Genomic DNA, 57,671 nt, shown 5'->3' with positions numbered 1-57,671 from the left:
CATGATAACGAGAAGGAACCAAAGAGCCATAATGTTCAATTTTATCTTCATATCCTCGATCAATCGCAATCATCATACGAAATATTTCTGGACATGCAAAATAGTCAAAATTATCTATTACTTTTACATCCGTATGAAATTCATCTCTATTTACAACTGTGAAGAATGTATCGTTATGTGTATAGAATACAAAATCATCCTGATAAGCTACTAAAAAAGGTATATCTTTATCTAAACATTCCTGCATCAAATGATGACAATCTTTAAGTTCCATTCCCTTATTAGCAATGATTTCTCCATTAAGTACACATGTATATCCACCATTGCATACAACATTTTCAATTCCTGCATCCTTTGCGAATACTTTTGCGGCAACATAAGGTCTACCAGTTGCGATTGCTACTTCATGACCATTCTTCTTTAATTCCTGTATTGCGTCTTTTGTAGATTGAGGTATTCCTCCCATAAAACTCTTTCCATCTGTTAAAGTTCCATCAATATCAAAAAAGAAATACTTCTTTTCCATGCTATACACCCTCACTACAAATGCACTTTTTAAAATCCTCACAGAATACATCAACGGCTTCTTTACTCGTTGCCCATGAAGTCACAAAACGAACCGCTCTAGATGTATCATCAATCGTGCACCAATTTTGAAATAGATAATCTTTTTCAAGTGCTTCAATCAATGTATTAGGAAGTATCGGAAATAATTGATTCGTAGTAGATTCCATAAAAAACTTTATACCACAAGACTTCATTGTATCTTTTATCTGTTGTGCCATTTCATTCGCATGTTTTGCTAAATCGTAGTATAAATTATTTTGAAACAAAGCGTGAAATTGTATTCCTAACAATCTTCCCTTTGCTAACATTCCACCATGTTGTTTTATCATATAACGGAAATTCTCTTTTAGCTTATCATTCACAATAACAACCGCTTCTCCAAACATAGCACCATTCTTTGTACCACCAATGTAGAATACATCACAATAGGTACATAAATCGCTCATACATACATCGTTATCTTCACTACAAAGTGCAACACCTAGACGTGCTCCATCCATGAACACATAAAGACCTAATTCTTTGCACACTTCATGAATGTTCTTTAATTCTTCTTTTGTATAAATGGTACCTACTTCTGTAGCATTAGATATATACACCATAGAAGGCTTTACCATGTGTTCATCTTCATGAAGACAGACAGCCTTACGAATACCTTCTATTGTTAACTTTCCATGCAAACTATCTGCAATAACTACCTTATGTCCAGTAGCTTCAATTGCTCCTGTTTCGTGAACATTGATATGCCCACTATCCGCAGAAATAACGCATTCAAAAGGACGCAACGCAGATGCAATAATCGTTGTATTCGCTTGTGTTCCTCCTACTAAAAAATGTATATCGCAGTTTTCGCATTCTAATTCTTTCTGAATGCTTTTTTTTGCCATCTCACAATATTCATCCAATCCATACCCCACAGATTGTATTAAATTACTCTCTTGTAACGCACTCATAATACTTGGATGTGCACCTTCGCTATAATCATTACTAAAACTATACTTCATAATCGATTCCTCCATATGGCTTTAATTATAGCGCAAATATAAATAAAATGCTATGAAGGAATAGAGCAGAAATAAGTCTAAAAAAACTAACATCAACACAGATGTTAGTTTTGCATTTTAATAACAGCATTTTCATTCAAAAGTGAATCTCCCTTATGTTGCATCAAAGTAGATAACGACACAAATTGATATCCTTGTTCATGTAATTGAGGTAAGGCTTTTTTTATTGCATCAGCAGAGGAATCATAGATATCATGCAATAGTATTACTGCGCCATCTTTTACATCCTTCATAATGTTTTGGCTTATTACATTGGCATCACGACTTCTCCAATCGTTTGTATCTACATTCCATAATGCAAAATCTAACGTAGATACATCACGTACATTTTGATTTAAAGATCCATATGGAGGACGAAAGTATGAAGGTTCTTCACCACAGACTTTATAAATTGCATCTTGGGTGTTGTATATTTCATCAATAACTTCATCCTTGTTCATAAAATCTTTTTTATTTGCAGCTATTCGCATAGAATGGTCCCATGAATGATTCCCTAATTCAAAGCCTCTTTCATATATTTGTTTCACCATGTCTGGATATGTAGCTGCATTTTTACCAAGCATAAAGAAGGTTGCACTTCCTCCATACTTTTCAAATTCCTTCATAATTGCATCTGTATTTGTCGCATGAGGTCCATCATCAAATGTAAAAGCAATCATAGGCTTACTTGGATCTACTTTTTGTTGCTTTGTAACGATTGTTTCTTGTTGGTACAAAGAATCAATTTTACTATTTTTAAGTTTGATATACTTTGCATAATCGTTGTACTTAATAGGCAATTTTTTTCCATCTATGTGGAACACGATTTCTTCCTTCCCGATTAGAAATTGATTGAGGTTACTCATCTTTATACTATCTACTGCTATTTCACCATGATTTTTCTTCATCATCGTTATATATTCACGCCTTAATACATCATTTACAGTCAGGACTTTCTTTGCTTTCTTATCGTAGTTTATATACTCCCAACTTTCCTGTAAAACTTTTTCCTCTTCATTTTTAACTGTTTTGTGAAAGGATAATGTAATATATTGTTCAAACACTTCATCACTACTGTAATCTACATTAGTATAATACATTCCTTTCGAATCCTTATAAGTCAAATTCTTATCCTTATATGATGCAATAATTTTATTTAAAGCTTCATCCTCAAACTTTGGATAATAAAATGAATGGTGATATTGATCATCTTCCGTTTTCGTATAATGTTCCATAGTTCCTGCACGTTTATTGCTTTCTTCATACACATCATATTTAGCATATGGATCATTATTGAGAAGCATAGCTATCCCGACTCCTAATACACTGATTAGCAGGATAGAAACCACAATGACCAGCGCTAATCTTTTGTAACGAATTTTATTCTTTCTTTTTCCTTTTACCATAGTTCCTCCATCTCTATAAATAGTATACCTTAATTATTACAAGTTTTGTAATAATTAACAAGAAAAGTTACCTTAAGATATCTTAATAATAGAAGTTTTCATTCTATAGTCCCCTGTATTTATAATCTTTCATTCTTTCCAAAAAAAAGTAGGAATCTTTCGATTCCTACTTCGATTTTATTTTAACCCCATAGTTTCTGGTCTAAATAGACGTTCGTCCATCAATTTTAAATCCTTAGAAATTGCTGGTTTAAATTCCATATGAGCTAATACATCTTTTTCAAGGTCAATACCAGGTGCAACTTCTACCAAGGTTAATTTCCCTTCAATCAATTCAAATACAGCACGTTCTGTAACATATAGCACTTTCTGTCCTGTATCAGTCGCAAATTCTGCTGAGAATGTAATTTGTTCAACTTCATTTTTGAATTTTTTAATTTTACCTTCTTGTAAAATTTGCAGTTTTCCATCTTCAAATGCAATTTTCAATCCGCTCGCAGTAAATGTACCACAATATACAACAACAGGTGCAGTTTGTGTTATATTAATGAATCCTCCACATCCAGCGATTTTAGGTCCAAAGCGACTTACATTGATATTTCCATCTTTGTCACACTCTGCTAATCCTAAAAATGCCTGACCAAGTCCTCCTCCATCATAGAAGTCAAACTGATATGGTTGATCGATAATTACATCAGGATTTGTACATGTACCAAATGCAGTTCCAGCCATAGGAACTCCACCGATTCCACCTGCCTCAACCGTTAGTTTAAGACCAGGCAATCCTTCTTCATTAGCGACATTAGCTATTCCCTCTGGCATACCAATACCAAGATTGATAATAGCTTCTGGATTTAATTCCATTGCTGCACGGCGACAAATTACCTTACGCTCACTCAATTTCATTGGTTCAATAGAGTTCACAGGTACTTTCACTTCTCCACTTAGTGCAGGATTGTATTGTTCAGCATATGTTTGCATATGATTCTCTGGACGAGAAACAACAATACCATCTACATAGATTCCTGGAATTTTTACCATTCTAGGATCTAAGGTACCGTTTTTCACAACTTTTTCAACCTGTAGTAATACGATACCACCAGAGTTTTTTGCTGCTTGTGCAATGGATAAAGAATCCAATGTAGCTGCTTCTTTCTCCATTGTTGCATTTCCATTTTCATCACAATATGTTGCGCGGATAAGTGCAACATTCACTGGGAACGGTTTATAACGTAACCATTCTTCATTATCAATGGTTACCAATTCAATTAAATCATCTTTTGAACGTTCGTTCATCTTTGCCCCTTCTAAACGAGGGTCAACAAATGTTTTTAAGCCAATTTTGGTAAACGTTCCTGCGCGATGTCCCGCAATATCACGGAACATTAATGAAATTGTCCCAAGTGGAAGATTATAACCTTCTACCTTATTTTCAAATACTAGTCTTTGAAGTTTTGGAATCAAACCCCAATGACCTCCTATAATTCTTTTCAATAGACCTTCATGACCAAGCTTATTCAACCCTAGATTATCAGTTCCATCACCAATTCCCGCAGAAAACATAATAGTCATATTATTAGGATGACCACTCTTAAGGAATGATTCTTCAATTCCTACTGAAAATTCTTGAGGATGTCCACATCCAATAAAACCACCAACACCAACAGTAGCGTTATCTGGTATCATAGAAACTGCTTGTTCAAGACTCATTACTTTACCCATAACGATTTACCTCCTTTATACTATATTCGTATATTTCCTTTATAGTATCCTATTTGTTTGAGAATGTCTTTTCTTTTGCTTTTTCAAGGAAGCAAGTCATACCATAAGTTTGGTCTTCAGTAGCGAAACAATTAGAGAATTCTCTTACTTCTACTGCAATACCACCATCGATATCTGTTTGTAAACCTTCATTGATTGCTTTTTTAGAATAAGCAACAGCAATTGGAGCATTTTTAGCAATACCATTTGCCATTTTCATAACTGTAGGCATCAATTCTTCACTAGCTACAACACTATTTACCAAACCGATAGCATAAGCACGATCCGCTTTAATGTTACGAGCACCAAAAATCATTTCTTTTGCAATTCCTGCACCAACTAAACGAGCAAGACGTTGTGTTCCACCAAATCCTGGAGTGATACCCAAACCAACTTCAGGTTGACCGAATACAGCATTTTCACTTGCAACACGAATATCACAGCTCATTGCTAGTTCACATCCACCACCAAGTGCAAATCCATTGATTGCAGCGATAACTGGACAACGGAATGTTTCAATTTTACGCAATACTGCATTTCCAAATTCTCCGTATTCAGCAGCAGCCTTTACATCTTTGTCTTTCATTTCAGCAATATCAGCACCAGCTACGAATGATTTTTCTCCTGCACCTGTAATTACAACTGCATATACATCATTGTTTGCATTTACTTCATCTAATGCCTGATTTAATTCAGTTAATACCAAAGTACTTAATGCGTTTAAAGCTTGTGGACGGTTGATTGTGATAGTAGCAACATGTCCTTCAGTAGTTAATAAAATAGTTTCCATGTTAGTTTTCCTCTCCTTTTAAAAGCGTGAACCCACAATTTCCATGGATGGCAATTATAGATTCACGTATGTTTTGTTTAATTATTTAGAGTAGTCGTAGAATCCTACGCCAGTTTTCTGACCTAATTTCTTACCACGTACCATTTTTCTAATTAAAGTACAGCAGCGATATTTTGTGTCACCTGTTTCATTGTAAAGTACATCCATGATTGCTTCAACGATATCTAAACCAACTAAATCACCTAATGCTAAAGGTCCCATTGGATGGTTAGCACCTAGTTTCATAGCAGTATCGATGTCTTCAACAGAAGCGATTCCTTCTTGAAGAATACAAGCAGCTTCGTTGATCATAGGAATAAGGATACGGTTTACAACGAATCCTGGACCTTCAGCAACTTCTACTGGAGTTTTTCCTAAAGAGTTAGAGATTTCAATGATTGCATTTTTAGTTTCAACTGGAGTGTTGATACCAGAGATTACTTCTACTAGTTTCATACGATCTGCTGGGTTGAAGAAATGCATACCAATTACATTGTGTTTGATTCCAGTTGCAATTTCTGTAATAGAAAGAGAAGACGTGTTAGAACCAAAGATACAAGAATCTTTACAGATTTCATCCAATGCAGTGAATAATTCTTTTTTCACTTCCATTTTTTCAAGAACTGCTTCTACTACTAAATCGCAGTCAGCTAAGTCTTTGTATTCTCCAGCTTTCAAGTTTGCTTTTACAGCGTTTGCTGCATCAGCAGTCATTTTTTCTCTTGCAACTAATTTATCTAATTTACCTGCAATTTTGTCAATACCACCTTGTGCCCATTCAAGTTTGATGTCACATACTGTTACATCGTAACCGTTTGAAGCAAATGCGTTTGCAATACCTTGGCCCATTGTTCCTGCGCCGATTACACCAACTTTTTTCATGTTTAAGTTCTCCTTTATGTTATTAGAAACAAGAAGGAAAGATTCCCTTCTTGTTATAAAACCTAATTATGCTTTTTTAACAGCGATGATTTCTGCTTTTAATGCTGGAAGTACTTCTTTTACATCACCAACAAATCCCATGTTTGCAATGTTGAAGATTTCAGCTTGTGGATCACGGTTAATCGCAATGATCATATCCGCTTTTTCCATACCAGCTACGTGCTGACATGCTCCAGAAATACCACATGCGATGTAAAGGCTAGGACGTACAGTCTTACCTGTTTGACCAACCTGGATTGCTTTATCAGCAAACCCATCATCAACAACAGCACGACTTACACACATTGCCCCACCTAATTCGTTAGCAACAGCTTCTACCATATCTAAGCAGTCTTCAGCACCACGGCCAGCTCCTACTAAGATATCGCATTTTGTAATATCAATTCCTTCAACTACTTTTTCGATTACTTTCTTTAAAACAACTTTTGCATCTTTATCAGCAAATTCAGGTGTGAATTCTACTACTTCACCAGTACGTGCTTCATCTACTGGATCCATTGAGAATACATTTGGACGAATGGTTGCCATTTGTGGACGAGTATCTGGACAAATAATAGTACCAAATAAGTTACCACCGAAAGTAGGACGAGTTACTAATAATAAAGCTTCGTCTGTTTTATCAGGATCCATTGCAATCTGTGTAGCATCTGCAGTAAGACCTGCATTTAAACGAGCAGCAACACGTGGAGCTAAGTCACGACCCAATACAGTTGCTCCTGTTAAGAAACTGTCAGGCTTGAAAGTGTTAATTACTTGTGTCAATGCATCAGCATAGAACTGAGTAGAATAACCTTCTAATAATGCATCATCTACAACGATTACTTTATCAGCACCATGTTTGATGATATCGTTTGCTTTGTCTTTGATGTTGTGTCCTAAAATAACACCAGCAACCTGGAAGTTCATGTGAGGAATAGAAGCAACCAGTTTTCTAGCTTCGCTGATCAATTCATAACCAACGTTTGCAACTTCACCGTTTTTTTGTTCAACAAAAACGTAAATATCTTTGTATCCTTCAAATTTCGCCATGTTCGCTTACCTCCTATTTCGTAATTAATTGCTTTTCTTTTAAAGTTTTCGCAATTAATTTAGCTGCTTCATCAGCAGGTAATGTAAATGTTTCAGTTTCAGCTGTAACATCTTTTGTAAATGTACTGTGTACTTTTGTAGGAGATCCAGCTAAACCAACAAGGCTTGCGTCAATTCCTAAGTCTGCAAATGTCATGATTTTAACTTCTTTAGAGAAAGAGTCAACGATATCGTTACAGTTCATATAACGAGGGTTGTTCATTCCACTTAAAGTAGTTAATACACAAGGCAATTTTGCTTCTAAGATTTCTTCACAGTCTTCTAATGATTTTTTAACTGTAACAATCTTATCATTGATATCAATGATTTCATCTACATAAGTAACCTGAGGGATTCCTAAACGTTCTGCAGTCTGTGGACCTACCTGAGCAGTGTCTCCATCAATTGCCTGACGTCCAGCAATAATCAAGTCATAACCTGTTTTGTTTAATACAGCTGCAAGAGTCGAAGAAGTTGCACAAGTATCAGCACCAGCGAATGCGCGGTCTGTTACTAAGATACATTCATCTACTCCACGAGCATATAATTCTTTTAATATATCTGCTGCCATTGGAGGCCCCATAGATACGATAGTAATTGTAGCACCAGTTTTTTCTTTTAACTGTAATGCTGCTTCAACACCAGCTAAGTCATCTGGGTTGATGATACTTGGTACACCAGCACGAATAAGAGTACCTGTTACTTTGTCTACACGGATTTCAGTTGAATCCGGAACCTGTTTTACAAGAACGATAATTTTCATGATTTAACGTTTCCTTTCTCTATTATTTGTTCAACATTGCACCACTAATAACCATACGTTGTACTTCAGAAGTACCTTCGTAGATCTCAGTGATCTTAGCGTCACGCATCATACGTTCAACTGGGTAGTCACGTGTATATCCGTATCCACCTAATAACTGAACAGCTTTTGTTGTAACTTCCATTGCAACTTCAGCAGCAAATAATTTTGCTTCTGCAGCAGCGTATGTATAAGGCTGACCGTTTTCTTTTGCCATAGCGGCATTGTATACCAATAAACGAGCTGCATCTGTCTTTGTCTGCATATCTGCTAATTGGAATGCAGTATTCTGGAATTTTGCAATTGCACGTCCGAATTGTTTACGAGATTTTACATAAGCAACAGTTTCATCGATTGCTCCCTGAGCAATACCTAAAGCCTGTGCAGCGATACCAATACGTCCTCCATCAAGAGTTTGCATGGCAATCTTAAATCCTTTACCTTCTTGACCTAATAAGTGATCTTTGCTAACACGTACGTTGTTAAAGATTAACTCACAAGTTGCAGAAGCACGAATTCCTAATTTTTTCTCATGTTTACCAATTGTAAATCCTGGCATACCTTTTTCAAGGATAAATGCAGAAATACCTCTAGTACCCTGAGATTTATCAGTCATTGCAAAGATAACATAGATATCTGCTTCACCAGCATTTGTAATAAAGATTTTAGATCCATTGATAATGTAATCATCACCATCTTTAACAGCTGTAGTTTGTTGACCAGCAGCATCTGTACCTGCATTAGGTTCAGTTAAACCGAAAGCCCCTAATTTTTTACCTGTACATAAGTCTGGCATATATTTTGCTTTCTGTTCTGGAGTACCGAATGCATCGATTGGGAAAGTTCCCAATGAAGTATGTGCAGATAAAATAACACCTGTTGTACCACAAACTTTACTTAATTCTTCAACTGCAAGAATGTAGCTCAGGTAATCAGCACCTGCTCCACCAAATTCTCTTGAGAATGGAATTCCCAACATTTTGCAATCCACCATTTTAACAACGGTTTCTCTTGGGAAACGTTCTTCTTCGTCGATTTCTCCCGCGATCGGCTTTACTTCTTTTTCAGCGAACTCGGAAAATAGCTTTTTCATCATTTTTTGTTGTTCTGTTAACATGAAGTCCATAAATGTTCTCCTCTCCTATTTTTTTGAACATCGTTCCATAAAATGTATACTCTTATGGAATCTTAAGAAAACGGATAGTAATCATATTGCCTTGTATCCTTTACCATTTTATAACTGAATAACATCATAGTCAACCTTAATTGTTAATATTTTAACAAGTTCTTTTTGTTCTCTTAAATGTTAGCGTTTACATTATAAAATCATAGTTCTTGCATTGCTCCTCATGATATTTTCTTTCTCCTATCATTTCCTAGATTGTTCTTTGAAATATCATATGTTATTTCTCATTCCATCACATTTTATTCACCTTCGAAAACTACAATAGAAGTAGAAAGTATTCTTCCTAATTTCACTGTTGTTTCATAAAAGGAGTCCACTATCATGAAAAGTAAATTCACTAAAAAAGCTATCTTTATTTCATCTCTCCCCTGCCTTATTCTCTGCACAATTTTCATCGTGTCCAATATACTTCCACAACAAGAAGTATATTCCCACACAAACAAGAACTCCTCCACAAATACGGATATACAAGAAACTTTAACAGAAACTACTCTTTTAGAGCGTATAACTATCTATCTGGATGAAAACGAAATTCTCGAACATCAAATTTCCATTGCTATATATGATCCTTCTACGCAACAATCCTATCAACTGTATGCAAATGAGGATATGTTTTCAGCGAGTCTATATAAAGTTCCCCTTGCCATGTTATATTATGAATACATCGAGGAAGGTACCATATCTTTAGAAGACACCCTTTTGTATAGCGAAGATTGTTATGAAGAAGGAGGACCTATAGCTAGTACGTATGGTATTGGTTCTTATATAGGTATAGAAGAATTGCTTTACGATATGATTGTGTATTCTGATAATACTGCCGCCCACATATTGTTTGAGCATTTAGGAGGTTGGACAACCTATCGAACGCTAATCGAGAAATATAGTACCCAAACTTTTAATGCATCTTTTTATGAAGAAAATGTATTCCCTGCTTCTTATGCAACGGATGTTTTACAATATCTCTATCAACACGCCTCCACTTATACAGCCTTAATTCAACATATGAAACTCGTATATCCACAGGATTATTTAGGCAAAAAATTAGATGTACAAATCGCTCAAAAATATGGATCCTATGAAACATATGAGAATGCTATGGGAATTGTTTATGGAGAACATCCCTATCTAATTACGATTATGACAAGCCTAGGAAATGAGGCGACTCAAGTGATAGGAGAAATTAACGAAATCGCTTACAATTTCTTCCATGAAATGTAACCGAATTTTAACTTGTGAAAGTTTTCGTAAGTTATTGACAAACAAGTTTAAAACCTTTACTATTATTTATGTATTGAAACGCAAATAAAGATGCGTATTTAAAAGAAAGACAGGTAGAGAAAAATGAGAAAGACTTATGTAGTAAGTGCTAAACGTAGCGCAATCGGAAGTTTCTTGGGTTCTTTAACTACTGTTAAAGCTGCAGACCTAGGGGCTACTGTTGTAAAAGCTTTATTAGAAGATGCAAAAGTTGCACCTGAAAATGTAGACGAAGTTCTTTGTGGTAATGTATTAGGGGCAGGACTTGGACAAAACGTTGGACGTCAGGTTTCTATTCTTGCCGGAATTCCTGAAACAGTATGTGCTCACACATTAAACATGGTTTGTGGATCAGGTTTAAGAACTGTTATGGAAGGTGTAATGTCTATCCAAACTGGTTTCAACGAAATCGTTGTTGCTGGTGGTGTTGAATCTATGTCAGGAGCACCTTACTTAATTCCTGCAAACACTCGTACAGGAAACAAAATGGGTGATTTCAAATGTGTTGACCACATGATCTATGATGCATTAACAGATGCATTCAATAATATTCATATGGGTATCACTGCAGAAAATATCGCTAACAAATACGGTATTACTCGTGAAATGCAGGATGCATTAGCATACGCTTCTCAATCCAAAGCAATCGCTGCAGTAGATGGTGGACGTTTCAAAGATGAAATCGTACCAGTTGAAGTAAAATTAAGAAAAGAAACTGTAACATTTGATACAGATGAACATCCTAACCGTAAATCAACTCCAGAAAAATTAGCAGGTCTTCGTCCAGCTTTCGTTAAAGACGGTTCTGTTACTGCTGGTAATGCTTCTGGAATCAATGATGGTGCTAGCTTCGTATTATTAGCAAGCGAAGATGCAGTTAAAAAATATAATTTAACTCCATTATGCGAAATCGTTGGTATCGGTCAAGGTGGTGTTGATCCATTAACAATGGGGTTAGGTCCTACTCCAGCAATCCGTCATGCATTAAAAGATGCTGAAATGAACCTATCTGATGTTGAATTAGTAGAATTAAATGAAGCATTCGCAGCGCAAGCATTAGGTGTTGTTCATGAATTAGTTGAAGAACACGGAGTTAACCGCGATGAATTCATGTCTAAAGTAAATGTAAACGGTGGTGCCATTGCATTAGGTCACCCAGTTGGTGCTTCTGGAAACAGAATCTTCGTTTCCTTAATTCACGAAATGTTAAAACGTGACGCAAAAACAGGTCTTGCTTCTCTATGTATCGGTGGAGGACAAGGAACTGCAGTTATCGTTAAACGCTAACTATAGTATTGAAAAGAATGGCAATCGCCATTCTTTTTTAGTTAATTTTGAGTTCAATTTTATGAAGATACAGAGCTATCCAAGTAAATGGATATATAAGTAAATATGGAAGAATCAATAATAATAAATACCATACGGTTGGTAATCGATAGGATACTCCAAAAATCAACATACCAGGAAGCCAAGTACAACTAATAAGTATCCTGTATATCCATTCATTCCTTCTATACCTCATGATTTCCTCAGTATAATATATATCTGTACCCTTATACTTGAAAGTAGATTTATTTCTCCACCCCTTTAATATCAAATGTGTTTTTTCTATATTCCCCATTTGATGATCCCTCCTTATTTATAGCTTTCGTCTATGTACATCTTATATATTCATTATAACAAAAAATAATTAGTATACAATACATTTTATAACATGCTAATTGTACATAAATAAAACAAATCACAGATGATATAGTGATTTGTTTTATTTTAAATTCTATATAAATATATGTGCTATTAAATTCACGCTCATACAAAGAAGTATTCCCAATACGGTTGGTAATACAAATGCTAATATGGTCCATTTCCAACCATCTGTTTCTTTTCGTATGGTCAATAAGGTTGTGGCACAAGGAAAATGAACAAGTGAAAACAACAAGGTACATATAGCAGTTACCCAGGTCCAACCATTGGAAACAAATAAATCTTTCAATACTCCTAAATCACTAATATCCATCATGGAACCATTTGCCATATATGCCATGATGATAATAGGTACAACAATTTCATTCGCTGGAAACCCTAAGATAAACGCCATTAAGATAACACCATCTAACCCCATTAAAGAAGCAAATGGATCTAGAAAATCTGCGATATACTTCAACAATGTAATCCCATCATATTGCACATTAGCCAACAACCAAATAAACGCCCCTGCTGGGATTGCGACACTTATTGCCCTTCCCAACACAAACAAAGTACGATCAAAAATGGAACGCACAATCACTTTAGTGAATTGTGGTTTGCGATACGGAGGAAGTTCTAACGTAAAACTAGATGGAACTCCTTTTAATATGGTTTTGGATAATAGTTTAGAAATCACAAGTGTTAAGAACACCCCAAATAAAATCACACCTGTTAACAAAAGGGTTGATACTACTCCATCCCATGGTGCCACCACAATTCCTGTAAAAAACATCGTAATGATTGCTATTAGTGTGGGAAATCTTCCATTACATGGTACAAATACATTTGTTAGAATCGCGATTAAACGCTCTCTTGGGCTATCAATGATACGTGCACCACTTACTCCAACCGCATTACAACCGAATCCCATACACATGGTAAGTGCTTGTTTCCCACAAGTACTTGCCCGTTGAAAGAAGCCATCCAAGTTAAACGCAATACGAGGAAGATAACCGAAGTCTTCCAATAATGTAAACAAAGGAAAGAAAATGGCCATGGGTGGCAACATGACAGATATCACCCATCCACATGTCTTCACCACTCCATCGACTACAAACCCTTGAATAGGAATGGATACATTCATCTGGGTAAACACCATATGCAACCAATCTTCAAAGTGTCCAAACATTGTACTCAACATAGCGCTTGGAATATTTGCACCTGATATGGTAATCCAGAATATTACACACAACAATACAATCATCCATAAAAAACCAGAACGCTTACTTGTCAAAATACGATCAATTTTCAAATCACGTTCTTGATAGCGATCATTGTTGAATATAATACATTCATTACTAATATCTTTTGCTTTATTATGAATTGCACGTACAACAATTTCTTCATAATTAGAAACAATCCCCTCATTATCCAGTTGTTTCAATGAAACATCACATAGTTCTTTTACTTCTTCTGGATTTTTTATCTTCTCATAGAATGTTTTTGAATCCACATTAGGATCTAACAATTTAAGTGCTACGAAGCGTGGAGATAATTGTTCACATTCTATGATATCTTCCAATTTCTGTAGTGCGTGTTCCAATATTTCTGGATAGGTTACAATTGCTTCTTGATAGCCGACGACACTCTTCCCCACTTGTTCAATTGCATTTTTTAATTCATTGAAATCTTTTTCATTTCGAGCACTCATCTTCACTACTTCTACATGCAAAATCTCTTGAAGTCTTTTATCATCAATTGTAATATTCTTTTTTTCAGCTTCATCCATCAAATTTAAAATTACAATGACTTGGTGGCTAATTTCTAACGTCTGCAACACTAAATTTAGATTGCGTTCCAAACAAGTACTATCACAAACCACCATACAAACATCACACTTTTCAAAACAAATAAAGTTTCGTGTCACTTCCTCTTCACTAGAATGCGCTAGTAATGAATACGTCCCTGGTAAATCTACCATTTTATGACGCATGGATTTATGAGTAAAGTATCCATTTGCTAATTCTACTGTTTTCCCTGGCCAATTCCCTGTATGCTGATTCATCCCCGTCATGGCGTTAAAGACAGTGCTCTTCCCTACGTTAGGATTACCTAAAAGCGCAATTGTATAACCCGTGGATTCCTGTTTGTAACATGCATTAATTTTATCATTCTCCGCAATCAGTTTCTCAAACAGCATTCTCTTCCCCCTGTTCTATTACGTATATCCCTCTGCTTTCTTCATCACGTAATGCAATCTTACACCCCTTCATAAGATACGCTCTCATTTTCTTACTAGGACTATTTAAGACAGGCATGACTTTCACTCTATCCACAAATCCCAAATCCATCAATCTACGCTTCATAAAAGGTTCTTGTTCGATATGGTGAATCAGGACTTCTTCTTCTAATTCTACATCCAGTAGTGTTTTCATTTCTTCCCTCCTATGCCTAGTGTATCCATATGCCTACAAGTTGGTAAGCACAAATACCCATGAGAGCATAGAAAAAGCAGACAAATGCCTTGCATTCATCTGCGAGAAAAGATTATTTAACTTTTGTTATCATATCTTGATGCATCTGTTTTAAATCTTCGCGAATATGAATTTGTTGTGGACATAAGGTTTCACATTTCCCACATTGTTGGCAGTTTGCTGCTCGTTCTTGCTCTTGCATCGTATCAAAATATGCTTTATGGGTAGCTGGTTGATTTCTATATTTGGAATATTCATTCCAAAGTTTAAAGTTTTTAGGAATTTGTACACCAAATGGACAAGGCATACAATATTCACATCCCGTACAACCATTCATTGTTCTTTCCTTGATTGTTTTCGCAACTTCTTTCACTAACATCTCTTCTTCCGCATGCAACGGTTGAAATTGATCAAATGTTCGTAAATTATCTTCCACTTGCGCAAAGGTAGACATTCCACTTAAGATAACTTTTACATTTGGCTTACTTCCTACCCAACGAAGCGCCCAAGATGAAATACTTTTATCTGGTGCATAGTCCGTAAATTTACAAGCTACATCTTCAGGTAAAAAGGACAAGGAACCACCTTTGATTGGTTCCATAATGATGACTGGTACACCCATCTTTTCAGTTAACTCATATCCTTTATCTCCTGCTTGAATATCTGTATCTATATAATTGTATTGGATTTGACAGAAATCCCATGTACGATACGTTAAAATTTCTTCGAATACTTCATATTCATCATGAAAGGAAAAACCTAGATTTCGTATCTTCCCTTGCGCTTTTAATTCCTCACAATATGTAACAACACCCAATGCTTTTGCTTTTTCCCATTTTTCTTTATCCATTGCATGCAATAAATAAAAATCTACATAGTCTACATCCAATCGTTTCAATTGGTTTTCAAACATCGCTTTGGCTTCTTCTAATGTTTCAACATTCCACAATGGCATCTTAGTGGTCAAATAATAACTAGAACGCTCATACTTCTTCAAAACTCTTCCTACAAATGGTTCACTATCTCCTCCATGATATGGAAAAGCAGTATCGATATAGTTTACTCCATTTACAATCGCATGATCCAACATTCTTTCTGCTTCTACTTCATCGATCTTCCCATCTTGATCAAGTGGAAATCGCATACATCCAAACCCTAATAAAGATGGTTTGTACTTCTCATTTAACACCCTATATTCCATAATGTTATCTCTCCTTTTTTCTCTGGTTATTCTACATTTCCTGTATTTCTCTGTATGTATTATACAACGTAATCAAAAATAATGAAATCCAACAAAATAAAAAATAGCCAATACATCAGCTATTTAATATCATTTAAATCAAATGGTGTCATTTGATACACATAATTTAACCAATTACGATACAACAAATTCGCATGAGAACGCCATTTAAAGACAGGTTCTTTTTCGGGGTCATCCTCTGGAAAATAATTAAATGGAATTTGAATTGGCTTTCCTTGATTTAAATCACGGAAATATTCTTGTGATAATGTTTCTTTTCCATATTCTAAATGTCCCAAGATATATACTTCACGAAAATCTTTCGTCGCAACGATATTGGATCCTGTGACATCTGATTTTGATAAAACTTCTAGTGTATTAATCTTTGAAAGAGCATCTTCATCAATCGCTGTATGACGAGAATGTGGAGTATTATGTAGTTCATCAAATCCATTGGTTAAGAAATTGTATTCATCACATAAAATCTGTGGAAAGATACCAAACACTTTATCTTCTAACACATGTTTTTGAATTCCATAGTGATAATACAATCCAGCTTGTGCTCCCCAACAAATATGGATGGTTGAAAACACATGATGTTTACTCCATTCCATGATTTCACATAACTCTTCCCAATAATCAACATCTTCATATTCCAAGTGTTCTACAGGTGCACCCGTAATAATTAAACCATCGTAATTGTTATGTTTTAACACTTCAAAATCATCATAGAATTTTAGAAGATGGTCTGCACTTGTATTTTTTGAAACATGATTCCCTACCTTCATAAAATCAATATCTACCTGTAAAGGTGATTTTGAAATCAAACGAAGAATCTGTGTTTCTGTTTCAATCTTCTTAGGCATAAGATTCAAAATCGCAATCTTTAACGGACGAATATCCTGATGGTTTGCGACTTCTTCTTCTAATGCGAATATTTTTTCACTTTCCAGTATCTCTTTTGCTGGTAAGCCATTTGGTATATTGATTGGCACTACTCTTCACCTCTTTAACTAAATCTGTGCAAATGCTTGTTTTAAATCATCGATGATATCTTCTACGTTTTCAAGTCCAACAGAGAAACGAACCATTCCTCCATCAATACCCGCTGCCACAAGTTGTTCATCGCTTAATTGACGATGTGTTTCACTTGCTGGATGAAGAACACACGTACGAATATCTGCCACATGAACTTCATTAGACGCAAGTTTTAAATAATCCATGAATTTTGCTGCAACTGGTCTTCCACCTTTAATGATAAAAGAGATAACACCACTACAACCTTTTAAGTATTTTTGAGCGAGTGCATAATTTGCATCCGATTCTAATCCAGGATAAATGACTCTTTCCACTTTATCGCTCGCTTCTAAATATTTCGCCACAACCATTGCATTTTCACAATACTGTTTCATACGTACATGTAATGTTTCTAGTCCTAAGTTTAATAAGAACGCTGAGTGAGCTGCTGGATACACCCCAAAATCTCTCATCAATTGCATTCTCGCTTTGATGATATATGCCATATTTCCATATGATTGTGTATAAGAAATTCCATGATATGATTCATCTGGTTCACAAAGAGATGGGAAGTTTCCATTTGTCCAATCAAATTTCCCACTATCTACAATAACACCACCAACTTGAACAGCATGACCATCCATGTATTTACTTGTAGAATGAATCACAATATCCGCTCCAAATTCAAATGGATTACATAAGATTGGAGTCGCAAATGTATTATCCATAATCAATGGAACCTTCATATCATGCGCAATCTTCGCAAATCGTTCAATATCAAACACAGTCAGTGCTGGATTTGCGATGGTTTCTCCGAACACCAATTTTGTAGAAGGTTTGAAAGCCGCTTTAATTTCTTCATCGCTAGAAGCAGCGTCTACGTAAATACATTCAATTCCTAATTTCTTTAACGTAAATGAAAATAAATTGATTGTTCCCCCATAAATTTGAGGAGTACTAACAATACTATCTCCTGCTTCACAAATATTCAAAATAGACAACAAAGTCGCAGCTTGTCCAGATGTTGTACACATCGCACCAACGCCACCTTCTAAAGCCGCAATTTTTTCTTCTACTGCCATAACTGTAGGATTTCCAAACCTTGAATAACACAATCCTTTTGTTGGATCATCAAAGATTGCTGCTACTTCAGCAGCACTATCATATACATACGTTGTACTTTGTACAATCGGCAATACTCTAGGTTCTCCATTTTTTGGTTCATAACCCGCATGCAGACACTTTGTTTCAATTTTCATATCTATTCCTCCAAATTTCTTATGGTTATTTTACACTTTTTTCCTCATGAACGCAATTGCACACATGCATTTCTTCTAAAACTTTCATAATTTGTTCACTTCGTTCTTGAGAAAGGATTGGACTTTGTAAATATCCTTGTTGTATACAATCCACAGCATGTTCAATTTCTCCCGTAAAATCACTTTCCATAGAAACTTCAATACGTGTATCTTTCCCGTCTTTTCTGAGGATTGCACTTGTTGATTTCCAAAAATTATCTGTTATGATAACACCCTCATCTCCATATAGATATCCTTGATTGATCATATCTACTCCCCAACTACTTCTAACGTATGCCATCACACCATTCTCATACCCCAACATTGCTTGCGTAAGTATATCGATACCTGCATAAGCACTATTTTGTTTCATCACTTCTACATGCGCTAAAGAAGCATTCGCAAAAAGATTGGCATAACAAATCGGATACACACCTACATCGTAAAAACTTCCACCATCTTCTTTTCGAAACAACCAGCTATCTTTTGGGTATTCTTTTACATCCATTTTGGTACAATACCCTGCTTCAATATAGCGTAATTTTCCAATCACACCTTCTTCTACCATCTTTTTTAATTTCTGATTCAATGGTGTAAACAACGTTTTTTCGGCTTCCATCAAGAAACATCCTTGTTGTTTGGCATATGAAAAACACTCTTGTAATTGTTCTTGATTACTTACAAAAGGTTTTTCACATAATACATGTTTACGATATTTTAAACACAACATAATATGTTCTTTATGTAATACATTTGGAGTACATATATATACGAGTTCTACATTATCATCAGATAAAAGTTCTTCGTAACTCCCATAAGCAACATTTGCCCCAAAGTTCTCTTTAAATTCATTTGCATTCTCTAAATTTCTACTTGCGACAGCATACAGTTCAGCATTATGCGCATACTGTACTCCTTTTGCTACACGTTTGGCTATTTTTCCTAGCCCTATAATTCCTATTTTCATATGATCACCTAGTATAAGTTTATGTCTTTTTAAAAAGAATTACAATATTTATTTCCAATACGCATAATTTCATTGAATAATACATATTTATCCTATATCATTACATTATAGAAAGAAGGTAACCTTATGAAATATGAAATCGTTGGGGGACAACTCCCTGTTGTTGTCTGTAAATTAGACAAGAACGAAAAGATGTTTACAGAATCTGGTGGTATGTGTTGGATGGATGATGGTTTTGATATGGATAGTAATACTCGTGGAGGTCTGATGAAAGGTATCGGACGTGCATTTAGTGGAGAATCTATTTTCATGACTACGTATACAAGTCCTCGTGATCAAGCAGAAATTGCTTTTGGTTCTAGTTTTCCGGGAAAGATTGTAGCCCTAAATCTTGCAGAAGGAGAATCAAAAATAGTTCAGAAATCCGCATTCCTTGCTGCAGAAGATACCATTCAATTGACTACATTCTTTAGAAAACGTTTAGGTGCAGGAATCTTCGGTGGAGAAGGATTTATCTTGCAAAAAATCCAAGGACCTGGAACTGTCTTCTTAGAAATCGATGGAGATGTTGTGGAAAAAGAATTAGCACCTGGAGAATTGATTAAAGTGGATCAAGGATATGTTGCCATCTTCGAAGAGTCTGTACAATTTGAAATCACAACCGTAAAAGGATTAAAGAACAAATTCCTAAGTGGAGAAGGTTTCTTCTTAGCTACCTTACAAGGACCAGGAAAAGTTTGGTTACAAACGATGCCTTTCACTGTACTTGCGGATAGAATCATTAATGTAATCCCGCATAAATAATACTCTCAAAAAAGTTTCGTTCACAAAGCGAAACTTTTTTATACTTTTTTTACGAAAAGTATTGAAATTATAATCAATTTATTGTATATTATTAAGGCAATAGAAATGCGGGTGTAGTTCAATGGTAGAACTTCAGCCTTCCAAGCTGACTACGTGAGTTCGATTCTCATCACCCGCTCCATGTAAACAATAAAGCCGACACAATGTGTTCGGTTTTTTTTACTTTTCCATTGAAAAAGCTAGATACTATATATCATACCTAGCTTCCTACTTTATATACTTATTCAATTCTATGAAATTTTCTTCGACATTCTTTCTGCATTATTTGCATACAATACAGCAGTATCTTTCGAGATGATTCCTTTCTGATACAAATCAAACAAGCTTTCATCCATCGATTGCATCCCTTGTTCTTTACCAGCAACAATAGAGTTATCAATTTGATGAATCTTACCCTCTCGAATTTGAGTACGAATTGCTGGAGTCGCAATCATAATTTCAAATACTGGAACAATTCCCCCATCGATCGTTGGAACCAACTGTTCACTCACAACCGCATGAAGTGTCATAGAAAGTTGAACACGTATTTGTTGTTGTTGGGAAGGTGGAAATACATCAATCATACGATCCACAGTATTCGCTGCACCTACGGTATGAAGTGTTGAAAGAATAAGATGACCTGTTTCAGCCGCTGTAACAGATACATTGATCGTTTCAAGGTCTCGCATCTCTCCTACCAGTATTACCTCTGGTGCTTCACGCAAAGCACTGCGTAAGGCGTTTAAATAGTCTTGCGTATCATGATACACTTCTCGTTGTGATACAATGCTTTGTTTATGACTATGTAAGAACTCAATAGGGTCTTCGATCGTTATGATATGAACATTTCTATTCTGATTGATTTTATCAATGATACAAGCAAGCGTCGTAGACTTCCCACTACCTGCTGGACCACTTACTAGAATTAAACCTTTCTTAACAGAAGATAAATTTGTAATAATTTCTGGAACACCAAGTTTTACAGGATCTGGTAAATCAAATGTCACAACACGTAATACAGCTGCTTGAGAATTACGTTGCATATATACATTACAACGAAATCTTCCAACATCAGGAATAGAAAATGAAAAATCATCATCCTTTTTCTGAATAAAATCTTCATATCGATTTTGTACAACATAACCATAAATTTCTTTGATTAAAGATGCTGTTGTTTCTGGTTTTAATTTATCTTCACCCACAGAAATGATGGTACCATTTACTTTAAATGCATATGGATGACCTGCTACCAAGAAGATATCGGAAGCGTTCATTTGAATCGCTTGATGTAGCATTTCTTCTATACTGATCATGTCGTTTGTCCTCCTGTCGAAATAAGTTTCCAACTATTTGAAATCACTTCATTCCCTACTTGTTCAAGTACCACTTGTAAAGATTGTTGTGCGTTTACTTTAATATGTATACTTATGGTTTGATTTAGTAGTTCGTATTGAACATCTTCACTTTGAAATTGTTCTTGTACATCAAGACGTGCTAACGTCTTATCTAACGAACCATCTTCTTTCACATACGTATTTAATACTTCATACAAAATACTAGCTTTTGTATCTGCCTTCCTATAAGCTTCTTCATAAACAGCTTCTCGTTTCGCTATATCATAATTCTGCTTGGCCTGATTGTATGCCAATACAGATAAAATCATCATACATAATACCACGAATATCATAAGAATAGAAGATGCGCCTAGTCCTATCTGAACGTTTCTTTTTGTCTTTTTCATTCTTGTTCCCCCTTATCTAGAAGGAATGATAATTCTGTTTTTACATCCCCTTGAGCCAAAGACATAATACAATGTTCTTTGTTTTCAAGCCCATTTATCTCACTTCTTTTTATAGTAACTTTATACTTGTTTTCTTGTTCCGTTGGATTCCCTTTAGCATCCAAGTAAAAACTATCTTTTTCTAAATACTTTGCTATATCTTGTTCCTCTTGATTCGCAATCAAGTTTTTTCCATAGAACATTGCATTTCGAAGACCAATTGCTTGTTCATTCTTTTCTTTCGCACTTACAATAACAAACACACTAATCGCACTAGCAATTGTAAAAAAGAACAATACGAAGATAAGTTCCATCAAAAAAGATATGGTTTTACTGGAATGTTGTCCATTCATATGTCGTCCTCCTAATCACAATGTAATGCAATTGTTAATGTCTGTTCTTGCTGATGTTTGTCACGCATAGAAAGAATCATCTTCTTTTCATTTTTTACTACTTTAAATTCACGAATATCAAACAATGAAGTTCCAGTCGTAAAATCTGGTTCTACATCATCCAAGATGCGAAGTTCTTTTAATTTATGATCATCCTCATAAATATATAAGATACTCTTTGATGCTGCTTCTTTAATTTGAATCCCTTGAATACGACCGCTTTCAAATACCTCAATTGCATCTCGTTCATCACTTACTCTCAATTGAGTTTGAACATAAGCAAGTGGAGTATGAATACTCTCTACTTTTTTACCACTTTCAATGATCTGATGATACCCATTCGTTTGCAATAACAACACAAGAAATGAACAAATCACAAAGACCATGAATAATGATAAGGAAAACAACAAATCAATCGAATGTCGTTGCCTCATACTCATTCACCTCTTCCTTTTGGATATACGTCCATCTCAGGCATAATGTTGGATGCGATATACTTATAACGAATCATATAATTATCTTCTTGAATAAATAATCCATAATGTTCCTTCAAATATGCAATATCTTTAGGATAAGCACCTTCGATACTGTAGCATTCTCTTGCGGCTTTTTGAATAGCCTCTTCTGCACGTTTGCCGTCTTCCTTTGACATTCCTCTATCTGCAGTTTGAAACCCATACAAGAAAATTACAATAAGAAGAAGAAATATCATACCTTGTATTATATATGTTTTTTTCATATCAACCCAAAGATGTCATAATACTCATCAAAGGCAACATTACAGAAAGCAATATTACCCCAACAATCAAAGACAGGAAGACTACGATAACTGGTTCGATGGTATTTAAGAAAGAACTAATACTATGATCCACATCTTTCTCATAAAGTAACGATATCTTTTTCATTACGTCATCACTTTTGCCACTATGAAATCCAGTAATGATCATATTCGCATAAGCACCATCATACAAATGAACTTTTTGAATCATTGCTTCAAAGGATTCTCCTTCTTTCATCCCTTGCATACATGCTATAATTTTTTCTTTTGTAAGTTCTTCATCAACAATACCAGGTAAATAGGATAAAGAATCTTCGATATCAAATCCTCCAGAAATAAACAAGGAGAATGCATACGTCATACGTGCCATGGATATATTATGAAACAAACGTTTTGTTAGAAAGAATTTAGAAAGGAATATTGCGCCATTTCCTTCTCCCTTACGCATACGTACAACTACATATAATACAAGCAACAATAACACAGTTAATATTACAAAACTTACAATCGCAAATCCAGAACCAAATTGCATCATCATAGTAGCACTTTCTGGTAAAGGTGAACCCATATTCTCTAAAACATTCGTAAATATCGGTAGTACCTTCCACATTATAATACCAACCACAACCCACATCATGAGCAATAATACAAATGGATAAAACAACGCTTCACGTAATTGTTTTGACAAATCGTAAGCACGTTCATAGTAAGCAGAGAGTTCTTGCATAACATTATCTAAATGTCCACTAACTTCTCCAATTTTGACCATTTGTTTCATATAGTCATCAAAGCATTCATGATCTTTTATAGCTTGATAAAAGGATCCTTGTGCGACCACTTCTTCATGAATTTGTTTACAAGCCTCTTTCATAAGTTTATTATCACTATCATCCATGATGATTTCCAATCCTTCTTGAACACTAAGTCCAGAAGATAAAATCATGCTCATTTGCATACAAAACTCAAAGGCTTCTTCATTATTAAATTTTTTCATAGCTCTTCTCCTCACTAATAGTAGTATTTATCTTCATATCCGTCTTCATAATCTGCTCTACTAGCCGCAAACGTCGGATCCATTCTTGACCATTTCTTCGAATTCAATAATACATCCGCGCTAACCCATCCCTTTTCAGGAAGGTAAACCTCCACCCATGCATGGTATTCAATGGATGTATTTCCAGTCACAAGTCGCGTGGGGATTTGTTGAGAACGTAACATAGCTGTTAATAAAGCAGCATAATCGAAACAAATCCCTTTCTTTGTATCCAGTGTCTCATCAACCACTGGTAATACATAAATATCATCTACTTGATCTGCTTTCTCATCATCGTATGCAATTGTATCAACAACATAATTATATAATGTCGCAATTCTTTGTAATACCGTTGTATCCTTCTTTGTTAACTCAAATGCTTTATGTATTGCTTTACTATCCGTCTTATAATCTACAATCTGATTTGGGTATAGAAACGGAATTTGTTCATTTTCTAACGATACATCTATGTACTGCGTAAACAACACAGAATACATATCCCCTGTTGTATTCAATAAAATCCGAACAAGATATGTACCACTTCCTGATGCAAAAGGAAATGTTTCATTTTTACCTACAACCATTAAATCATATGGGCTATTTCCCGCATCATCCTTAGTAATGGAAAGTTTCACTTTCTTACCCGGATCTCTTTGCAAGGTAGCGCATAGGTAACCTTGATTCACATTGCTAACATCGATGTTAACAATACCCTGACTATCTCCCATCACTTGACCACCAGATGCTTGCGGTAATTTCAGTTCCTCAAGCGTTGGACTTGGAGATTCTTCATATTCACTTGGGTATGTTTTGGAATCGCCACATCCACACATCACAATTACCAATATGAGCAAGAGCGATACTATTCTACTATATCGTTTCCTCATAACACTGCTCTCCTTATCACGTATCAAACATCTTTCGATTCTTCTCATTCTTAGAAAAAAACGCTTATTTCTATTTATCTATAATTATACCATTCTTCTATATATTTTTTCACAAAGTTTTCATTTTCGAAAAAAAACAACGATACTATCGTCGTTTTCTATGGTTCAATAACAGTAGGTGTTCTGCCAATCCCTACAACCTCGTTCACAATCCTTGTCCATGTAGCACATCCTGCAATTCCATCTCCACCTAATCCATTGTTTCTTTGATATGCGATTAATGCATTTCTAGTATTGTTTCCAAAGACCCCATCTAAGGTATATGTGGAATACCCCAATGCATTCAATGCATCTTGCAAAACAAGTACATACACCCCGCGACTTCCAAGTCGCACCGTTGGATATCCTGCACTACATGCAGGTGTTCCATAACGCTTATCAAAATGCACCCATGTAGGTGTCATACTAATAGGTTCCACATAAGACCAAACACCTAAATTTCTTGCAGTGTTATAAATCTTATTTCTCTCTGCTTGAGAAAGAGCTTGCCCTACATCAAAGGACACCCCAGCATAATGTTGCGATTGCCTACCATGACCTCCTTCCCAAATTCGCTTGAACGCATAACGAACTGGGATTGGTGCGCCATATGCTCGTCTTGTTGCGTTCCATGACTCCATTGCCGCATTGGTTGTCCATAGTACGCTAGAGCGAGAAGATCCACGAAACTCCCCAACTGTTAATGAGCGATCATAGGAATAAGGCATAGGATCACTTTCATTTAACTGGAAGCTCTGTAATGCCTGTGTATAAACATCATAAACGATGACTTTTGCCATGTACACTCTCCTTTCGTTTCATACTATGAAACATAGGACAAATGGTATGGGGCTTTTATCTCGTAGGCTAATGCAAATATCCAGCAAACTAAGTCACTGTGTACACAAAAAGACGAAGCAAAATGTTTTATAAAACCATCAAACAAACATACTCTATATAATACAGATTCATTCAAACATAAAAAAACTAAACATAAATGTCTAGTCTTTAAAGAGTTGCTACTGCGTTTAAAATTGCATCATAGTTTGGTTCATTCGCAATTTCCGCAAGATATTCAACATGACGAATCACATTGTTTTCATCCACAACGAATACCGCTCTAGTTAGTAATCCTAACTCTTCTACTAATGTTCCAGTCGCTTTCGCAAATTCACGATATTTATAATCGCTTGTTGTAATAACTTGTTCATTTTCCTTCGCCTGGCACCAACGCTCTAACGCAAACGGTAAATCCATAGACACGCTATAACACAACACATCACTATAAGCTTTCATATATTCCATAAACTTCGCAACTTCCATGCTACATACGCCTGTATCTAAAGAAGGTACACTCAAATAAATACGTTTTCCTTCTTCGCAACGAAGTTCACTTAAATCATTTTTCACTAATGGAAAACACGGCATTACATCATTCACTTGCAATTGTTTGCCTACTAATGTAACTGGATTTCCTTTAAATGTAATATTCATAAATAAAACCTCTCTTTCTATCTGTATCCTACCACATATGTTAGTTTAAGAAAACTTATATGCTCACACTATAAATATATGTGTCATAGAGAGGTTTTATTAGCTTAATTTTATTAACGTTTTACAGATTGTGCCATTTTAAAATATGTATGTCGTTTTCCACGTATCGCAATGGACATCGCCATAATATTCTCTGGCATCGCGATACCACCCCATCCAGCATCTCCAATATGCTGAATATCAATACCAGCACGTTTACTAGATAACGCAAACTCACGAATTGTTTCTGGATCACTTGTTTCTTGAGAAGTCCCAATTGCACTCATACTCAAAGCTCCTGCTTTACGTATACGCTCACACGCTTCATAAATTTCACGTTCTTGTAGCCCTGGTACAGTTCCACATGCAGGCATCAAGATAACATCTGCACCAGCCTTTATAAAAGCATCCATACTTTCCAAATCAATAACAGGCTCATCCACACCAGCCGCATGCATCTTCCCCGCAATAATCAATCCATGAAAGTATTGTTTTGCACATTTGATTGCTTCTGCGATTTTCACATTGCTAACACCAGTGCCAGGATTACCCGTCAAACATATAAAATTAAATCCTAATCTTTCAGCTTCCTTAAACGTTTCCGCACATGCAGTTCTACCTTTTGCTATTTCTATACGGGATTCCATCATGTTCGCATCCATATCAACAGGTTCTAAATTCACTCCAATTGGACGCCCAGATAATTCACGTAACATACGAATTGGATCATCACTTTCAGGAATTCCATAAATGGTTGGATGAAGTACATCACATCCATTCAACAATACCATATCAGAACCAAAGGATGCCGCTAGTTCCGCATTGGAAATTGAACCTAACATCGGTTGAACTGTAGATACGGTTTCAGTTAATACTGTTCTTCCCTCGCTTGCCATAATCGCTGCTTTTAACTCTGCGCCATTCATAGATAATATTTCACTAGAACTACAACTTAATAAACGTTTCATCATATCCTCTTTTCCGCAAATTTGCCTTTTCTATACTGTACCACAAGAATGAAAAAGAATTTTATAGATAGATTTCCTTGTACTTAGGCAAAAAATAGAAGCATTCTTACACGCTTCTATTTGCTTCTATCGCTTGTATACCCGTGATTAACGCAATTGAATAAATGGTATCTTCATGAGTTAAGCGTGTCAATATATTCACAGGCTTTTTTAACCCTTGTAAAATTGGTCCAAACATTTTAAATCCACCCAACTCTACCGCAATTTTATATGTGATATTTCCTGCATCTATATTTGGAAAAATCATTGTGTTCATATGTCCTGCTAAGGTAGAATCTTTCGCTTTAATACTTGCGACAGTTGGTGAAATCGCAGTATCCGCTTGAATCTCTCCATCCACTTCAAAATCCAACGGCATACGTTTCAAATGTGTGACTGCCTCACGCACTTTATCTACACTGACTCCACTTCCTGACCCAAAAGAGGAATAAGAAAGTAATCCAACTTTGGGTTCAATTCCAAATTGTCTTGCAGTTCGAGCACACTGTAATGTGATTTCAACAAGTTCATCCACATTTGGATTTACATTCAATGTACAATCTCCCATAATATAAACAATCTCTCCTCGTTCCAACAAAACACAACTGGATACAATTCTTTCTTGTGATGCTGTTTTAATGAGTTGTAAAGCTGGACGCATCGTCTGTGCAGTCGTTGCTTTCACACCTCCAACAAGTCCATCGATATAACCCGCTTGAAGATACATTGTCGAAAAGTAATTCAAGTCCTGAAGTTTTTCCATGCACTCTTCTCTACTCCAACGTCCACGTTGAATGGTAATCATTTCATCCACCATCTCTGCTTTGTTAGGGAAATTTGTAACGTCCGCAATTTCAACCCCACTGATATCTACATCGATCTCCTTAGCACTTTTTAAAATTTCTTTCTTATCACCAATCAAAACAGGTATAATACCCCCTCCGTTTTCATGGCGAACTGCCGCTTTAATAACCTCTGGATGTGCACCTTCTGCAAACCCAATACGAGGATGCTTATGTAATAGCTGTTGTTTGATATCCATATTTGCCACCACCAATTTTCTAACTCTATTCTAACGCAAATCACAAGAAAATGCTACGAAAATGATTGCGTCTTCATTTAGTTGCATTTCTTATAAATTCAAATGAATTTAAAAAAAATACGATTGCTTATTTTACTATTATGTTTGCTCGCTTATTAAATATACTAAACATAAAAAAAACTAAATCCCTTTTCTAGGAACCTAGTTTAAAATGTCGACTCTTGTTATCATTTTAGCTTTTTTATTCAGTTACCTGCATATTGTTATTTTCATTTATATGAAATTTTAACTGTGTAGTTTCATAAGTACCATCATTATAATCGACACGTACGTCTAATACGGATTTATTGATAGTTTTCACTATTTCTTTGTTAATAGCTTCATAATCTCCAAGATTTCTTGTTGAATCTAGTAATTTCTTATCAACTTGCAATTGAAATGAAAAGCCATACAATCCTTGAACCGTTCCTTGGTCTTCATTATCGATCGTAATTTGATTACCAACAGAACCAGATGATACTCCTGGACTATCCGTCCCCGTTAGCGGAAACCACCATATATTAGCATTACTATCACTATTGGTTACTTGATAATGAAGATTTTTCTTTTCGGTTGACATAAATCCTCCATTACCATTATTAAGACGTATCGCTGACATTGGGTCACTAAAATCTTTATACGCTTCATTAATTTTATAAAATTCTGCATTCTCTATGGTATAGGTTACTGATTTTACAGTATCTCCTTTAAAGTATACAGTTAACGGTGCATCAAATACCTGTGTTGTGATTTCACCAGTTTCGCAATTCGATGCGAATTGTCCAGGTGTGGCCAATTCTGTATTTAATATCTCAAGTGTACTTTTTTCAACTTTATAGAATTCATCATTGGCTTGAATAGTGAAACTATTCTTCGTACCAAATACGTTGTTGCCTATAAGGAATGGTACAGATACAAATGCTAGCGCAAACAATGGTGCTAATAAATAACGTGGTTTAAAAGAGAATCTTCTTTCTTTCTTCTCTTCATGATGTAGTACACTATGTAAAATATCTTCTTTATAATCATCTCTTAAATCAATTTCATTAAATCGTTCCTGATAAGTTTTTTTCATAAGTCCTCCTCAATTTCTGATTTCAGTTTTTCCTTTGCTCTTTTCAAACGCATTTTAACTGCAGATTCACTAATTTCTAATAACTCCGCAATCTCTTTGATCGAATACCTCTCATAATAGAATAAGTGAATTACATTTCGATGAGTGAAAGGTAGGCTTTGAATGGTATAAAGAAACGTTAAATCGTTAACTTTGTCAGCAAAAAGCATTCCTTCATCTAATGTAACATTCTTTTGCCAAAAACTCCTTTGATGGCTTTTACACTCATTGATTGCGACTCGTATCAACCATCTTTTTTCATGTTCTTTATCTTGAAAAGCAGGGGCACGATAGCATAATTTCAGGAATGTATTCTGCAATACATCTTTTACATCTTCTCCATTTTTTAAATGGAGTAAACAAATCTTATGAAGCGTGTTGTTATATTCTTTATACTTTTCTTCAAATTGTTGTGACATCACTTATCCTCCTTTCACCCTATATACGTTTACACAAACAAAAAAGTCACTTATTAAAAAAAGATTTTCAAACGAATTGAAAATCTTACTTAACATCTATGAAGAGATACGAATGAACTTTCTATCTTTTTTCATAAGCTTTATAATTATCAGTATGTAATAATTTGTTTGCTTTTTCTATCATTTCTTTTGTAGGAGGTTGGATTCCTTTTAAAGCATATGGAATGTTAAGTTCTTCCCATTTGTAAGAACCTAAGGTATGATATGGCAATACTTCTAATCGCTCTACATTGCTTAGTGTCTTTATAAAAGCAGATAATCTTTGTAATGAATCTTCATCATCATTGATGCTAGGTACAAGTACATGACGTATCCAAATTGGTTTTTTGATAGAATCAAGATAACTCGCAAATTCTAATATATTTTCATTTTTTTGTGATGTTAAAGCACGATGCTTTTCTGCATCGATATGTTTGAGGTCTAACAAAACTAAATCTGTATACTTCATCAATTCTTCAAGTTTGAAGAAAAACGATTCTTCCCTTGTAAAAGGTTGTCCACAAGTATCAAGTGTTGTGTGTATCCCTTTTTCTTTTGCTTTTTTAAAAATCTCTGTTATAAAATCAATCTGTAAAAGAGGTTCTCCACCACTTATGGTGATTCCTCCATCTTTCTTCCAATAACTCTTATAGCGCAATGCTTTCGCAAGAACTTCATCACTTGTATAATTCAATTCTTTCATTTGCCAAGTATCCACATTATGACAATACTGACAACGCATCTTACATCCATTTAAAAAGATTACAAAACGGACTCCAGGTCCATCTACAGAACCAAATGTTTCAAATGAATGTACACTTCCCATAATCGACATAAAGTTGCCTCCTTTTTTAAGAAAGGTCCATCTCCTTTACAGAAATAGACCTTGCTGTGTTACATACTTGTGTGACAAGTTCTAGAAATTACATCCATCTGTTGTTCACGAGTTAAATCAATGAATTTTACTGCATAACCAGATACACGAATTGTAAAGTTCGCATATTCTTCTTTTTCAGGGTGCTCCATTGCATCCTTTAATTTTTCAATACCAAATACATTTACATTTAAGTGATGTGCTCCTTGATCGAAGTAACCATCTAACACGTTCACTAAGTTTTTCATACGCTCTTCTTCATTGTGTCCTAATGCGTCTGGATTGATTGTTTGTGTATTACTAATACCATCAAGCGCATATTCATAAGGAAGTTTCGCAACAGAATTTAAGGATGCTAATAATCCGTTTTGTTCTGCACCATATGCTGGGTTTGCTCCTGGTGCTAAAGGTGCTCCAGCTTTACGTCCATCAGGAAGTGCTCCTGTAGCTTTCCCATATACTACGTTACTAGTGATTGTTAAGATAGAAGTCGTTGGTTCAGAATCACGGTATGTGTGACGTTTTTCGATTTTACCAATGAATGTCTTCAACAACCAAACAGCGATATCATCCGCGCGATCATCATCATTACCATAACGTGGATAATCCCCTTCTGTTTCATAATCAATGACTAGTCCGCTTTCATCACGGATCGTTTTTACTTTTGCGTATTTAATTGCACTAATAGAATCTACAACATGAGAGAATCCTGCAATACCAGTCGCAAATGTTCTACGTACAGCAGTATCAATCAATGCCATTTGACTAGCTTCATAGTAATATTTATCATGCATATATTGAATCAAGTTCAAGATATTTACATACAAGTCGACCAACCATTCCATCATGATATCGTATTTTTGCATAACTTCATCGTAATCTAGATATTCTGATGTAATTGGTGTATATTGTGGACCAACTTGTACTTTTGCTTTTTCATCCATACCACCATTGATGGCATATAATAAACATTTCGCAAGGTTTGCACGAGCTCCAAAGAACTGCATTTCTTTCCCCGTCTGTGTCGCACTTACACAACAACAAACGGCATAGTCATCTCCCCATACTGGACGCATTACATCATCATTTTCATATTGTACAGAACTTGTCTCGATAGAAATACGAGATGCATAATTTTTAAATGCTTCTGGTAAATGAGAAGAATATAATACCGTTAGATTTGGTTCTGGTGAAGGACCCATATTTTCCAATGTATGAAGGAAACGATAGTCACTTTTCGTAACCATGTGACGTCCATCCATACCTAACCCAGCAACATCTAAAGTTGCCCAAACTGGATCTCCAGAGAACAATTCGTTGTAAGAAGGAATACGTGCGAATTTTACCATACGGAATTTCATGGTCATGTGATCCACCATTTCTTGTGCTTCACTTTCCGTTAATGTTCCACTTGCAAGATCACGTTCGATATAAATATCTAAGAATGTAGATACACGTCCAATAGACATTGCAGCACCATTTTGTGTTTTGATAGCCGCAAGATATCCAAAGTATGTCCACTGCATTGCTTCTTTTGCATTTGCTGCAGGTTTGCTGATATCAAATCCATAAAGAGCAGCCATTTCTTTCATACCCTTTAATGCTTTGATTTGTTCTGCCAATTCTTCACGTTGACGAATGATATCATCCATCATTGTTCCACATCCACAGTTTGCTAAATCAGCTTGTTTCTGTTCCACAAGATAATCAATACCATATAAAGCAATACGACGATAATCCCCTACAATACGACCACGGCCATACGTATCAGGAAGTCCTGTAACAATTTTATATTTACGAGCTTGACGCATTTCTGGTGTATAACATTGGAAAACTGCATCGTTATGAGTCTTATGATATTCATGGAAAATTTCATGTAGTTTTGCACTTGGTTCATAACCATACGTAGTACATGCTTCTTCACTCATTTTGATACCACCATAAGGCATAAATGCACGTTTCAATGGTTTATCTGTTTGTAAACCAACGATCGTTTCTAACTCTTTCATTGCCTCACTAATATACCCTGGACCATAAGAAGTTAAAGAAGATACGATGTCTGTCTCCATATCTAAAACGCCACCCTTAGCGCGTTCTTCTTTTTGTAACTTTTGAAGTTCACCCCATAATTTGTTTGTAGCCTCACTTGGATCTGCTAAGAATGATTCATCCCCATCATATGGTTTGTAGTTGTTTTGAATGAAGTCACGTACGTTCACTTCTTCTTTCCAAATACGACCTTCAAAGCCTTGCCATTCATTACGATTGTTTGTTGTCATTGTTCTGCTTTCCTCCTAGTCTTATAACGTCTATATTATACTTTGATTTGTTTTTTCATGCAAAGCAAACGCCTTGCAATTCTTACAAATCTATATAAAGAAAGAGCCTAACACATACTGGACTCTTCTGCCCAGACGGTCGGCTCTGCTTAACATTATACTCCCTGTGGTCAATTCCACTTCCGTCAGTCATATAACTACTTATAATTTACCATTATTAAATGCAATCGTCAACACCTTTTCTTCATGAATTTAATTACATTTCTTTTCATATACTCTGTAAATAAAGCATGTTTATTTTCATGGAATTAAACTCTATTTTTACGTTTGCTTTTTAACCGTTTGAATAAATAGTGAAACCATTCTTCCAATTCATCTTTGTTCGTAAAGATACGCGCAATGAGATGTGGATGTTGTTTACTCTCCACAATTGCCACTTGTCCTCCATTACGCATCGTCGAAATAGCTTGTTCATACATAACTTGCGTATCTTTTTGAAAATTAAAATCCTCATTTTTATATTGTGCTGCTATTTTAATAATATCTGCGTAATAAATGGTATATACGATATTTGCTGGTTGTCCAAACACACGAATCATTGCTTTATAAGTCGTCAACCATACATTCCCACTTTTACGAAGTTCATGAGCTTCAAACTTATTTCTTTCTACTGCCTTACGTAGTGTATTACCATCAGAAAATCCCCATTTCTCTGCTGCTTCACTAAACGTTAACACTTCATTCAAATCCACCATAGTTTACTCCTAATAGCATGTGCTATTCTTCGCCCTAAGGATTCCTTATCTTGTTTTTACGATTGCTTCCCATAGTGCTTGGGCATCCATGATACCAAATACTCTTTGATCTATCATATGAGGTACAATATCGCTTCCAACAAAAGACGTTGAAATACGATGCATCATATATTGTGCTTGTGGCGCTACCCATATTTGTGATATCCTATGCTGTAAATCATACATCCTTACATTATATCGCGAATCTATCATAGAAATAGAACCATAGGCGACACAACATTCATATGTATTCGCCAATTGTTCATATGTTTCCAAGATATTAGAAAGTGAATCTACATATACGGATTCATTTCCTTCAAGCTTGCCTATCTTTGTAGCTAATATATAAGAGGAACGTTGTCCAAAACAGCCAATGACTATAAGTTCCATAAAAATTCTTCTTTCAAGAATTTATCGATACGTTCTAAAAACTGTAGTGGTTGATCTTCATAGATTTTGCATCCACTATATGGAAAGGATTCATAAACAAGGAAAGGATTCTTCATTCTTACTAAGGTATCAATAATATATCCCTCTTTCGCAATCACATCATCACTTCCCTGCATTAATAAAGTAGGCACGGTAACATCATGTAATGCTTCTTCACTTGGATGATCAAATAACCAACTAGAAATAGCTGCGATATGACGCAATGCAACAGATGTGTTTTTATCAGAATGTATCCATTGATTCACATGTTGATTTTGAAAAAATTGTACAGGTGTTTGATCTTCTAGAATAGTTACAAACTTTTTCAGTTCATTGCTTCCTTTTTCCAAAGCACTATGTTTTAACATTTGATAAAACGTATCGGATGCCTCACTCGTCAACAACAAAATAGGATTCATCAAAATCATACCATCAAATACATCCGCATAATGATGTTGTGTTTGAAGCGCAAGAAAGCCTGATAAATCTTCCCCACATAACAACAAAGATTTACAAGGAAAACGTTCTCTAATATCTTTGGCAACACAAACTACATCTTGCATGCATTCTTCAAATGAAATCCCTTGTTTTAAATCATAATACGAAAGTCCACATCCTCTTTGATCATAAAACACACAACGATACTTATCACATAGCTTTTGCATTGCCTCATGCATAATCAAAGGCCAAGCACCACTTCCTGGTCCTCCATGTAAAAATAACAACACCATATCGTTCTTTGTTTTTGATGCAAATGTTTGTAAATATTCGTTCCCAGCTTTCACTTTATACTTTATCATATTCATCACCCTGTCACTACTTCGTGACAATATATTTTTATTTTAACAGATGAAGTAAGGATTTTCAAGTATCAAAAAGGAACATCATTCATGTTCCTTTTCGTCTATGCTTTTTTATGAAATTGAACTGGCTTCTTCTTTACGCTTTTTTGAGTATACAATTCATATACTTGATCTGCACTATTTGCGATAACAGGAGAATGCGTCACAAGGATAATACATTTTTGCTCTTCATACGCCAACTGTTTGAATATGTCCATAATTTCATTTTGTGTATCTTCATCTAAATTCCCTGTAGGTTCATCTGCTAAGATGATTTCTGGCTCATAAGATAATGCTCTAGCGATTGCTACACGTTGTTGTTGACCACCCGATAATTTTAATATTCTGCGATTTGCTTCATCATCTTCGAGTCCTACTTTACGCAAGAGTTCCATTGCATACTCTTTTCGATCTGTTCGTTTAATACCTGCGATATCCATGGATAGCATAACATTCTCTACCGCACTTAAATTAGGTAACAAGTTAAAATTTTGAAATACAACCCCTACATACTTGCTACGATATTCATATTGATCAACTTCTTTAATATCTTTTTTATTATAGATAATTTTGCCTGTGGTAGGTTTTGTTAGTTGTGATAACAACGATAACAATGTTGTTTTCCCTGCTCCAGATTTCCCAACAATGGCATAAATCTTACCTTCTTCAAAAGAGAAATTCACATCTTGTAATACAACATCTACTCCATTGTAACTATATCCAACATTTTCTAATAGTAATTGCATGTCGTTTCCTCCTTTACTCTCGATTTGACAATATCTTCAACGGTTCATAACGTTGAATACTCATAACCGCAACACCACCCGATAAAATGGTTAATAAAATCCCGATTCCTATAAGTTCTACAATTACTTTCATATTGGTTGCGCTGTTAATTTCTTCGATATAGTTTGTAGTTCCTGGTGCAGAAGGCATTCCACTACCTTTGCCTGTCATACCTCCAGGTCCTCTACTACTATCTGAGAATCCATTTGTTGTTTCACTTGTTTGTGTTGATAACAAGGTATTGGTAAGTGGAACCGATGATATTGCACCAATGCCAGTTCCAATTAAAATAGCAAACAGTGTAGTCACAAATATTTCAATTACAAATTGTGATGCAACCTTCATTTTGTTCATACCTATCGCCGCAAGAACGCCAATTTCATATTTACGTTCTCGTATACGATAAATATTTAATACAACCAAAATTATGCCTCCAATGGTTAAAATCACAATCAAGAAATACGTTGCATACTTACTAAGATTTTCTAAAGGTTGTAAACTTTGTTCATAGGCACTTACATCACTACTACTAATGGTATACGTATCCGATAAACCTAGTGCACGTGCTTGCTCTTCAAACACTTCATAAGCATCTACATTTTCAAATACATACGTACCATTACTCATACAACGAAGTGCTGTTGAACTTTCTTCATTTGCTGTGTTGGCAACGCTTTGATCCGCAATACTTTGCAATGCTTCATAGGACATATAAATCTGATTTGCAGGGTCCATCATAGCCATATTCATAAATCCACTGCTCTGTGTAGTTTCATTACTTGTATAGATACCAACCACTTTTACAATAAACGTTTCTTCCGTATTACTAGGATTTGTAAACGTGATACTATCTCCTACTTTAATTGAGTTTAAGGTTGCGAGTTCTTTGTTGATGATACACTCCAACGCATCACTACCTTCCTCAAATACTTCTCCACTTGTTATTTCATTGCTTCCATCACTAAAAGATGTCATAGCTGCATAGGAACTATATCCAGTGAATGTAAAATCACCCTGATTTTCCATGCCACCTCGCATCCCTCCACCACCAGGCGCATTTTCATCTTCTGTGCTACTAGAGGTAGAAACAGCTTCTACCTCCGTACCATTTAAAGAGGTACTATTGGTGTAATAAAAATCTTTCACAGATTCCGCTTTCGCATAGGTCTTCATCTCGTCGATTGATAACGTTGCCATATTTTTCATCTGTTCCTTCATATCAGAACGTTGTTTACTTTCATCGCCTTCACCGTTTTGTGAGATGTCTTCCATCATCGATTGACGATCTACTCCAATACTTGCCGTAATTGCAATTCCATCCAAACCACTTTCTTTTTCACTTACAGCAGCTTCCTTAATGGATAATGCTAAACAAGCTGACAATCCAATCACAAAGGCAATACAACCAATTAAGATATTCCTTCCCTTTGAACGAACTATATTTCGTAATGCATTCTTTAAGATATACATAGGTATACTCCTTTCTATTACGGATACATCTTACAGGAACTATGTGTAAGGCATGTGAACGTACCCTGAAAAGAAAAAGAAAAGTAGGATTGCTCCTACTCGATTGGTGTTTGATAAAATCTTCCTTCTACAAATTCTGATTTGGTTACATTGATAAAGCTCGTTGGATCTAGTTCTCGAACACGTACTACCAATTGTTTTACATTGCTACTTTCCAGTACTGTATATAACATTGTCCTTGGTTGTCCATAATACGTACCTATCCCCTCTAAACGTGTAACTCCATGATGTGTGGTATTTTGAATCTCTTCGATTACGATATCTGGATTGCTCGTAACGATATGGAGGGTAACTTTTTTATAACGTGTATGTACCATGTTAATAATTTGTGTCGAACAGAACTGAAAGATAATGGAGTATAGTGCTTTATCCCATCCAAATAAATACCCAGCAACCATCAACATCACCGCATTCATTCCTAAAATATAATTCCATGCCGGTTGGTTGGTTTTCTTAGATATCCACATAGCAATGAAATCCGTTCCCCCTCCACTCGCATTCCCACGAAGTGCAATTCCTAACGCAATTCCTTGTAAGATACCTCCAAACACGGATATCAACAAAATATCTTCCGTTACATTGATGATTGGAAGTATTTCCACAAACATACCCGTTAATACAATGACCATAATGGAATAAATGGTAAACTTCTTTCCAACGGTACGAAACCCAATATATGCAGGTATTGCATTTAAAGCATAATTGACAAGCGAATAAGATACTTGTATATGCGCATACTTTTCAAAACTTCTTTGAATCAATACTGTCAACCCAGTAAAACCTCCTGGAAAAAGACCACCAGCACCAATAAAGGTATTGATGTTGATTGCACATAAAAATGAACCTATTACTACACAAATAATCGATATAATATCACGACGACCCCATGTTTTCTTCATACTAATCCTCTTCTATGTCTTTTGGACAACAGTATTATACAACGTTTTATCTTCTATGTGTACAAAATTGTAAAGAGACTTTCTTATTTTGTAGAAATAAGAATGCTAACATTTTTACATCCTCTTAACAAAAAAATTATACTACTTTTCCTATTCCCTTCATAAACTAAGTTTGTAAAGGAGATACAACAATGAAAAAACTATTGACATTCATGCCTTACGCCCCAATTGATCAACTACCTGTTGATGAATCTGCATTTATTGAAGATGATTTGTATTTATCAGGATTTAAGAAAACATCGTATCAGTCCCTAGAATTTGATCTATGTATTGATGGTGAATTATACAACACAGAAGAAATCACCAAAGAACTAATCCTTGCGAATTTCAAAGCACCTACTTGCTTAGAAGAAGTCTTCTTATACTCTTATTTATTATGGGGTAATGAAGCTATGCGAAAACTGGAAGGTTCTTATTCCTTCACCATCCGTAAAGGAAAAACTATCCTTTCTATCAAAGATCCTATGGGAACCAAGCCTATCTTTTATATGAGTAACAAAAAAGGTATTTGGGTTTCCAATAGCATCGATACGATATTAGAATACAGCGAAGAACCTGCAGTTCTTAATAAAGATGGAATCATTGAACTGTTTGCCTTTGGACCTAGCTTAAGTGAGAGTGAAACTTTATTCAAAGATATCAAAGCTCTTCCTATGGGATCTATATTATCTCTTCGTGACCATAAAGTACAAGTAGAGCGTTATTACGATTTACCACTTTATAAACATGAAGATTCTCTAGAAGATACTATCGCAAAAGTTCATGATTTGGTACATGACTCTGTCATCAACCAAAGCAAAGATTGTAAAGCTAGTTTCTTATCCGGTGGTGTAGATAGTAGTATCATTACTTCTATTTGTACAAAAAATAATCCTGATTGGCATACGTATTCTTTAGATTATGAAGGAAATAGTGAAAACTTCAAAGGAAACATGTATCAAGTTTCCTTAGATCAAGAATACATTGATGAAATGTTAGCGTATTGTAAGAATAGCCATACCAAACTTACCATTACACAAAAGGAATTATTAGATGCATTAGATGAAGCAATGCTTGCGCGTAATATGCCTGGTATGGGAGATGTCGATTCCTCTTTATTATGGTTATGTGAACAAGTCGCAAAAGAAGAAAAAATAATTTTAAGTGGTGAGTGTGGGGATGAAGTATTCGGAGGATATCCTTGGTTTTATCGAGAAGAATTCAAAGATATTCAAACTTTCCCATGGTTACGCTACAGTGAACAACGTATCCAACTTCTAAATAAACGAATCCAAGATTTTGATTATCAAGGGTATGTAGATAAGCGCTACCTTGAAACACTGGCTATAGTGAAGTATTTGGATAGTGATAGTGAAGAAGACAAAAAAGCTCGTTTAAACACCGTACTTGTATTACACTGGTTTATGCAAACCCTTGTTACACGTCAAGTATGTGAAGGCGATAAAGCCAAGGTTAATATTCGTGCACCTTTTGCGAATGTGAAATTGTTAGAATATGTATATAATATTCCATGGTCTATGAAATTTCTAAATGATGAAGAAAAAGGAATCCTTCGTAAAGCCTTTGAAGATGAACTTCCTACAAAAGTTGCTCATCGTAAAAAGAACCCCTTCCCTAAAACACACAATCCCCTATATGCTGATTTGATTGCGGAAAAAGTAAAAGAGCGTTTTGATGATCCAAATAGTCCTCTTCATGTTCTATTTGATGATGAGAAATTAAAAGAACTAATCGATACAAAAGGAGCTTCCTATACACTTCCTTGGTATGGACAATTGATGAGTGGACCTCAATTATTATCTTATATTTATCAAATTGATCGTTGGATTTGCGAATATCATGTAACAATAGAATAAAGCCCCGAATCACTCGGAGCTTTTTTCTTCGCCTTTTAAATCTACATCTTGTATTTCTTTAAAACGTGCTAGTAATTTATTGGTTGTAATTTGTACCAATTTCATATCTTGATAACATTTTTCAAAATCATTCGATACGTTTGTATATCGTTTTTCAAATCGTTCAAATTCTTGTTGCAGTCTTTTTAAAGCGTCTTGTATTTGTAAGATATTTTCATTTCTTTGAACACCCAAATAGATAGCTTTAATCGCTGTGATATATGCCATGAGTGTTGTTGGAGAAACAAGATATACTTTTTGTTCAAATGAGTATTGAATAAGTTCAGGACATTGTCCATGAAGATAAGAGAAAATTGCTTCTGCTGGTATAAACATATACGCAAACTCTGCAGTTTCATGTTGGATGATATATTTCTCCGCAATGGTTTTGATGTGTTTTTTTACATCGGATAAAAATATAGCTTGAACTCGTTTACGTTCCTCACTTGTAATTTGGTCTTGTAAGATACGATTATAGTTTTCCAATGGGAATTTAGAATCGATACAGATCATACGCAAAGGTTCACTTGCAAATACAACCGCATCTGCGATATACCCATTGCTTAGTTTATACTGTTTCTGATAACGGCTTGTATCTACTCCCATTGCCACTTCCAACAAACTATAAAGTTCAATCTCTCCAAAAATGCCACGTGTCTTCTTATCTGTTAAAATACTTTGCAAATGCGTAATAGAAAGTGATAACTCTTTTAAATTTTGTTGACTCTCATCAAGCTTCCCCATTCTTTGTAATACTTGTGTAAATACTTTCGATGTTTGATCATATCCATGTGTCATATTTTCATTCACATCTTTTTGTATCGTATATAAATGACGTGTTGTTGTTTCGTTCAATTGTTGTAAATCCTGTTTCATCGTATTGCTCATTTGAGATTGAAACTGCATCAATACTTCATTCATGCTTCTTTGTGTTTGAAACAATGCTTCTTGCTGTCGTTTTTCACTTTCCAACAACAATTCTTTTACTTCATTTTTTTTATTTACGGAAGGACGCATCGCTATGATTAACACAATTAGCAACACTGCCACAGCCGCAATACATATATACATTACATACTCCATACCATCATTCCTCACTTGTAATAAGTATACCATGAATATCAGCGTAGGAACGAGTCTAAAATTTCTAAATATTGAGAGCACAGTGTTATTTCTCGCTTGATTGCTCGATACTCCACTGCTACCTCAACCTGTTCTCCATTTAAAAAATAAATAATCGTATGTTTTCCATTTCTTTTTATCGTATCAATTCCTCGAGCATTCAACCAAAGGCATTCCATAGTGGTTACTTTACGTGTAGGAAACATCATATCTTTTGTTCTTTCTGAAATTAAAATTGGAACTTTTTGATGAATCTGTAAACGCATTGCACATGCCTTTCTTCTACCTTCATAAGTACTTCCATTCATCACACACCATTCGTTGATAAAAGAAGTAGCTTTTATATCTTTTACAAAACATAGTGTATCATCTTGTAAAAGTTCGATTCCCATCAGTGTTTCCTTAATCATATAAATCATAGTATCACCCCTACGCAAAGGGTATCGTACATACTATGGAGATTGCAAGCAAAGTTAACAGATACGATACTTCTATCTTAAAAATCAACAAATAATTAAAAAAAGACAGTCCTAAGACCGTCTATTAGCAACATCCTCCGTCGCATCCGCCGCCACATCCAGAGCATCCCTGGTCCTGTGCCGCCATTTGTTGTTCGTAAACCAATGTATCAATCACAATACATTCAATTTCTACTTTTACATCTCTAGGTAAACGAGCTACTTCTACACAGCTTCTTGCTGGATATGGTTCTTCTAAGTAAGAACCATAAACTTCGTTTAATTGTGCGAAATCATTCATATCAGAAATGAAGATTGTTGTTTTCACGATATGACGGAAATCTAGACCCATATCATTTAAAACCGCTTGAATATTCTTCATTACTTGGTGTGTTTGTTCCTCAATTGTAGTACCAACGATTTCTCCTGTTTCTGGTGAGAAAGGAACTTGTCCTGAAAGGTACACGAAGTCTCCTAATTTTACTGCTGGTGAATAAGGCCCGATTGCCTTAGGTGCGTTTTCTGGTTTGATTGCTTTTAAAAATACGTTCATAATATGACCTCCTAGTCTAATTCATCATCCACTAAGGATAAGATTTGCAATTCTATTTTGGATGCCATTCCATCCTTGGTATCCAACACTTTGATTTCAAAGTTTTCAAATTCTATTTCTCGGCCCTTACGAACCTTACGATGGTTATTTAATTCATTTACCCAAGCACTAAAGTTTCTTGCTTTGGTAACTGGTGCATCTTGATCATCTACATATGTATCGAAGAACTCCACAAGATTCACTTTTCCATCGATGGTAAAGGTATGATGTCCAATCTCTACAACGTGATTTGGTAACGTATCGTATTCATCATAGATTTCTCCTACCAATTCTTCCAATACATCCTCTAATGTCACAATACCAACAAATACATGAGAATTATTACTTTCAATAACAATTGCCATATGTTCCCTACTCTTTTGAATATCCTCTAATACATCTGGTAGATATTTACGTTGAGAGACAAAGGTTGGTGCTTGCATCATATCCGCAATGACGATTTCCCTATCTTCCAATAAGGCATCTAGCACATCGCGTACTCTTAGGATTCCCACTACTTCTGTAGTTTCATAAGAAATTACTGGTAATCGTGATAATTTATGCTCTTTAAGTACCGCTTTTAGTTGATCCATAGTCGCATTATCATAAAGAAATACAACTTTATCTTTTGGCACCATGATATCGTGTACATTTTTATCATCAAACTCAATGACACTTTCAATAAGTTCACGTTCTTCTTGCTCAAGAACACCCTCTTGTTCAATTGTCGAAACAATTTCCAATAGTTCATCCTCAGTTGCTGTTACATTTTCTATGTTCATTTTCTTTTCAAAATAATCTTCTATTTTTTCTACCACGAATGTAATAGGTCTAAAAACAGTGACTAGAAAAGATAATGGCTTTGCCATAAACAACGCTACAGACTCAGATTTTGCCTTGGCAACAATCTTTGGTGTAACTTCTCCAAATGTTAATATCATAATTGTCATCATTGCAGTCGCCAAAGCCACACCCGCATCTCCAAACAGTTTCGTAAACAAATCTGTCGCGATGGATGTCGCTAAAATATTCACAACATTATTCCCGATAAGAATTGTTGTGATTGCAGCTGTAAAATTTTTTGATATGTTGTAAGCTTTTTTTGCTCGTTTATCACCATTTTTTGCCATCTGTTTTAAACGAATCATATTCACTGATGAATATGCCGTTTCTGTCGATGAGAATAAAGCTGATAAAGCAATTAGCACCAATAATACAATCATAAGCACTATATGCGGACCTTCCAAGTATAACCACTCCCTAATATACATATGATACATCATGCGTTCCACAGACAGTAAAGAAAGACCTTTACTAAGTCATTATTATAAACGAAAATAAATATTTTTCAATCAAAAAGACCACATTGTCACACTCTTTGTCATTTTACTTTCTACATTTCCAAAAATTCACAGTCTCATAATTGCGTATAAATACCACTCTTACGCTCACAATAATGTCAGGAGGTAAGAAAAATGAAAAAAGAAAAAAACACAAAAAAATGTCGTTTCGTAGCAGCTCGTCGTAACTCAGATGGAACATTGAGTGAGTTTAAAGACAACAACGGAAAAACCTACGATTACGAGCAAGCTCTAGAAGCAGTAGAAAGTGGCATGATTGAAAATGCTATTCCATTTACTGGACGTGATGGAGCTCGCCACATTCGTGGTATGAACGATGGAAACGAAAAAACAAACCTTAGCAAATTAAAAGAATTCTAATGGAATTCAAAAGAAAGAACATGTGATCAGCTCACATGTTCTTTTATTTCTTGTACTTCATATTGATACACAAGGCAATATTTTTTAATTTGTCGTAGTACATGATACAACACAAGGATCCCTAAGATACTATTGGAAAGTAAAATAATACCTCCCATCCACTTGATATTGGTAATCACTGGTTGTAAACTACCCGCTGATAAACTACAAAAGGCAAACCCACAACACGCAAGTACTTCTATCACCAAAATCAGTAAGCATATGGTAAAGCTTCGTTTTGTTTCTAATATCCCAAAACTAATTACTACCAACACAATACAAATCACATCCAAAACACCAAGGTTAGACACAATACACTCTATGATATTGGGAAGATGAAAAGAGGCAATCGATATAACGTCCACAATCATCCTTGATATAAATGTCCATTCTATATAAGGTTTTTCTAACAATTCATACAAAGAATCATACGTACTTAGAAAGGATAATTGTGCACCTAACAACAAATATGGAAGAATTAACAACAGAGCACTTAACAATGTGAGTACAAGTAGAAGATGGTAACGTTTTTCACGTGTATCCACAAATTTATCAAAATATGGGATCATACTTCTAGCCAGTCTTCCCCTTTGATAACTTCCACATCAGAAAGACCTGGATAATCTAGTTGCCGTAATACTTCATAAATGATGATGGCAGCACAATTGCTTAAGTTTAAGCTACGAGCATTTGCTACCATAGGCAAACGCATACAATGATCCAAATCATCTGCTAAGATAGATTTAGGAATTCCAGTACTCTCTTTTCCACATACAACATAAATATCACCATCACATGCGGAAAAATCCATTTGTGAAGGAGCTTTTTTCCCATAACGTGTCATATAGAAATAGTGTTCGCTAGGATTCTTTGATGTAAAATCTTCCCAATTTTCATATACTTGATAATCCAAATCTTTTACATAGTCCATACCCGCTCTGCGAAGATGTTGTTCATCCAATGAAAATCCTAGCGGTTTAATCAAATGCATTTTGGTATTGGTAGCCATACATGTACGCATCATATTTCCTGTATTCTGAGGAATTTCTGGTTCAAATAGTACTAAGTGAATCATATTATTTACCTTCTTTCATATACGCAACAAGTTGTGCGATTGCTCTTCCTCGATGCGATACTTCATTTTTTTGATCCTCACTAACGTTGGCTAGTGTTGTTTGAAATGGAGGATAATAGAAGATTGGATCATATCCAAACCCTTTACTACCTTCGATATGGTCATATACAAGTCCTTCTACAACTCCCTTGCAAACAAAATGAGTTCCATCTTCTTTCACATAGGCAATGGCACATATAAACTGACATCCTTTATCTTTTGCATCTTTACAAGTATCAATGATATATTGATTCTTTACATCATAAGAAGTATCCTTACCCATAAAACGCGCTGAATATACACCAGGTTCTCCATTCATTGCATTCACCGCAAGACCACTATCATCCGCAATGACTTCAATACCCAACAACTCATGGATAGCTTGTGCCTTGATAAGTGCATTCTCTTCAAAGGTAGTTCCCGTTTCTTCAATATCAATTTCTTCTTCTAAATCAAGAAGACTTTTCACATGATAACCTAATGGACGTAACATGGCTTGAAACTCTTCTACTTTATGTGCGTTACTTGTCGCTAACATAATTTCTTTCATCTTATAATATCTCCTTTATCATGGATAGTTTATCATCGATAAACCACTGTCTTGGTAAACTCTGTTCTTTATTATACAACACAAGTTGAAATCCGCAAGTATCCAAATATGCAATGTCCACAACTCCATAACGAAACAATGTATTTTGATCTCCAACCCCTTGTTCAATCATAAATCTTAATATTTCTTTCTTCTTCTCAAGAGATACACTTCCCTTTGTAAAACGATGTGGTTTCTGTTTAAAACGTGGATAATAATAAGTCAACAAAAGTGCATCTACAACTTGTTCATCTACGTGCTTTAAAACTTCATAAAAACATTGAAATAAAGCATATGGTTGATATGGTCTAGGAAGTTTATCATACTCTTCTCCAAGCTTCATAAATAAACAAAAAGCACTATCGTACCATCCCTCTTTTAAAATCACCGCAATCATCCTTCGACAAACGCCACTGTTCCAAAACTTTTCTACTGCCTCTCCACAAGTATGTATACGACGCATTTCATCCTCTGTTAACCAATAGGTACTCGTCACATCATAAGGGGCTTGCATATGAAATGAAAATGCATGTTCTTCTCTTTGTGTTCGAAGTAAAGTTCCCTTTAGTAATTTCAAAATACCCAACTGTAACTCACTTGCTTGTAAAGAAAACAATTGATCAAAAGAAGCATGAAAACTATCATAATTCTCAAAAGGAAGACCTGCAATCAAATCCACGTGCATGGTACAATTCGCATCGCGTAATTGTGCAATGACTTCTTGAAGTCGTTCATTATTTTGAATTCGTCCTACAGAAGATAACGTCTTCTTATTAAAGGATTGTACACCAATCTCAAAACGAAATCTTTTCTTATCTGCCTCATTCACAAAAAAATCCAACAAATCTGGACTCAACGTTTCCGCAACAATTTCAAATTGGAAGATTTGATGAACACAATGTTCATTCATATAACGAGCAATTTGTAATGCTCGTTTAGGATCTGCATTAAAAGTACGATCTAAAAGCTTTACTTGTCGCACATCACTTTTTTCAATTTTCCTTAATAACTTCATCACATATTCCAAAGAAAACATACGTACATCACGATCAGCAGAACTTAAACAGTATGTACATCCATATGGACACCCTCTGCTTGTTTCTAGATACAAATAGCGATTTCCCATATCCATATGATCCATCTCTAAGAAATATGGGTCCTCTTGTTGTTCTAGATAGGACAATGCAGTTTTTCGATATTCTTTGTTAGGAAATGCTTTCGTATACATTCCACGCACTTCATAAGGCATATCTTCATCCAACATGGAAACATATTCCCAAACACTTTGTTCTCCTTCTCCAATACTAATCGCATCGACCCCTTTATCCACTAAATCGTATGATTCATAACTTACTTCTGGTCCCCCGATGATAATATGTAACTTTGAATCTCTCTTTTTTAAAGATTCAATGATTTCCAAAGTCAAATCAATATTCCAAATATAACAGCTAAAACAAACTACTTGATATTGCCCATTAAGTATTTCATCTACAATTCTAGAAACCTGATCTTTAATGGTATACTCTTTTAAAGTTACATTGGATGTATCTGGACAACAGGTATAAATCCAACGCAAGGCTAAGTTTTTATGTATATATTTTGCATTACACGTTGTTAATAATGTTTTTCTCACAAGTTCACCTTCTTATTCTTTAATATTTTACCAAATTTATAGGAAATATGCTATGATAGAAACGGTGATTACATGAATATACATACGTTTATGGATAATCTTTTTTATAATCCAGATATAAAAATCGAAGATATGAAAAAAGGTCTGACAAATCAGAACTTTTCTTTAGATATAAATGGAGAGCGTTTCGTTCTTCGTACGCCTCGTTATGATAGCGAAAACATTGTCCATCGTCATCATGAAACGTTGGCACTAGAAGCAATCAAAGACGAAGATATCGATGTGGAAACAATCTATTATGATGAAGACAGTGGCTATAAAGTTACTCGTTATATAGAAAATGCATTGGATTATGCACAATATCAAGGCGAAGATAAAATAGAGCGTACAGCATTGCTTATGAAGAAGTTTCATTCCATCAACAAAAAAATCAACATAGCGTTTGATCCAAAGAAACGTTATGAACACTATCGTAGTTTTGTGACTTCCCCACTCTATCAGCTAACTTCATATGAAGATATATTTCAACACATCCAAGAAAACAGTGAACATATATGCTTATGTCATAATGATTGGGTAGAAGGAAACATTCTATTTGATAAAGAAAAAACTTATCTCATTGATTATGAATATGCCGCAGATAATGATCCTTTATTTGATGTGATGTCTTTTATTACAGAGAATCAGATTGTTGATGAAACATTAAGAGAGCGATTCTATCGGGTCTACTTTGATGAAATCACTCCTGAAATACGAAGAGAATTGTTCATATGGGAAAATGTCCATAATTTATTATGGTGCATGTGGGCAATGATGATGTGGGAACATCGTCATGAGGATATTTATCAAAGTATCGCAAAAGATAAATACGAAGCATTACAACATAGTTATCAAGCATGGATTCAATGGAATAAATAATAGCATGGAAGAATGTCTCGAACGTTCTTCCTTTTTTAGTATACAAAACGTCATCCTACTCCATGAATAGAATGACGTTTTTATGTACTATTTAACGAACAGAGTCGCCTTCTTGAATGCGATAAATTTCTGGCATCTTTGGTTTTGTCTTACCTTCAATGATGGCAAATATAGTTGCACATACATATTCTGCATATGCGTTATAATCAAACGCAAGACTTGTCAGAGTTGGGGACATCACACGTGTAATCGCATGTCCTCCAAAGCTCATAACGGAAGTATTTTGAGGGACTGCGATATGATATTCTTTTAAATACTTATTCAATGGAATTGCCATTTCATCACGTTCTAATAAAAGAACATCAATTTTTTCTTCAAACACTTCTTTTAATTTCTCATATATATCCAAGTAACTTCCATCGCACATTCTCGTTGCGAAATCCAATGGTTGTTTCTTTTCATGATATACTTTTTTGATTCCTTCGTAATGTTCAGAGGATAAAGTTTCATCCGCCCCAAGGTAACGTACTACAAGATGACGCATCTTCATCAAGTATTCACCTAATACTTCTCCAGCTTCTACTTCGTTTACCGCAAGTGATGTAATATCCGATTTTCTTTGATTCAAGAATACACAAACGATATTGGCCTCTTTTAATTGTTTTGCCAAACTAGAAGGATTTGCACAACTTTCAATGATGACCGCATGCACTTGTTGTTTGATCATAGCTTCTACATATCTTTCTTCTAAAGGAGCATTTCCTTCTCCTACATAGACAGAAAACAAACAATGACTTTCATGACTTACTTCTTGAATCGCTTTAATCATTTTTCTTGATCTGGGATTTGTTACATCCTTGGTAAGGATACCAAAAACATAATCTTTCTTTTCACGAATGATTGGCTCTTTTACTTTTGGTGCTCTTGGCAATTTCTTCTTTTCTACTACTTTTTCAGTTTTCAAAGGCAGTTCTGTTGCTTTTTTAGAAGTTTTTGCATGAGTTCCTGTTGAAATTTTATCTTTTACTTTTGATAATGTAGCACTAGATTTCTCAATAGAACCTTTCAACTTTCCAGGGATATCCGCTTTTGAAACATTCTTTTTGATAGATTCACCAGAACTTGCTAGTTTGGCTTTTGTTCCTTCCATCATTTCTCCTGTCTTCTTTACGGCTCCTTTTAGTTTCTTTGAAAAATCTTCTTTCGCTGATGTTTTATCTTTCGTTTTTTCTTCGATGATTTCTTTTACATCTTCCACCACTTCTTTTGTTTCCACTTCAATATCTTCAATGGCACATTCTAATTTTTCAAGAGCTTCTTTGATTTTTCTTTCAATATCTGCTCGTACTTTTTCATTGTTCAAAAAGCGTTTTACACTTGTCGTAGATACACTTGCCGTTTTTGCTAATTCTGTAATGGTAATTTTCTTCATAGTAATCCCTCACAATTCGTCATGTTCATTTTATACTATTTTGTGGTATTTTTAAAGTTATTTAAGTATTCTTTATCTCCATTGTGTTCCATAAGTCCTTCTAATATACGTGTTACTCCATGTTCCACATTAGATGCCGTTATATAATTTGCTTTTTCCTTGATACAATCAATTGCATTCTCTACTGCAAATCCATAATGGAATGTTTCAATCATATTCAAATCATTTAAGCTATCCCCAAAGACAACCACTTCATCCATGGCGATACCATGCATTTCGCAATAGTTTTTTAAGGCAAGTCCTTTTTGCGCTTTATGATATGTAATCTCCACATTATCTGCGACTGAATTTGTAACATCTATACCCGCTATGCAAGATAGTGCTTCACGTACTTCTTTTTGAATTTGCGCGGTTGTTGAAAATAGTTCAATCTTATAAACAATAGGTTTACTTTGTAAATAAGCATCTACATCATCTACAATAACATCAAACTTCGCAAAGTTTCCTTTTTCCATAATATTTCTTGCTTCTTCTTCTGTAAAATTATTACGCATTAGATGTGCAAGGGCTACTTTTTCTCCACGTTTTGCATCCGTCGTGATAATACCCTTTTTCCCATACATATGAAAACATACATCTTTTTCTATCAACATTGTCATCACTTGTGACAAAATATCTTGTGGAATTGGAATTTCTTGAACCATTTCTCTTTCTTCATTTAAAATGACGGCTCCATTTAAACATATATATTCGCAAGTAATTCCAAATTGTTCTACTAGATCCTTTGCATTTGTCCAATTTCTTCCTGTCGCAATCATGAACTGAAATCCTCTTTTTTGAAACTCTATGATGATTTTTGAGTCATGTTCATCTAATTCATGTGTTGCATTAAACAATGTTCCATCTAAATCACTAACTGCTAATTTTATCATTTTACTTACCTCACATTTTAAACATACCACATTATTTTAACATTCCAAGTCATTTATGCCTAGTTAATCTTTCCTGAATTCTTATAAACGAAGATTTTAAATACTACATTACATAAAAAAACTGATCAAATATGACCAGTTATTTTGTACAATCATGACTTCCGCAGTTATATTCACCTTCATGATGGTGATTACACATACCACTTGGATCATCTTTCAAACTACCATCAAGGATGCTTAAAATAATGTCTTTTATGTTTCCTTTCGCTCCAGATATCAAAGCGATATTGGAAGCTGTCAGGGCATCTCTTGCGCCTTGTCCAATACCTCCACATACTAAGACATCCACTTGATACTCTTTTAAGAACCCAACAAGAGCACCATGTCCTTTTCCATCCGTAGGAATTATGTTTTCTTGTGCTACTCCATCAATGACATCTACCATCATAAATGATGGTGTCTTTCCGAAGTGTTGAAAAACTTGGTTGTTTTCAAATGTAATCGCATATTTCATAGTTTGTTACTCTCCATAATACGCATCATCTAATGTGATTTTGAATTGTGCTAGGAAGGCTGTGATATCTTCTTTTACAGTGTTGGCTTTTACAAACTTGATGTTTTGACGTGCCCAAGTTTTTTGTGCAATCTGTGCACTTGGTACCCCTAGTTTTTCAACGGTTGCTTTTTCTACAGCCTTTGTAACAGAAGTATCATCTCCAATCGCTGTTTCATTCGCAAACTTTTTCGCAGTTTCTAAGTATGTTGCTACTTTTTCTTCACTGCCTTTTTTCACAAATAAAGCTGCCTGTGGATATCCTTCTTTTGTTGTATTGTTTTTTGCTTTATATTCTTTTTGTAAATCTTTTAGTACTTTTAGTTCCATGCCTTTTTCTTTTGCTTTCGCAATGGTTGCGGTTGCAGCAGGTTCTGCCAACAAACCAACATTCGCTTTTCCTGATAACAACTGTGCTTGTACATCATTCACAGAATTAAAGTATGTGATGGATGGTGTAATTGTTGTTAAATCCAAACTATTCATCAATACTTTCTGTGGTACAGCAGCTTCTCCGAATGCAGCAAATACGCCTTCTGTAGTAAGTGCACTTTCATCCGTTCCTATTACATACAGATTTCCCCATGTTACTACGCTATCTAAAACATATTCACTTTTTCCAGTAGAAATCAATTTTGAACCAAGATTAATTGGCGCAATGATGATATCATATCCATCTTTCTTATTGAATTCTGCAGATAAGGTGTCACTACCATCAACGGTGTCAATGGTAACGTTTTTATCTTCATATAAACCTAATAAAGATAAAGAAGTAGCTCCCATAGGAACGATGGCTTTGATTGGCTCTTCTTTTTTTGTTTCTGTAGTAGAGCAAGCCACCATAGTAAATGCAAGTGTTGATACAAGTAAAGCTTTTAGTAATTTCATAGACGTTTCTCCTTCACTTCCTCAGACAATATCGCAAGAAATTCCTCTACAGTCACTGTCTGTGATTCTTTGCTTTGTGCGCGACGAATGGTTACAGTACCTTGTTCTTGTTCACCATCTCCGATTACAAGCTGATAAGGAATTTTTGCAAGCTGAGCTTCGCGTATACGATACCCTAATTTTTCATTTCTTGCATCTAATTTGCTTCTATATCCATTCGCTAAAATTAGCGCATTGATTTTTTCTGCATATTCCACATGTTTTTCGTGGTGTACTGGAACGACCATGACTTGTTGAGGAGCCAACCATGTTGGGAAGTGTCCTGCATAATGTTCAATCAAGATACCGATGAAACGTTCAATAGAACCAAAGATAACACGATGTAACATAACTGGACGTACCTTTGTACCATCACTTTCTACATATGTTAAATCAAATCGTTCTGGAAGGTTCATATCCAATTGAATTGTTCCACATTGCCATTCTCTTCCTAATGAATCTTTGATATGGAAATCTAGTTTAGGACCATAGAATGCTCCATCTCCTGGATTTACCTTATATGTTTTACCCGCATGTTCACATGCTGCTGCTAAAGCTGCTTCACTCTTTTCCCAGATTTCTAAATCTCCAATATATTTCTTTTCTGGTCTAGTTGATAACTCAATACGATATGTTAATCCAAAGATTGCATATACACGATCAATAAATTGAATCAAAGACATTACTTCTTCTTCAATTTGTTGAGGACGCATAAAGATATGAGCATCATCTTGTGTAAATGTACGTACACGGAACAAGCCATTTAAAGCCCCACTAGCCTCGTGACGATGTACTTGGCCTAATTCCCCTACTCTTAGAGGTAAATCCTTGTAAGAGTGTAAACCAGCCTTATATGCTAACAATGCACCTGGACAGTTCATAGGTTTAATCGCAAAATCACGATCATCTACTTTAGTTGTATACATATTTTCCTGATAATTATCCCAGTGACCACTTACTTCCCATAATTCTCTACTCATCATAATTGGAGTTTTAATAAACTGATAGTTTTCTTTTGTATGTTCTTCATACCAGAAGTTTTCCAATTGATTACGGATAATCATTCCATTTGGTAAGAAAAATGGCATTCCTGGAGCATATTCACTCATTGTAAAGATATCAAGTTCTCTACCAAGTTTTTTATGATCACGTTTCTTTGCTTCTTCTAATAAATTTAAATGTTCTTCCAATTCTTCTGCAGTTGGAAAACAAACTCCATAAATACGTTGTAAAACTTTATTGTCACTGTCACCTTTCCAATATGCTCCAGAATGTTTCAACAGTTTAAAGTTCTTCAACTCTTTTACTGTTTCCACATGAGGTCCTCTACATAAATCAATGAATTCCCCTTGTTGGTAACAAGTAATTGTGCCATCTTCCAAACCACTGATCAAATCGATTTTATACAAATCGTCTTTGAACATTTCTAATGCTTCTTCTTTGCTTATTTCTTTGCGAGTGATGCGTTTTCCATCTTTCGCAATCTTCTTCATTTCTTTTTCGATTTTAGGCAAATCATCATCTTTGATTACTTCATCTCCTAAATCAATATCGTAATAAAACCCTTCACTTACTACAGGCCCAACCCAAAATAACGCATTTGGATATAAACGTTTTACAGCCTGTGCCATCATATGAGCACAAGAATGGTTTAATACACTTAACTCTGCATGTTCTTTAATGTCGATCATCATCGTATCCTCCTTGACATATAAAAAAGACTGACACTCAAAGGACGTCAGTCTTATACGCGGTACCACCTTTGTTCATATTCAAACGAATATGCCCTCTTACCTTTAACGCTAGTTACGCGGCACACCTTTTCAGGGGCAACTCCAAGGGAGTAAACATATCGTTTTATCAAAGAACTTTCACCAACCGTTCTTCTCTCTACATCAAAACCATACATCCATGTCCTTATCTTTGTATTTATATGCTTATTTTATACAACATTCTATTGCTAATGTCAATCCTAACGAACTATTTCTTACATATCGTCAATTTTTTTCCATTTATTTCCTTTCTATAATCTCGTAATGAAATACTGTAATTCGTATCATTTTCTAAAGATAGTTATGCTAGAATACAGGCATGTGTTTGCAGCACAAGAAAGGGGTGTATTATGAGAAGAACTTATGGATATGTCCGGGTATCAAGTCAAGATCAAAATGAGGCCAGACAATATATTGAACTTATTGAACAAGGGATTCCGAAAAATTGTATTTATATGGATAAATTAAGCGGAAAAGATTTCAATCGTCCTGCGTATCATAAACTCGTATATAAGAAATTAAAACCTGGTGATCTTCTTGTTATTAAGAGTATCGATCGTTTAGGAAGAAATTATAATGAAATCCTGCTGGAATGGAAATTCATCACAAAAGAGAAAAACGTAGATATCAAAATTATTGACATGCCTTTACTAGATACCGATCAGAAAAAGGATTTAATAGGTACTTTGATTGGTGACATTGTACTTCAGTTGCTCTCTTTTGTCGCAGAGAATGAACGTGTAAACATACGACAACGGCAAGCTGAAGGAATACGAGCCGCAAAATTAAGAGGAGTTCGTTTTGGTAGACCAAAACTAGAATTACCAAAAGAATTCGAAGAAATCATGTTTCTGTGGGAAAAAGGAGAATTACTTAGCAAAGAAGCGATTGCTATTTCAGGATTAAAATATTCTACTTTCTACAAAAAAGCAAAAGAGCATAAGCAGAGAAAAAGCGGTTCATAAACCGCTTTTTTTACCAGCTTCCGCCGCCTCCGCCACCGAAGCCTCCACCAGAGAAACCTCCGCCGCCAAAGCCTCCACCACCAAAGCTTCCTCCACCAATCCCCTTGCCTCCAGTAGGCGTAGGAATATGAGAGGCTGCAGTAGAAATACTATGGAAACAATAATGGAAATGATTCCACCATAATACTGTTGTAAATAAATTGCCATTATACCCCACATACCAATCAGGAGCAATCACCGCAATACTTTCAAACTTCTTCACCCATGTATCAGAAATACCCAATACATATGCGTATGGAAGGATGTTATAAAAGGCAGTTGGATTTTCTTTCACAAGTAATTCCAAACGATCCTTTTCACAGTTCAAGATAAAATCTTTCAATCCAAGAATCTGTCCTAACCATTTATTCCCTTGAGGAGTACGCTTGTCCATAAACATCATAATGATGATCAACAATACACTTACAATACTACTCATCACAATTCCAATCCAAGATACTTCACAAATATATTGCATGAATATATTAACTCCGATAAGAATAGCATTTAACACAAGGCATCCTACACTTGATAATAAGAAGACAGAGTTTTTCATAGAATAACGTAAACGCATAATAAATATCCATGGAATACAACTCACTCCCAATAAAACAGAAGGTATTAAATATACAAAATAAATCTGGAATAACCCATAGATTTCTCTTGCGGCCAAAGTAACTGATAATAAACCTGGCAACATAATAAAGAAAATCATGATTATTTGTAGAACGATTGAATTGTTGTTATAAATACGACGTTTCTTACTAGAGTGGAAATAATTCGTTAACATTGATTTTGAAGATTGTAACGCTTCTCCTACTTTCAAACCAGTCATTTCACTTTCACTAACGATTGTATTTTTCTTAAAAATAGCATCAAAGAATTTACGTTCATAAGCTTTGCTGTTTTCTTTATCCATTTCTTTTAATTTCTCTAATTTAAAGCTTCCTTCAACATCATGTATCTTCAGGAACCCACGATTTGCCCAATCAATAACCAAAGAAATCATGTCCTTGTTTTGTGCAGTATCATCTATGATATAGCCAACCTCCGCACTATTCAAACCATCTGGTGCTTTAAATTCAACAGTCACAATAATTTCATCATCTTTACCAAACTTCATAAACAACAAGAACGCAAGCAACAAAATAACCCCGGCAACAATTGCACAGATTACGGTGTAATCTTTCATTTCAGGAAATGTAAAATAATCTGTTCCTAGGTTTACTCGAATAGTCGCAAACTCATTATTATAAAGTGGGTTTGTAATGGATCCACGTATCGTTGTACCATCAACCTCATAGCTTAACGTATCTCCATTTTCTCCATAAGCTCCAGTAGAAGTGAAAACTTCATTTTTATCGAATTCTTTGGGCATACGAATTTCATAGCTAAAATCTTTTACTTGTGTATCAAAATTACCAATCAAATTCCAATACAATGTTTGTGCTTTATTATCTAATCTTAAATCTCTAGTTTGAATGGTATAGGAAATCGTATAATCCTGTTTCCCTATGATAGTAACATCTCCATCTCCAAGTTTTACAATTACAGAGTCCTTATTCCCTTCTATCTCGCAAGTAGTAGAACACTCGATATTAGAAACAGGAAAGAAGTAATTCATCGTCTTAACTTCTCCACCTTCAGAAAACTGCATGCGATAAGTATTGGGAATGTTGCGATAAAACCCATGTCGATAATCCGTAAAATCCATCTGATAGGTTTCTACTATATCAATAGATCCATCTTCATGAACATCCATGACAATGTTTGCTTGATCAATAATGAATGCCTCTTGAGCAGATACAGGTAGTATGGAAAACAAACACAATCCCAACGAGACAAGTAAACAACGTATAATTTTCTTCATAATTTCCTCCATTCCTCCGCGCTTCGCACGCGGGCACAAATATTTTATGAAACTACTACAATTCCAAGTGCTGTTATGCTACCATATAAGAGAGGTAGTATACTACAGAGCACGTGGAG

58 protein-coding genes, 1 tRNA gene, 1 riboswitch and 1 other annotated feature (1 of these 61 running past the window's edge) are annotated in these 57,671 nt (G+C 35.2%); of the genes, 8 read left to right on the top strand and 51 right to left on the bottom strand.

What is annotated here, in order from left to right; genetic code table 11:
* The 9 genes from ACWG0P_RS10585 to ACWG0P_RS10545 all read right to left on the bottom strand — a co-directional run.
* Positions 1 to 526, bottom strand: partial view of an HAD family hydrolase gene (locus tag ACWG0P_RS10585; RefSeq protein ID WP_455801692.1) — the 5' portion only. 257 nt of this gene lie to the left of the window's left edge; the window shows 526 of its 783 coding nt (coding positions 1-526); it begins with the start codon at positions 524 to 526; the stop codon falls past the left edge of the window.
* 1 nt (position 527) lies between these two features.
* Positions 528 to 1,571, bottom strand: coding sequence for a threonine aldolase family protein (locus ACWG0P_RS10580; RefSeq protein ID WP_455801691.1), 1,044 nt, complete (start codon positions 1,569 to 1,571; stop codon positions 528 to 530).
* A 104-nt stretch (positions 1,572 to 1,675) separates the two neighbouring features.
* Complete coding sequence (locus tag ACWG0P_RS10575) at positions 1,676 to 3,016, bottom strand: polysaccharide deacetylase family protein (RefSeq protein WP_455801690.1); 1,341 nt, start codon at positions 3,014 to 3,016, stop codon at positions 1,676 to 1,678.
* A gap of 177 nt (positions 3,017 to 3,193) precedes the next feature.
* A complete protein-coding gene (locus ACWG0P_RS10570) occupies positions 3,194 to 4,738 on the bottom strand; it encodes an acyl CoA:acetate/3-ketoacid CoA transferase (RefSeq protein WP_455791468.1) in 1,545 nt (514 codons plus the stop codon).
* A 49-nt stretch (positions 4,739 to 4,787) separates the two neighbouring features.
* Positions 4,788 to 5,567: an enoyl-CoA hydratase-related protein gene (locus tag ACWG0P_RS10565; protein WP_455791469.1), complete on the bottom strand. Its 780-nt coding sequence runs from the start codon at positions 5,565 to 5,567 to the stop codon at positions 4,788 to 4,790.
* An 81-nt stretch (positions 5,568 to 5,648) separates the two neighbouring features.
* Positions 5,649 to 6,488, bottom strand: coding sequence for a 3-hydroxyacyl-CoA dehydrogenase family protein (locus tag ACWG0P_RS10560; RefSeq protein WP_455791470.1), 840 nt, complete (start codon positions 6,486 to 6,488; stop codon positions 5,649 to 5,651).
* 66 nt (positions 6,489 to 6,554) lie between these two features.
* Positions 6,555 to 7,577: an electron transfer flavoprotein subunit alpha/FixB family protein gene (locus ACWG0P_RS10555; protein ID WP_455801689.1), complete on the bottom strand. Its 1,023-nt coding sequence runs from the start codon at positions 7,575 to 7,577 to the stop codon at positions 6,555 to 6,557.
* Positions 7,578 to 7,590: 13 nt separating this feature from the next.
* Positions 7,591 to 8,379 (bottom strand): electron transfer flavoprotein subunit beta/FixA family protein, encoded by a 789-nt coding sequence (locus ACWG0P_RS10550; protein ID WP_455801688.1) that lies wholly within the window; start codon positions 8,377 to 8,379, stop codon positions 7,591 to 7,593.
* 22 nt (positions 8,380 to 8,401) lie between these two features.
* Positions 8,402 to 9,544 carry an acyl-CoA dehydrogenase gene (locus ACWG0P_RS10545; RefSeq protein ID WP_455791475.1) on the bottom strand — a complete coding sequence of 381 codons (1,143 nt, stop codon included), beginning with the start codon at positions 9,542 to 9,544 and terminating at the stop codon, positions 8,402 to 8,404.
* A 381-nt stretch (positions 9,545 to 9,925) separates the two neighbouring features.
* Between ACWG0P_RS10545 and ACWG0P_RS10540 the strand changes: the two genes are divergently transcribed.
* Together ACWG0P_RS10540 and ACWG0P_RS10535 are read left to right on the top strand one after the other, a co-directional pair.
* Complete coding sequence (locus ACWG0P_RS10540; RefSeq protein ID WP_455801687.1) at positions 9,926 to 10,822, top strand: serine hydrolase; 897 nt, start codon at positions 9,926 to 9,928, stop codon at positions 10,820 to 10,822.
* Between the two features lie 123 nt (positions 10,823 to 10,945).
* Entirely contained in the window at positions 10,946 to 12,148 is a 1,203-nt protein-coding gene (locus ACWG0P_RS10535; RefSeq protein WP_455801686.1) for an acetyl-CoA C-acetyltransferase, read from the top strand.
* 37 nt (positions 12,149 to 12,185) lie between these two features.
* On the opposite strand, the gene ACWG0P_RS10530 is transcribed toward ACWG0P_RS10535, so the two are convergent.
* The 7 genes from ACWG0P_RS10530 to ACWG0P_RS10500 all read right to left on the bottom strand — a co-directional run bounded on the left by ACWG0P_RS10530 (position 12,186) and on the right by ACWG0P_RS10500 (position 19,543).
* Positions 12,186 to 12,482, bottom strand: a complete 297-nt coding sequence (locus ACWG0P_RS10530; RefSeq protein ID WP_455801685.1) for a hypothetical protein — start codon at positions 12,480 to 12,482, stop codon at positions 12,186 to 12,188.
* A 156-nt stretch (positions 12,483 to 12,638) separates the two neighbouring features.
* The gene (gene feoB / locus ACWG0P_RS10525; protein WP_455801684.1) at positions 12,639 to 14,747 is read right to left on the bottom strand and encodes a ferrous iron transport protein B; all 2,109 of its coding nucleotides are present in this window, start codon (positions 14,745 to 14,747) and stop codon (positions 12,639 to 12,641) included.
* Positions 14,737 to 14,982 carry a FeoA family protein gene (locus ACWG0P_RS10520; protein ID WP_455801683.1) on the bottom strand — a complete coding sequence of 82 codons (246 nt, stop codon included), beginning with the start codon at positions 14,980 to 14,982 and terminating at the stop codon, positions 14,737 to 14,739. Before ACWG0P_RS10520 ends, feoB begins: the two co-directional genes overlap by 11 nt.
* Before the next feature lie 112 nt (positions 14,983 to 15,094).
* A complete protein-coding gene (locus ACWG0P_RS10515) occupies positions 15,095 to 16,222 on the bottom strand; it encodes an aldo/keto reductase (RefSeq protein ID WP_455801682.1) in 1,128 nt (375 codons plus the stop codon).
* A 119-nt stretch (positions 16,223 to 16,341) separates the two neighbouring features.
* Positions 16,342 to 17,256 (bottom strand): homoserine O-acetyltransferase MetA, encoded by a 915-nt coding sequence (gene metA, locus ACWG0P_RS10510; protein ID WP_455791482.1) that lies wholly within the window; start codon positions 17,254 to 17,256, stop codon positions 16,342 to 16,344.
* Positions 17,257 to 17,274: 18 nt separating this feature from the next.
* On the bottom strand, positions 17,275 to 18,537 hold the full coding sequence (locus ACWG0P_RS10505; protein WP_455791483.1) for an O-acetylhomoserine aminocarboxypropyltransferase/cysteine synthase family protein: 1,263 nt from the start codon (positions 18,535 to 18,537) through the stop codon (positions 17,275 to 17,277).
* Positions 18,538 to 18,562: 25 nt separating this feature from the next.
* On the bottom strand, positions 18,563 to 19,543 hold the full coding sequence (locus ACWG0P_RS10500) for a Gfo/Idh/MocA family protein (RefSeq protein WP_455801681.1): 981 nt from the start codon (positions 19,541 to 19,543) through the stop codon (positions 18,563 to 18,565).
* 126 nt (positions 19,544 to 19,669) lie between these two features.
* Here ACWG0P_RS10500 and ACWG0P_RS10495 point away from each other — a divergent pair, with 126 nt between their 5' ends.
* Complete coding sequence (locus tag ACWG0P_RS10495) at positions 19,670 to 20,347, top strand: TIGR00266 family protein (protein ID WP_455801680.1); 678 nt, start codon at positions 19,670 to 19,672, stop codon at positions 20,345 to 20,347.
* Between the two features lie 107 nt (positions 20,348 to 20,454).
* A tRNA-Gly gene (locus ACWG0P_RS10490) sits at positions 20,455 to 20,528 on the top strand.
* A 109-nt stretch (positions 20,529 to 20,637) separates the two neighbouring features.
* On the opposite strand, the gene ACWG0P_RS10485 is transcribed toward ACWG0P_RS10490, so the two are convergent.
* From ACWG0P_RS10485 to ACWG0P_RS10385, 21 genes are all read right to left on the bottom strand, one after another.
* Positions 20,638 to 21,699: a type IV pilus twitching motility protein PilT gene (locus tag ACWG0P_RS10485; protein ID WP_455801679.1), complete on the bottom strand. Its 1,062-nt coding sequence runs from the start codon at positions 21,697 to 21,699 to the stop codon at positions 20,638 to 20,640.
* On the bottom strand, positions 21,696 to 22,127 hold the full coding sequence (locus ACWG0P_RS10480) for a hypothetical protein (protein WP_455801678.1): 432 nt from the start codon (positions 22,125 to 22,127) through the stop codon (positions 21,696 to 21,698). Before ACWG0P_RS10480 ends, ACWG0P_RS10485 begins: the two co-directional genes overlap by 4 nt.
* On the bottom strand, positions 22,124 to 22,519 hold the full coding sequence (locus ACWG0P_RS10475) for a hypothetical protein (RefSeq protein ID WP_455801677.1): 396 nt from the start codon (positions 22,517 to 22,519) through the stop codon (positions 22,124 to 22,126). The genes ACWG0P_RS10480 and ACWG0P_RS10475 overlap by 4 nt, the downstream gene beginning before the upstream one ends.
* Positions 22,520 to 22,530: 11 nt before the next feature.
* Positions 22,531 to 22,992, bottom strand: a complete 462-nt coding sequence (locus tag ACWG0P_RS10470) for a DUF4860 domain-containing protein (protein WP_455801676.1) — start codon at positions 22,990 to 22,992, stop codon at positions 22,531 to 22,533.
* 2 nt (positions 22,993 to 22,994) lie between these two features.
* Positions 22,995 to 23,297, bottom strand: a complete 303-nt coding sequence (locus ACWG0P_RS10465; protein WP_455801675.1) for a hypothetical protein — start codon at positions 23,295 to 23,297, stop codon at positions 22,995 to 22,997.
* Position 23,298: 1 nt separating this feature from the next.
* Positions 23,299 to 24,330: a type II secretion system F family protein gene (locus ACWG0P_RS10460; RefSeq protein ID WP_455801674.1), complete on the bottom strand. Its 1,032-nt coding sequence runs from the start codon at positions 24,328 to 24,330 to the stop codon at positions 23,299 to 23,301.
* Between the two features lie 14 nt (positions 24,331 to 24,344).
* Positions 24,345 to 25,256, bottom strand: coding sequence for a transglutaminase-like domain-containing protein (locus ACWG0P_RS10455; protein WP_455801673.1), 912 nt, complete (start codon positions 25,254 to 25,256; stop codon positions 24,345 to 24,347).
* A gap of 158 nt (positions 25,257 to 25,414) precedes the next feature.
* Complete coding sequence (locus tag ACWG0P_RS10450; RefSeq protein WP_455801672.1) at positions 25,415 to 26,095, bottom strand: peptidoglycan-binding domain-containing protein; 681 nt, start codon at positions 26,093 to 26,095, stop codon at positions 25,415 to 25,417.
* Between the two features lie 208 nt (positions 26,096 to 26,303).
* Positions 26,304 to 26,789 (bottom strand): thiol peroxidase, encoded by a 486-nt coding sequence (gene tpx / locus ACWG0P_RS10445; protein WP_455791506.1) that lies wholly within the window; start codon positions 26,787 to 26,789, stop codon positions 26,304 to 26,306.
* Between the two features lie 113 nt (positions 26,790 to 26,902).
* The gene (locus ACWG0P_RS10440) at positions 26,903 to 27,796 is read right to left on the bottom strand and encodes a DUF7916 family protein (protein WP_455801671.1); all 894 of its coding nucleotides are present in this window, start codon (positions 27,794 to 27,796) and stop codon (positions 26,903 to 26,905) included.
* A gap of 106 nt (positions 27,797 to 27,902) precedes the next feature.
* The gene (locus tag ACWG0P_RS10435) at positions 27,903 to 28,877 is read right to left on the bottom strand and encodes a phosphotransacetylase (protein WP_455801670.1); all 975 of its coding nucleotides are present in this window, start codon (positions 28,875 to 28,877) and stop codon (positions 27,903 to 27,905) included.
* Between the two features lie 241 nt (positions 28,878 to 29,118).
* Positions 29,119 to 29,991 carry a hypothetical protein gene (locus ACWG0P_RS10430; protein ID WP_455801669.1) on the bottom strand — a complete coding sequence of 291 codons (873 nt, stop codon included), beginning with the start codon at positions 29,989 to 29,991 and terminating at the stop codon, positions 29,119 to 29,121.
* Positions 29,988 to 30,449: an RNA polymerase sigma factor gene (locus ACWG0P_RS10425; RefSeq protein WP_455801668.1), complete on the bottom strand. Its 462-nt coding sequence runs from the start codon at positions 30,447 to 30,449 to the stop codon at positions 29,988 to 29,990. Before ACWG0P_RS10425 ends, ACWG0P_RS10430 begins: the two co-directional genes overlap by 4 nt.
* A gap of 121 nt (positions 30,450 to 30,570) precedes the next feature.
* Positions 30,571 to 31,323 carry a pyruvate formate-lyase-activating protein gene (gene pflA / locus ACWG0P_RS10420; RefSeq protein WP_455801667.1) on the bottom strand — a complete coding sequence of 251 codons (753 nt, stop codon included), beginning with the start codon at positions 31,321 to 31,323 and terminating at the stop codon, positions 30,571 to 30,573.
* A 59-nt stretch (positions 31,324 to 31,382) separates the two neighbouring features.
* Positions 31,383 to 33,641, bottom strand: coding sequence for a formate C-acetyltransferase (gene pflB, locus ACWG0P_RS10415; RefSeq protein ID WP_455801666.1), 2,259 nt, complete (start codon positions 33,639 to 33,641; stop codon positions 31,383 to 31,385).
* A 122-nt stretch (positions 33,642 to 33,763) separates the two neighbouring features.
* Positions 33,764 to 33,844: riboswitch (ZMP/ZTP riboswitch) on the bottom strand.
* 105 nt (positions 33,845 to 33,949) lie between these two features.
* On the bottom strand, positions 33,950 to 34,396 hold the full coding sequence (locus ACWG0P_RS10410; protein WP_455801665.1) for a helix-turn-helix domain-containing protein: 447 nt from the start codon (positions 34,394 to 34,396) through the stop codon (positions 33,950 to 33,952).
* Positions 34,397 to 34,441: 45 nt separating this feature from the next.
* The gene (locus tag ACWG0P_RS10405; protein WP_455801664.1) at positions 34,442 to 34,825 is read right to left on the bottom strand and encodes a hypothetical protein; all 384 of its coding nucleotides are present in this window, start codon (positions 34,823 to 34,825) and stop codon (positions 34,442 to 34,444) included.
* Positions 34,813 to 35,664, bottom strand: coding sequence for an alpha/beta fold hydrolase (locus ACWG0P_RS10400; protein WP_455801663.1), 852 nt, complete (start codon positions 35,662 to 35,664; stop codon positions 34,813 to 34,815). The genes ACWG0P_RS10405 and ACWG0P_RS10400 overlap by 13 nt, the downstream gene beginning before the upstream one ends.
* 104 nt (positions 35,665 to 35,768) lie before the next feature.
* Positions 35,769 to 36,452 (bottom strand): ABC transporter ATP-binding protein, encoded by a 684-nt coding sequence (locus tag ACWG0P_RS10395; RefSeq protein ID WP_455801662.1) that lies wholly within the window; start codon positions 36,450 to 36,452, stop codon positions 35,769 to 35,771.
* 13 nt (positions 36,453 to 36,465) lie between these two features.
* The gene (locus ACWG0P_RS10390) at positions 36,466 to 37,962 is read right to left on the bottom strand and encodes an ABC transporter permease (RefSeq protein ID WP_455801661.1); all 1,497 of its coding nucleotides are present in this window, start codon (positions 37,960 to 37,962) and stop codon (positions 36,466 to 36,468) included.
* Positions 37,963 to 38,057: 95 nt separating this feature from the next.
* The gene (locus ACWG0P_RS10385) at positions 38,058 to 38,921 is read right to left on the bottom strand and encodes a YitT family protein (RefSeq protein ID WP_455791527.1); all 864 of its coding nucleotides are present in this window, start codon (positions 38,919 to 38,921) and stop codon (positions 38,058 to 38,060) included.
* Between the two features lie 191 nt (positions 38,922 to 39,112).
* Between ACWG0P_RS10385 and ACWG0P_RS10380 the strand changes: the two genes are divergently transcribed.
* Positions 39,113 to 40,837, top strand: coding sequence for an asparagine synthetase B family protein (locus ACWG0P_RS10380; protein ID WP_455801660.1), 1,725 nt, complete (start codon positions 39,113 to 39,115; stop codon positions 40,835 to 40,837).
* 9 nt (positions 40,838 to 40,846) lie between these two features.
* Here ACWG0P_RS10380 and ACWG0P_RS10375 read toward each other — a convergent pair whose 3' ends face one another.
* The 4 genes from ACWG0P_RS10375 to ACWG0P_RS10360 all read right to left on the bottom strand — a co-directional run bounded on the left by ACWG0P_RS10375 (position 40,847) and on the right by ACWG0P_RS10360 (position 44,271).
* Positions 40,847 to 41,959, bottom strand: coding sequence for a DNA recombination protein RmuC (locus ACWG0P_RS10375; protein ID WP_455801659.1), 1,113 nt, complete (start codon positions 41,957 to 41,959; stop codon positions 40,847 to 40,849).
* A 38-nt stretch (positions 41,960 to 41,997) separates the two neighbouring features.
* Entirely contained in the window at positions 41,998 to 42,417 is a 420-nt protein-coding gene (locus tag ACWG0P_RS10370) for a competence protein ComK (RefSeq protein ID WP_455801658.1), read from the bottom strand.
* Positions 42,418 to 42,541: 124 nt separating this feature from the next.
* Complete coding sequence (locus tag ACWG0P_RS10365) at positions 42,542 to 43,009, bottom strand: RidA family protein (protein WP_455791535.1); 468 nt, start codon at positions 43,007 to 43,009, stop codon at positions 42,542 to 42,544.
* Between the two features lie 11 nt (positions 43,010 to 43,020).
* Positions 43,021 to 44,271, bottom strand: a complete 1,251-nt coding sequence (locus tag ACWG0P_RS10360) for a hemolysin family protein (protein ID WP_455801657.1) — start codon at positions 44,269 to 44,271, stop codon at positions 43,021 to 43,023.
* Between the two features lie 252 nt (positions 44,272 to 44,523).
* Between ACWG0P_RS10360 and ACWG0P_RS10355 the strand changes: the two genes are divergently transcribed.
* Positions 44,524 to 44,769, top strand: coding sequence for a DUF3892 domain-containing protein (locus ACWG0P_RS10355; protein WP_455791538.1), 246 nt, complete (start codon positions 44,524 to 44,526; stop codon positions 44,767 to 44,769).
* Between the two features lie 26 nt (positions 44,770 to 44,795).
* Here the strand turns inward: ACWG0P_RS10355 and ACWG0P_RS10350 are convergent, their stop codons facing one another.
* From ACWG0P_RS10350 to ACWG0P_RS10335, 4 genes are read right to left on the bottom strand one after another with little or no spacing between them, the layout of a single operon-like run.
* Positions 44,796 to 45,377 carry a hypothetical protein gene (locus ACWG0P_RS10350; protein ID WP_455801656.1) on the bottom strand — a complete coding sequence of 194 codons (582 nt, stop codon included), beginning with the start codon at positions 45,375 to 45,377 and terminating at the stop codon, positions 44,796 to 44,798.
* Positions 45,374 to 45,883: a tRNA (cytidine(34)-2'-O)-methyltransferase gene (locus ACWG0P_RS10345; RefSeq protein WP_455801655.1), complete on the bottom strand. Its 510-nt coding sequence runs from the start codon at positions 45,881 to 45,883 to the stop codon at positions 45,374 to 45,376. The genes ACWG0P_RS10350 and ACWG0P_RS10345 overlap by 4 nt, the downstream gene beginning before the upstream one ends.
* Before the next feature lies 1 nt (position 45,884).
* Positions 45,885 to 46,472, bottom strand: coding sequence for an RdgB/HAM1 family non-canonical purine NTP pyrophosphatase (gene rdgB / locus ACWG0P_RS10340; RefSeq protein ID WP_455801654.1), 588 nt, complete (start codon positions 46,470 to 46,472; stop codon positions 45,885 to 45,887).
* 1 nt (position 46,473) lies between these two features.
* Positions 46,474 to 48,144, bottom strand: a complete 1,671-nt coding sequence (locus ACWG0P_RS10335; protein ID WP_455801653.1) for a DUF4080 domain-containing protein — start codon at positions 48,142 to 48,144, stop codon at positions 46,474 to 46,476.
* Between the two features lie 72 nt (positions 48,145 to 48,216).
* Between ACWG0P_RS10335 and ACWG0P_RS10330 the strand changes: the two genes are divergently transcribed.
* Positions 48,217 to 49,062, top strand: a complete 846-nt coding sequence (locus ACWG0P_RS10330) for a phosphotransferase (protein ID WP_455801652.1) — start codon at positions 48,217 to 48,219, stop codon at positions 49,060 to 49,062.
* Between the two features lie 91 nt (positions 49,063 to 49,153).
* Here ACWG0P_RS10330 and ACWG0P_RS10325 read toward each other — a convergent pair whose 3' ends face one another.
* The 5 genes from ACWG0P_RS10325 to thrS form a co-directional block, all read right to left on the bottom strand.
* Positions 49,154 to 50,494, bottom strand: a complete 1,341-nt coding sequence (locus ACWG0P_RS10325) for a substrate-binding domain-containing protein (protein ID WP_455791550.1) — start codon at positions 50,492 to 50,494, stop codon at positions 49,154 to 49,156.
* A gap of 35 nt (positions 50,495 to 50,529) precedes the next feature.
* Complete coding sequence (locus ACWG0P_RS10320; RefSeq protein ID WP_455801651.1) at positions 50,530 to 51,426, bottom strand: HAD family hydrolase; 897 nt, start codon at positions 51,424 to 51,426, stop codon at positions 50,530 to 50,532.
* Positions 51,427 to 51,565: 139 nt separating this feature from the next.
* Positions 51,566 to 51,940, bottom strand: coding sequence for a NifB/NifX family molybdenum-iron cluster-binding protein (locus ACWG0P_RS10315; RefSeq protein WP_455801650.1), 375 nt, complete (start codon positions 51,938 to 51,940; stop codon positions 51,566 to 51,568).
* Positions 51,941 to 51,946: 6 nt separating this feature from the next.
* Complete coding sequence (locus tag ACWG0P_RS10310) at positions 51,947 to 52,867, bottom strand: hypothetical protein (protein WP_455801649.1); 921 nt, start codon at positions 52,865 to 52,867, stop codon at positions 51,947 to 51,949.
* Positions 52,864 to 54,597 (bottom strand): threonine--tRNA ligase, encoded by a 1,734-nt coding sequence (gene thrS / locus ACWG0P_RS10305; RefSeq protein WP_455801711.1) that lies wholly within the window; start codon positions 54,595 to 54,597, stop codon positions 52,864 to 52,866. Before thrS ends, ACWG0P_RS10310 begins: the two co-directional genes overlap by 4 nt.
* A gap of 37 nt (positions 54,598 to 54,634) precedes the next feature.
* Positions 54,635 to 54,839: a binding site (T-box leader), on the bottom strand.
* 189 nt (positions 54,840 to 55,028) lie between these two features.
* On the opposite strand from thrS, the gene ACWG0P_RS10300 reads away from it, so the two are divergent.
* Entirely contained in the window at positions 55,029 to 55,643 is a 615-nt protein-coding gene (locus ACWG0P_RS10300; RefSeq protein WP_455801648.1) for a recombinase family protein, read from the top strand.
* A gap of 10 nt (positions 55,644 to 55,653) precedes the next feature.
* Here the strand turns inward: ACWG0P_RS10300 and ACWG0P_RS10295 are convergent, their stop codons facing one another.
* Positions 55,654 to 57,552 carry a DUF2207 domain-containing protein gene (locus ACWG0P_RS10295; protein WP_455801647.1) on the bottom strand — a complete coding sequence of 633 codons (1,899 nt, stop codon included), beginning with the start codon at positions 57,550 to 57,552 and terminating at the stop codon, positions 55,654 to 55,656.
* Positions 57,553 to 57,671: the final 119 nt, after the last annotated feature.

The organism is Amedibacillus sp. YH-ame6, assembly GCF_053848845.1.
The sequence above is the reverse complement of the archived record's forward strand: the minus strand, read 5'-3'. Positions and strand labels throughout refer to the sequence as shown.

Coding starts and splice junctions, on each gene's coding strand:
- ACWG0P_RS10295 (WP_455801647.1), bottom strand. CDS start 57,552: ATGAAGAAAATTATACGTTGTTTACTTGTCTCGTTGGGATTGTGTTTG.
- ACWG0P_RS10430 (WP_455801669.1), bottom strand. CDS start 29,991: ATGAAAAAAACTTATCAGGAACGATTTAATGAAATTGATTTAAGAGAT.
- tpx (WP_455791506.1), bottom strand. CDS start 26,789: ATGAATATTACATTTAAAGGAAATCCAGTTACATTAGTAGGCAAACAA.
- ACWG0P_RS10455 (WP_455801673.1), bottom strand. CDS start 25,256: ATGAGGAAACGATATAGTAGAATAGTATCGCTCTTGCTCATATTGGTA.
- ACWG0P_RS10370 (WP_455801658.1), bottom strand. CDS start 42,417: ATGATTTATATGATTAAGGAAACACTGATGGGAATCGAACTTTTACAA.
- pflA (WP_455801667.1), bottom strand. CDS start 31,323: ATGTCGATTATGGGAAGTGTACATTCATTTGAAACATTTGGTTCTGTA.
- ACWG0P_RS10320 (WP_455801651.1), bottom strand. CDS start 51,426: ATGATAAAATTAGCAGTTAGTGATTTAGATGGAACATTGTTTAATGCA.
- ACWG0P_RS10535 (WP_455801686.1), top strand. CDS start 10,946: ATGAGAAAGACTTATGTAGTAAGTGCTAAACGTAGCGCAATCGGAAGT.
- ACWG0P_RS10315 (WP_455801650.1), bottom strand. CDS start 51,940: ATGAAATATGCGATTACATTTGAAAACAACCAAGTTTTTCAACACTTC.
- ACWG0P_RS10410 (WP_455801665.1), bottom strand. CDS start 34,396: ATGGTGGATTTGAATGAAGTGTTAACGTTTAGTGAAGCAGCAGAGAAA.
- ACWG0P_RS10435 (WP_455801670.1), bottom strand. CDS start 28,877: ATGGATATCAAACAACAGCTATTACATAAGCATCCTCGTATTGGGTTT.
- ACWG0P_RS10300 (WP_455801648.1), top strand. CDS start 55,029: ATGAGAAGAACTTATGGATATGTCCGGGTATCAAGTCAAGATCAAAAT.
- ACWG0P_RS10520 (WP_455801683.1), bottom strand. CDS start 14,982: ATGAAAACACTACTGGATGTAGAATTAGAAGAAGAAGTCCTGATTCAC.
- ACWG0P_RS10385 (WP_455791527.1), bottom strand. CDS start 38,921: ATGAAGAAAACATGGGGTCGTCGTGATATTATATCGATTATTTGTGTA.
- ACWG0P_RS10395 (WP_455801662.1), bottom strand. CDS start 36,452: ATGCAATTACTATTAGAAAATGTTGGATATAGTTACAATGGAGTAGAT.
- ACWG0P_RS10540 (WP_455801687.1), top strand. CDS start 9,926: ATGAAAAGTAAATTCACTAAAAAAGCTATCTTTATTTCATCTCTCCCC.
- ACWG0P_RS10390 (WP_455801661.1), bottom strand. CDS start 37,962: ATGTATATCTTAAAGAATGCATTACGAAATATAGTTCGTTCAAAGGGA.
- ACWG0P_RS10505 (WP_455791483.1), bottom strand. CDS start 18,537: ATGAAAATTGAAACAAAGTGTCTGCATGCGGGTTATGAACCAAAAAAT.
- ACWG0P_RS10310 (WP_455801649.1), bottom strand. CDS start 52,867: ATGAAATTACTAAAAGCTTTACTTGTATCAACACTTGCATTTACTATG.
- ACWG0P_RS10400 (WP_455801663.1), bottom strand. CDS start 35,664: ATGATAAAGTATAAAGTGAAAGCTGGGAACGAATATTTACAAACATTT.
- ACWG0P_RS10375 (WP_455801659.1), bottom strand. CDS start 41,959: ATGGAGTATGTAATGTATATATGTATTGCGGCTGTGGCAGTGTTGCTA.
- ACWG0P_RS10465 (WP_455801675.1), bottom strand. CDS start 23,297: ATGAAAAAAACATATATAATACAAGGTATGATATTTCTTCTTCTTATT.
- ACWG0P_RS10380 (WP_455801660.1), top strand. CDS start 39,113: ATGAAAAAACTATTGACATTCATGCCTTACGCCCCAATTGATCAACTA.
- ACWG0P_RS10405 (WP_455801664.1), bottom strand. CDS start 34,825: ATGGAACTTATAGTCATTGGCTGTTTTGGACAACGTTCCTCTTATATA.
- ACWG0P_RS10330 (WP_455801652.1), top strand. CDS start 48,217: ATGAATATACATACGTTTATGGATAATCTTTTTTATAATCCAGATATA.
- ACWG0P_RS10355 (WP_455791538.1), top strand. CDS start 44,524: ATGAAAAAAGAAAAAAACACAAAAAAATGTCGTTTCGTAGCAGCTCGT.
- ACWG0P_RS10425 (WP_455801668.1), bottom strand. CDS start 30,449: ATGTCACAACAATTTGAAGAAAAGTATAAAGAATATAACAACACGCTT.
- ACWG0P_RS10575 (WP_455801690.1), bottom strand. CDS start 3,016: ATGGTAAAAGGAAAAAGAAAGAATAAAATTCGTTACAAAAGATTAGCG.
- ACWG0P_RS10555 (WP_455801689.1), bottom strand. CDS start 7,577: ATGGCGAAATTTGAAGGATACAAAGATATTTACGTTTTTGTTGAACAA.
- ACWG0P_RS10440 (WP_455801671.1), bottom strand. CDS start 27,796: ATGAAACGTTTATTAAGTTGTAGTTCTAGTGAAATATTATCTATGAAT.
- ACWG0P_RS10450 (WP_455801672.1), bottom strand. CDS start 26,095: ATGGCAAAAGTCATCGTTTATGATGTTTATACACAGGCATTACAGAGC.
- rdgB (WP_455801654.1), bottom strand. CDS start 46,472: ATGAAAGAAATTATGTTAGCGACAAGTAACGCACATAAAGTAGAAGAG.
- ACWG0P_RS10500 (WP_455801681.1), bottom strand. CDS start 19,543: ATGAAAATAGGAATTATAGGGCTAGGAAAAATAGCCAAACGTGTAGCA.
- ACWG0P_RS10345 (WP_455801655.1), bottom strand. CDS start 45,883: ATGATTCACTTAGTACTATTTGAACCAGAAATTCCTCAGAATACAGGA.
- feoB (WP_455801684.1), bottom strand. CDS start 14,747: ATGCTGTTTGAGAAACTGATTGCGGAGAATGATAAAATTAATGCATGT.
- ACWG0P_RS10350 (WP_455801656.1), bottom strand. CDS start 45,377: ATGATCCCATATTTTGATAAATTTGTGGATACACGTGAAAAACGTTAC.
- thrS (WP_455801711.1), bottom strand. CDS start 54,597: ATGATCGACATTAAAGAACATGCAGAGTTAAGTGTATTAAACCATTCT.
- ACWG0P_RS10530 (WP_455801685.1), bottom strand. CDS start 12,482: ATGGGGAATATAGAAAAAACACATTTGATATTAAAGGGGTGGAGAAAT.
- ACWG0P_RS10550 (WP_455801688.1), bottom strand. CDS start 8,379: ATGAAAATTATCGTTCTTGTAAAACAGGTTCCGGATTCAACTGAAATC.
- ACWG0P_RS10495 (WP_455801680.1), top strand. CDS start 19,670: ATGAAATATGAAATCGTTGGGGGACAACTCCCTGTTGTTGTCTGTAAA.
- ACWG0P_RS10470 (WP_455801676.1), bottom strand. CDS start 22,992: ATGAGGCAACGACATTCGATTGATTTGTTGTTTTCCTTATCATTATTC.
- ACWG0P_RS10365 (WP_455791535.1), bottom strand. CDS start 43,009: ATGAACGTATTTTTAAAAGCAATCAAACCAGAAAACGCACCTAAGGCA.
- ACWG0P_RS10325 (WP_455791550.1), bottom strand. CDS start 50,494: ATGAAGAAAATTACCATTACAGAATTAGCAAAAACGGCAAGTGTATCT.
- ACWG0P_RS10545 (WP_455791475.1), bottom strand. CDS start 9,544: ATGGACTTCATGTTAACAGAACAACAAAAAATGATGAAAAAGCTATTT.
- ACWG0P_RS10485 (WP_455801679.1), bottom strand. CDS start 21,699: ATGATCAGTATAGAAGAAATGCTACATCAAGCGATTCAAATGAACGCT.
- ACWG0P_RS10360 (WP_455801657.1), bottom strand. CDS start 44,271: ATGATTGTATTATTGGTGCTAATTGCTTTATCAGCTTTATTCTCATCG.
- pflB (WP_455801666.1), bottom strand. CDS start 33,641: ATGACAACAAACAATCGTAATGAATGGCAAGGCTTTGAAGGTCGTATT.
- ACWG0P_RS10480 (WP_455801678.1), bottom strand. CDS start 22,127: ATGAAAAAGACAAAAAGAAACGTTCAGATAGGACTAGGCGCATCTTCT.
- ACWG0P_RS10475 (WP_455801677.1), bottom strand. CDS start 22,519: ATGAATGGACAACATTCCAGTAAAACCATATCTTTTTTGATGGAACTT.
- ACWG0P_RS10570 (WP_455791468.1), bottom strand. CDS start 4,738: ATGGGTAAAGTAATGAGTCTTGAACAAGCAGTTTCTATGATACCAGAT.
- ACWG0P_RS10565 (WP_455791469.1), bottom strand. CDS start 5,567: ATGGAAACTATTTTATTAACTACTGAAGGACATGTTGCTACTATCACA.
- ACWG0P_RS10560 (WP_455791470.1), bottom strand. CDS start 6,488: ATGAAAAAAGTTGGTGTAATCGGCGCAGGAACAATGGGCCAAGGTATT.
- ACWG0P_RS10460 (WP_455801674.1), bottom strand. CDS start 24,330: ATGAAAAAATTTAATAATGAAGAAGCCTTTGAGTTTTGTATGCAAATG.
- ACWG0P_RS10515 (WP_455801682.1), bottom strand. CDS start 16,222: ATGGAATATAGGGTGTTAAATGAGAAGTACAAACCATCTTTATTAGGG.
- ACWG0P_RS10580 (WP_455801691.1), bottom strand. CDS start 1,571: ATGAAGTATAGTTTTAGTAATGATTATAGCGAAGGTGCACATCCAAGT.